Source organism: Clostridium sp. HGF2, assembly GCF_964240115.1.
GTDB classification, from domain to species: domain Bacteria; phylum Bacillota_I; class Bacilli_A; order Erysipelotrichales; family Erysipelotrichaceae; genus Clostridium_AQ; species Clostridium_AQ innocuum.
Genome location: NZ_CAXSSO010000010.1, coordinates 115344 through 173014, shown reverse-complemented (window position 1 = coordinate 173014; position 57671 = coordinate 115344). Strand labels below are relative to the sequence as shown.

The window sequence follows — 57671 nt, the reverse complement described above, 5'->3', positions numbered from 1 at the left end:
AGTGAGCTGATCGATCAGGGTTCTCGCACGGGAGTGCGGACGGGGGGAGGAACGGCCGATAACAATCTTGGAAACTCCGCTGATTTTGGCATATTCACTGATTTGCTGTGCAATATTCTCTCCTGCCACAGATACGATATTTGCATGAAAATGCTGCGCCAGACGGCGGTTTTGTTCCAGCTGTTCCAAATCCTCGCGACAAAGCGGCTCCTCGTTTACATTTTCAACATACAGTGCCGTGAACTCTGCGAAAAAAGCACTTGCCATGCGTGCGGCGGTACGGATGACCAATGCATTGCTGCGGGACGGGCTAAGACAGAGAAGGATATGCTCCCGTGTGGACTTGCGATCCTTTAAACTGACCCGCTTATTCACCCGGTCTGCACAACGGCGCAAGGCTATTTCACGCAGTGCGATAAGATTATCTCTTACAAAAAAATTATGCATCGCCTTCTGTGCGGCAGTCTTATGGTAGATTTTCCCCCTTTTCAGACGTTCAAGCAGCTCATCCGGTTCAATATCCACCAGCTCCACCTGATCTGCTTCATCAAATACAGCATCCGGAATACGCTCCTGTACCTGTACTCTGGTGATACCTGCAACCACATCCTGCAGACTTTCCAAATGCTGTACATTCACAGTCGTATACACATCAATTCCTGCATGCAGCAGCTCCTGTATATCGCTGTAGCGCTTGGGATGCCGGGCCCCCTGTACATTCGTATGCGCAAGCTCGTCAACCAGTATCAGCTGCGGATGCCGCTGCAATGCCTGATCCAAATCAAATTCCTCCAGCGTAATCCCATGATACATAATCGCTTTTAACGCTATACACTCCAGTCCCTGCATCAATGCAATCGTATCTAATCGATCATGCTTTTCGATGTAGCCGATAACCACATCCATGCCTTCCCGCCTCCGCTCATGAGCAGCCTCCAGCATGGCATAGGTTTTTCCCACGCCTGCGCAATATCCGAAGAATATTTTCAATTTACCCTGTTTCATTGCCATCACCCTGTATCAGTATAACAGCGATTGCAGAGGTACTTTAGCCTATATATATCATATTTATGAAACAGGTACTTATCTTTATGAAATCCAAACAGCAGCTTACCGTTTATAATACCTTCTTATAAAAAGCAGAGTATAATGTTTCACACATCCAGGGCCTTAAGAAAAAAAGGACAGTGTGCAGAAGCTAGCCATCCCTGCCCTCCTCACGATCTGTATGCAGCATTTCCTTCATCCATTTTGTTTCATAATAGGTGGAGGGATTCAGCTGACAATATTTTTCAATTTTAGATAATTCTTTCAGATTACCATAATGCTCCATAAACATCTGTTTGGCCGTTTTCATATTTTCCTGATATGCATGATTTGCCTGCATTGAAATCTTTAAAAAGCCAAGGACAGTCCCCAGTAAAACACCTGTTGCACAGGCCAGCCAGATATTCTCATATTTGCGTAAAAGCAGCTGACTCATGGAGAACAGATATAGGAGAAACGCGATTCCAAAGTTAACAAGATAGCCGGTTACAGGAGAAATACGGCGACGAAACGGATAACCGTAAAAATATAATGATCATCACCCAATATGTAAAAGGGACCAATTTTACGCGTGGGTTTATAAGACTCCACACCATTGACGATGAAATGCAGTGACAGAAAACCGCGTACAAAATAAGCAAGCCCGAGATTCAGGACAAAAGCCAGGCCATTTTGTACGATGATCGCACATACAGCACTATGCAGCAGGATAATGAATAGAAAATACCGTTTATTCAACAATGCACCTGCTTCCCATAGCCGTTTCATAATGTTACCGCCTTCCTTCCACATTGTTTCTTCACATCACGATAAGCCTCCCTTTATATACATTCCTTCATAAACAGCAGTGCTGAATTCATTCCTTCACCGCCTGTTCAATCCAACTAGAATCAGAAATCTGTATCGCTCTTTTCTTTTCCGGTATTCCAAACCGGAAAATGCTGAAAGCTGCTGTTTGCCCCTTATTCAAAAATGAACAGGATACACCATCATGAAAAGCAAAAGATAAAATAGCATGTAAGCTTGTTCCTTGACAATCTCAAAGAGGAAACGCCTTCTTTTACCTGCCTGCTTTATTTTCTCATTTTTTTAGATAGCTGTGATACCGCATATCCTTTAACAATTAACAGGCAGAAGTCCAGTCAATCAGATCACTGGCAGTATCAAAGGGCTGCTGTGCAATTGGCTATACGCTTCCTCCCAGCAGACTCTACACCAATACCACAAAGACTGCTAAACTGTTTCAGTCGTTTTGTTTCTGGAATCGCCGAACCGACAAAGGAAATCACCCCTCACGCCAGCTTAGCTAATGCCTTGCAGCCACCTCCGTGGCGGATCATACCGTGGGTTTGTGAGGTTTTCAGCTTATTTCCTACATAAACTGGAAGTTATGTCTCTACTTTAAAAATTTCAACACTTCTTCCATGGAACTTTTTCCTAATGTAAATTGTTCTAGTGTTATATATCTTTTTTCTGCTATAGTGTATTCTCTTTCACACAATTCCTTTACCATGTTCGCTTCATTATCTAACGGCTCTACAACATTTGATTTGGTCTGGTAAGCTTTGAAATACCTAATACCCAGTATTCTCTGAGACTCTGCATTGATATGGATACCATCTGGATTAGGATATAATTTTTCCCCTGTTACAAAATAACAATTTCTGTTATATTCTGCGTATTTGAGTAATTCCTGGTTAATCAAGTCATACTCTACGCAGCTTCTTCCAAATCCAGACTTACCTAAATAATCTCCTAAACCGCCAGCAATGAACGGAACTTCCAAAGCTTCCAGTTCTTTTCTGAACGAATTAACTAAAACATTAAGTTTTTGATAATAATTTTTGTATTTTCCGCTATGACTGTCGCTTTCTCCTTGATGCCACAAAATTGCAATCAACTCACTGTTTTCCATGGCGAATTTTGACTCACTGACTGCATGGCGAAATAGAGCACCTTCCTTATCCCATTCATCGATGGAACTGCCTCCTTCCGCACAAGGGATAAGTCCGATTTGTTCATTTTTATTTGCGTTGCACCATGCCTGTGCAAATGACGCCGCCGGTCCAACACCGGAAACTGACCGGTCAAAGTGGATAGGTTCTGCCATCATTTGCCATCTGCCATTTCTTAGCATGAAAATATTTTCATTATATATTGGCGTAGCCTCGTTTAAAAATCCACGCCCTGCCATATTTGATTGTCCTATTAGTAAAACTGACTTCATTTCTAAATTCCTCTCATTTTCAATTATATTTTTGTCATTATATCATTTCCCTTAAGCATTGTCATTTCATTTCTGACTTAAAAAAATTATTTATCCGTTTTGATTTGTAAAGAGCACAAAAGCATTGCTTACGCATCAAGCCCATTTCAGGTTTCCCTGCATAGCATTTGTTATCACGATATCCTTCATCCTCATCACCTCATCGTATGACTATACTAAACAGGAATGCAGGAGGAAATGCTATCCATGCAGGGTAGCAATTTGTCAACCGAACATAACAAAGAATACACAGTCATCATGCGGATATAACAATAGACCTGCTTTGTCATCTTTTCCTTTATCTTATTTTATGGTATGATTCCCGCAGGTGATGATTATGAAATATAAACTGATTGTTAGTGATTTGGACGGAACGCTGTTAAATGGGCAGAAGTTTGTAAGCAATATAAATAAGGACGCCATTCGCAAAGCAAAGGAACAGGGAATGTCCTTTGCGATTGCCAGTGGAAGGCCGCTGTATCCGATTCTCTCCCTCATCAAGCAATGGGAAATGGAGGAGCTTGTGGATTATGTACTCGGTATGAACGGCGGGTGCATTTATGATAAAGCAAAGGATGCACAGAAAAACTTTTATACCATAGACGGAGAACTGTTAAAGCATATTATGGATCAATATCGGGATATGCCGGTGCGCTTCTGGATTTTTGAAAAGGAAAAGCGCTATGTGAACAAGGGAACTGAAGCAACCCGTGCAAAGGCTGCCTTATATCACGAGGATGAACAGATCACAGATTTGTATGCGCTCTGTAATCAGCCTAGACAGAAGCTGATTGTGGAATGTCGGCCGGAGGATATGGATATGGTGGAACAGCGTGCAAGAAAGCTTAATCTTTCAACCTGTGCAGCCTTTCGTTCCGATCCCACCCTGTTTGAATTCGTGGATAAGCGGGTGAATAAGGCCAGCGGGCTTCGTCAACTGTGTGCGGATATCGGAATTACCATGGATGAGGTGCTTGCCTTTGGTGATACAAGCAATGACAACGAAATGTTAAAGGAAGTCGGACACGGCGTATGGATGAGCAACGGCACCATGGATACCTTTGCCCATGCGGATGCCCAGACAATTTCCAACGAAGAGGACGGTGTAGCCTGGTATCTGGAAAAGCATATTCTAGCCAGATAATGATTGCCGCGGTCCAACGCTTATATTCCTGTGATTATGTAATAGAGGTTATGAAAAAGCCGGTGCGGCAGGTGATATTTCCTGCAGGTATCGGCTTTTTGTTTTCTTTTCTTGTCATTTTCATCGTTCATTTATTTATACACTTCTGTTTCCCTCATGCAGCTGACCCCTATGTATCTGCGTTTATGTATCCTTTTTCATTCAGCTATTCACTATGTCCTGTGCTTTATTTCCTGCATCCGGGTTATCAGCAATACGCAATCCTGAGCTTTCGAACGAGTTTTGATTTTCTTATGCAAAAAAGACTGCCGCTGGACAGCCTTCATACTATGAATTTTTTTCGTGCCTTTTCAGCATGCGGTTCACCATGCGTTCAGACAACCCCATTTTCTCAGATATCTGCGAGGGGCTCATCCCCTGCTGTGTGAAGCGGCTGACGACAACAGGCAGTGGTTCACTGACTTCGATGATATGCATGTCCGGATCGTAAAAGCGAATGCCTCTTTGTCCCCAGTCATGCTCCTTTACAGGATGAAGCAGTTTGGTATCCGTTCGACTGTTTAACAGCTTTACAAAAGCGTCCAGATCCTCACATTCCAGATAAATCTCCGCATCATTGCCGCCGTAATGAATATCCGAGGGCTGCTTCTCCAGAAAACCACTCCAGCTTTCTCTCGTCTGAAAGGATATACCTCCCGTCATCGTGAAGTTTGTACCAAAATCCTGTATCACGCGCAGACCGCACACCTCCTTATAAAAAGCGATCGTGCGTTCTTTATCATCTACTGCATATAAGCTTCCCATGTATTTCATACAGCTACCTCCCTGTGAATGCAGTTATTATACCAGAGGGCAGGGGATGTGAATTGTAAAAAGAAGACATACATGAAATGATTGGTTCTGTACCCCTACGGTATTAAGCGGATCTCTTTTCCCTATGCATATGATCATGTTGTTTTCCTTTACACGCCGATTGCTTTTTTTTCCTGATTGGCAACAGCCTCCATTTTCTGCTTTAAAAGCCGCGGATCACCAAGGTATCTATGGTGCAAAGGATTGCCCTGTGCATCAAATTCATACACGAGCGGAACACCTGTTGGAATATTCACATTTACGATATCCTCCTCGCTGAGCTTATCAAAATATTTCACCAATGCACGCAGAGAATTTCCATGTGCCGCGATGATGACGCGTTTTCCTGCCATCATATCCTTTTTAATGACCTTGTTGAAATACGGCACTACTCGTGCAACCGTCGTTTCCAGGCTCTCACTGCTCGGCAGCTCATTCGGATTCACATCCCGATACATACTCTGTGCAACAGCACTTCGCGCATCGTTTTGGTTCAGCGCCGGTGGGAGGATATCGTAGGAACGCCGCCACTCCCTGACCTGCTCCTCTCCGTATTTTTCAGCGGTTTCCGCTTTATTTAAGCCCTGCAAAGCACCGTAATGTCGCTCATTCAGCTTCCAGGACTTTACAACAGGAAGCCATGTGCGATCCATTTCATCCAGAATGTGATCCAGTGTATGCACAGCTCTTTTTAAATAGGAGGTATAGCAGATATCAAAATCCAATCCCTCCTGCTTCAGCAGTCTCCCTGCCGCTTTGGCCTCTTCATGTCCTTTTTCACTCAGATCAACATCTGTCCACCCGGTAAACAGGTTTAATTTATTCCATTCACTCTCTCCGTGACGAATCAATACAAGCTTCATTTGTGACTCCTCCTTTGATGTTAAAAGTTATCTCCATCTAACTAATAACAGTATATGCATGTAAAGGGGTGCTGTCAATGCATTTGCCCACGCTGACGTAAAAAGGCTCCAACTCCCGCCAAACGTCGTGCGGAAAGAGGAGACCTCAAAAGCCGAAGGATCAATTCTATAAAAGCTTGCCATTTCCATATCAATATCCATTATTTTTCTTCCCAGATGAAACCTGCAGCTTTCTGTATAAAAAATGACATCCTGTTTTTGTCTGCAGGAGTTACCGGAGTAATTTGTTTCCAGTGTAAACAAACAGATAGCAGATAAATGCAGTATCTTTTCCGTAATATCAGTGCATCAAAGTAAATTGTATTTTAAAAATGCCTTATATAGTCCATCCTGATTCACGGCAGCTGTAATATCATCCGCCATGGCTTTAATTTCCTTACCTCCACTAGCCATTGCGATACCCAACGCGCAGTATTCCAGCATAGGAATATCCACCGCCGCATCTCCAAAAGCAATCGTATCCTTTTGCTCCATATGAAGATACTTCAGCAGAAGAGAGATCGCTGTTGCCTTGTCAATATCCTGTATTCCGATATCACCAAAAAGAGCTGTTTCTCCCTTACCACCCCAGGTGCTGATTTTTAGATCCGGAAAGCATTGTGCTGCGGCAGTCACATCCGCATAGGAATTTAGAATAAAGCTGATTTTATTCACATCCTCCCGATACAGATTTTCTCCAAACACCATATCCGGATACTGTGCGCGTATATGGATATTCTCCTGCCCGTTTCCCTTGCGCTGCATATATTTCTGCATAACGGGTTCTCCCGCTTCTTCAAAATGTTCACTGGCATACAAACCCGTATTGCTTTCCAGATAAAATTCCAGATTGCGGCTATGCAGCCAGTCTACGATTGCACTGCACTGTTCTTTTTTTAAATGTGCATGAAACAATACCTCCCCGTGATGCTCAATATATCCGCCATTTGCACCAATCATACCATCCAGACCGATATTCCAAATTTCGTCATACACCTCGCTGCGGCTTCTACCCGTACAGATATAAACCAGATGTCCTAGTGCTCTGGCCATACGTATTGCTTTGACTGCGGAAGGCGGAAGATGATTTTCATAATCCACCAGCGTTCCGTCCACATCGATCAGAATTACCTTTTTTTCTAATTTATGCATCCTAGTACCTCCTTCATATCACATCGGCTGTTTTATCTTCATAATTGTCGCACACTTCATTTTAACACAATATAAAGCCTGAACAGACAAATAGCGCTGTGATTCTATTGCTGCAATGAGAAGTAACAAGAAGATGATTGGCTTTTATCTGTTTGCTTAATTATGCTTTGACTGCCTTCTCTATGGTTTGATTATAGCGGATGCTGAAACCATCGTCAATCATTGGAAATTTTTAGTATGAATTATGATAGACTTAACCGTTCCTAACACTCTAACGTCCCCCCGGCTTAAATAAAAAGATGCATAAAGTAAGAATTCCTCATGCATCGATAAGCTGTTAGTTGTCAGTTTTTTTATCTCTTTTCCACTGCCACCCATACCTCAACCAGATCATTTTCTCCGTAATATGTGATATCCGGCGCCTTTGCTTTCATCCTTCCGGTGATGTATCCGGAATTCAGCGGCTTGTAATCAGATTTCGGTAGCCATTTCATGATTGCCTGCACCTCTGTTTTTCCGATGGTATCCAATGTACAGGGAAATACTGCCCAGGTTGCAGCGGGCACGATATATTCTTCCAGCTCCCCTGTAACTGCATGATCGCTGGAAACAGCAATCCAATGATCGAATTTACGACTGTCATCTGCTGCTGTATTATAAACACTGATACCAAACAGACCAAAGGGCTCCTGATTCATATGGGACATCAATTCCATCTGCTGTCCCTGTGTTTGAAGCTCCTCCCATTGCCGGGGTATTGCTTTCTGTCCTTCTTTTCTCTTATTTGTCGTATGTATGCAATAGCCTGCAACACGAAAGCTTTCTCTTTCTACGATATGAAACGGTTCGCTCATATTTGATTCCTCCTGCTTTGTATGGTATTAGTATATAAATTTATGTCCTTTCTATCCTCTCTTTCTCTGTCCGATACTGCGTGCTTTTCACATGTCAGTGATCATCAGCCACATCTCAAGCCTTGAGGAGCTAGGATCAGGGTCCAGATAGACCTCCATCACCGGTCCGTTTACATACTGATAGCCGGTTGATGGAAACCATTCCGTCCAGATTCTGCGCTCCAGCTCCTGAATGGACGCATGCGTTCCTTCGCATTGAAAAACGATCCAGGATGCTTTAGGTAGCTGAAGTTCTTCATATCCGTTCAGCGGTTCTTCGCTCACCACTCCGATCCAGAACTTCCAGTCCTTCAAGTCCTGACACATACTGATTCCCAACAGACCGCTTGGCTCCTTTGCGTCGATATGTGCTGAAAGGTCTGTAATCGTTCCATCTTCTGCCGCTGTCCGCCAGAGATTGGGAACCACCTCATAATTTTTCTCCAGCTCCTTTTCCAGCTCATGGCAAACTCCGACAACGCGAAAGGCATCCTTCTTTACAATTCTGTAATTCAATTCCCTGCTTCCTGCGATAGAAAGCTGAAAGTGAAGCGGCGGATACAGCTTTACGGCAGCCTGCGCATTGCGCACCTGAGATGGTGCAATGCCATGGACAGAGCGAAATGCCCGATTAAAAGCGGTTGGAGATGCGTATTGATAACGCAATGCAATATCTATAATCTTATCCGTCCCCTGCTGCAATTCCTCTGCTGCAAGACTCATCCTTCTTCTGCGTATGTACTCCGATAGGGAAATACCGGTCATATAAGAGAACATCCGCTGAAAATTATAGGAGGATGTACACGCAATTTTTGCGACCTCCTCAAAGCTGATCTCCTCCTGCATATGCTCTTCCATATATGCGATTGCCTCATTCAATCGTTCCATCCATTCCATTTGATAGCAGCTCCTTTTCTATGACTTCTCTTTTTTTTCACTGATTCCAACGCTATTTACCAGCACTCACCAGCCGATAGCTTTCATCAATGAGCTCCTGAAGCTGCATCCAGGACAGCTTTTGATCAAGCAGAATCGTAAACCAGTATGTTTTATTCATATGATACGCAGGATAAAAACACTTATAATCAATCAGCTCCTGAATGAATTCCGGACGATTTTTCAAGTTACAGACATCCGTCATACCATCGACATCAATACCCAGACTTCGATAGGGAATATGCATGATAACACCGTACCACTTTCCCTTAGCTGTCTTTAAGGTTCCATGCTCCGGAGCACTCTTCCAGGGAAATTGGGGATAGCTCTGATAACGCTCAGCAACATAATCCAGAATGCGCGTACGATATGGATTTCCATCGATACACTGCTGCACCATGTCCTCCAGCAGTTCCTCAACCTCCTCACGAATCGATGATACAAAGCTGCCATTTGCCCCCGGTACGTGAAATGGTGTATAGGGCTCCCTTAGCTGCGCATCGTATACTTCAGCATGCAGCTCCTGCCCTTCATACGTGATAACCGCATAAAAATCCGGAGCCTTCAGCTTCCGGATACAGCGGTATGTCATCCCTTCCTTACTACATCCATACTGCAGCAGCTTTTGTTCTGACAGCTTTTGCACACGTTTATTTTTCATATAGCCGCTCCTTTCCAATCAATAGCAGAATACCTCCTTGATTTGTTCACCCTGCAATACATTCTTCTTACACTCCATATCCTCCTAGAATAACATGTGGTAAGCTCCTGATAAGCATCCGGCTGAGGAATACATATAAAATAAAGGATGAATTCTCCTGTATAATCCCTGCAGAATCACTTTCCATCACAATATGAATTTCTCTACTATTTTAGTTTCTGTACAGCACCGCATAGGGACAGCCAACTGCAAAGGCCTGCTGTAAAAACTGATTTTATAATTTACAGGCAGCACTCACAATTCGTATTCAATTATACCATCTATTTATCAAAAGCAACATTCCTTGTTTTCAGGAAATAGAGGTTAAATATTTCCAGTATGGATGTTCTTTGCCATAAGGTAAGTAATCACTTTGCACTCCTTGCTGAAAAATATTGATAAGTCTCCATGCCGTGCTGCTGTGCAGATGCTGTTTGTCCAGGAAAATTTGATTTAAATACTCGCAGAAAAAAAGCCTGTACTAAGACAGGCAATTGATTTTCAGGACAGAATCATTCCTTCACAAATCGTAAAATAGAGAATAATCAGAATCGCTGCCGGTGCCAGATAGCGGATAGCAAGGGACCATAGCTTTTTCCAGCGAAACCGCAGTGTACCTTCATTCTCGAATTCGTCTGTAGCTTCATGAACTCCCCATACCCATCCCGTGAATATACAGAAACAAAGTGCGCCAAGGGGAATCATCAGATTATCTGTAAATTTCTCCATCACAGCATTCATGGACAGCAGCTGTAACCCGTTTCGCATATCAAACCAGGGCAGGTTCAATCCGCGTGACTCCAGCTGCGACAGGGAATAGCCGGCGGCTAAAATCATGAGCGGCAGAAACAGCCAGACTACAGCCTTTCTCCTCGTGATATGAAATTCCTCACTCATACAGGCGATGATGCTCTCCAGTATACTGATGGCACTTGTCAATGCTGCCAGAAACAAGAGTATAAAGAAGACCGCACCGAAGATAACACCTCCGGGAATGGAAGCAAACACATTGGGCAGTGCCATAAATGCAAATCCTCCGCCCATACCAAGTCCTTCAGCTCCCATGGTCACAAAGACTGCCGGAATGATGGCAAAGGCTGCCAGAATGGCGACCAGGGTATCCAGCACACATATCCAGACCGCACTTTTCATCAGATTTTCCTTCTTCCCCACATACGAGCCATAGGTGATAAGGATGCCCATTCCCACGGAGAGCGAGAAAAAGGCCTGTCCTACTGCCGCAACGAGCATATCTGTATGGAAGGTAGAGAAATCGATATGCAGCATGAAGCGCACACCCTCCATAGCGCCCGGCAAAGTAACCGAGCGAATCGCCGTCGCAATCAGCAAAAGAAAGAGAGCCGGCATTAAAACCTTACTGATTTTCTCGATACCCTCTGCAACGCCCTTTAAAATAATGAAGATACACAAGCCAAGAAACAGCAGTCCCCACAAAATTGGCTCTATCGGATCCGTGATAAAGCCGGTAAAGAAATCCTGATACTGCGTTGCAGCTCCGGAAAAATGTGCACCGCCGAAATAAACGGCAATATATTTCATGATCCAGCCGCCAACGATGCTGTAATAGGATAAAATAACAAACAAGGTGATCATGCCGATCACACCGGCAAACATCCACTTTTTATTCAGCTTGCGAAATGCTCCAACAGCGTTTTTCTGCGTTGCTCTACCAATCGCCAGCTCTGCCAGCATAATGCTCAGACCGATCACTGCTACAACCACTATGTAAATCAACAGAAACAAACCGCCTCCGTTTGCCCCAAGCTTTCCTGGAAACTTCCAGATATTCCCCAGACCTACTGCCGAGCCGGCAGCTGCCAGGATAAATCCGAGGTGGTTAGACCACTCTCCTCTGTTTTTCTGCACAAATAAATCCTCCCTTAATTATACAGCTCTTCTATTTTAGAGGGTTCCTTCATATATTTCAAGATAAAATGTAGCAATTCCCAAGCAATTGCACGCTGCTTCGGGGAATCTTTTTAATCTTCGTTCATGTGTCATTCAACCGGTTGCACTGAGAATGCGTTTATGTTAATCTTATATCATTAAAAATGGAGGTCTTTTATGCAAACACTGACAATATCTTCTCCCAGCTTTACGGATGGTGCGCTGATTCCTGTTATACATACCGGATATGGCGCGGATCAATCGCCGGAGCTGGTGCTGCACGGACTTTGCGAGGAGGCAGTATCCCTGGCAGTTATTCTGAATGATATGGATCATCCGATACCGGCATATAATCACTGGGTAATCTGGAATCTTCCTGTGATGTCAATCATCCCGGGGAATATTCCCCGCGGGGCACAGGTGCCAAGCCTGTCGGGTGCAAGACAGGGGATTGGATATGGCAGGCATGCCTATAGAGGGCCAAAGCCGCCGTTCCACTGGTCGCATACCTATCAATTCACCGTATATGTTCTGGATACTGTCCTGACACTGCCACCTACTGCGAGAAAGAAGCATCTGCTGGCAGCTATGGAACCGCATATCCTGCAGCAGGCTGTGTTAAGGGGACATTACCGCTAAGCTGAAATAAAAACGCATCACATGAGAGCCGTGCTCCTGGTTGATGCGTTTTCTTTTCTTGTTACTTTTTGAAAATTCAGACTGTCAGACCCGCTTTGCCTGATGCAGCTCAGGAATGGCTTCATGCCCTCTCCGTATGCTGTATGGCTATTGTCCCATGCAATGCAATGTACATAGAAGCTATTGTCCGCTACCTTTTTACAGAAAGCTTACATCCTACCTGAAAAGCTGCACTTATCTGCCTATGCTTTTTGTAGCTCCTGCAGTGTGGCAATCGTACTGCCTTTTTTCTCGTAATATTGCAGCATTTCATCCAGCTTTCTTTTATCATAGCTTGTGATACAATCCGACAGAACCGTGACCTTATACTGAGCCTTCAGCAAATTATAGCAGGTTGATTTTACACACGCGCAGGCATCCGCCCCTGTTAAATAAAAATCAGTAATTTCATGCTGCCGCACAAAGTCAGAAAATGCTTCACTGGTTAATGCATTCCCCTTGTATTTTGTGAAAATACGATCGGATACAATCTTTAAATCACAGGCCAATTCAGAACCACGCGTATTGGGCTTAAAGGTTCTTGTTCCCTGTGATAAATTCTCATGCCGTATATAAACAACCGGAATTTCATGCGCCACCGCCCAGTCGATAGCGCTGTTGATATTATCAATGATCTCCTTATAATTTTTGGTGATATCATTTTGAATATCAATTACTATCAAAGCTTTATTCATATGCTACTCCTTTCGAGTTATCGTATGCCCCGTCATACAGGTATCTGATAACAAACATATGCGGCTGTTCAATCTGCACAAATCCTCAGACTGGCCTGCTGCTGAAGGCCTGCACATACAATCCTCCTTCAGCTTCTGCGGCACAGTATATTCCCTGACTCTGCAGACGATTTCGCCTCCCTATGTTGCCATCATCATACCATTCATAACCTGCAACACGGTGTCATGTTTTATATATTTCCAGCATTTTTCCAACTCTTTTCCTAACGTTATCACGTACATACGGAGGTGATAATACTTCAACCTTTTCCCGGCAGGAAAGGACATAGCTGTATAATAGCTCATTATCCGGTAAAATCGTAGTCACCAGTAAGCTGCCATCCTCCTGCTCGCTTACTTCCTCATCGAATTTTTCATATACCTCATGGGACATCCTTGCATCAAACAAAAGGGTAACCTGCACGGTTTTCATCTCAAATTCGTCCGATCTTTCAAAGATATGCTCCGGTGTTTCCCGCATATATTCCGCATCCTGCAGCTTTAGATCTCTTATCCGTGTTAATTTGAAGAATCGAAAATCCTTACGCAGCGTGCAGTAACCATACAGATACCAGTCAGAGGTCTTGAAAACAAGCTTATGTGGTTCAATAATCCGTTTGGTTTGTTCTCCTTTTCCGCTGTAATAAGAAAAGGAAACGATTCTGCTTTTCCATATGGCGCTTTGCAGTAATTGAAAATTATGTTTTCCCGCGCCACTTTTTGTCCAGGTTGAAAAATCTATTTCCAGCCAGTTTCCCTGCTGTCTTTGAAATACGCCGCTCAGTTTGGATAACAGCATATTTATCTGCTCATCCTCCAGCACACGGATGCCCTGCAGGGCCATGAGAATCTGCTTCTGTTCCTGCTCGCTGAGAAGTGATTTCTTCAAAACATAGCTGTCCTGAATCGCTATGCCTCCCCCCTTTCCCTGTGTAGCATAAATCGGAATCCCAGCTGCGCTCAGAATGTCAATATCACGGTATATCGTTCTGATCGACACCTCGAAATAATCTGCCAGCTCTGGTGCAGTCATTTGTCCTTTATCCAATAAAAGATAAATCATTTGAAAATATCTGTTTTCCTTCATATTGCACTTCCTCCTATTCCACGCGTATATAGCGGTGACTGTCAGGTAAAAAAGCTTTGTATTCAATGCATGATGTTCTAAAAAAAGCCAGAACAAGGAATTGCTCTGACTTCGCTCTACTTCGTTTAAACTGCCTCCGGCAAAATATCGTACTGAATTTCCTGCAGCTCCGCAGCTTCCTTTAATTCCCGGTAAAAATGATTGGGCAGATACAGGGAGGGACGCCGTTTCAGCTTCAATGCTCCGGATTCCGCAAGAATCTCTGCAACAAACTGTGAACAGAAATAATGCTTCTTTCGTTTGAATGGTATATGGACAAAGCAGAATACCACTCCGATACTGGAATAACAGAAGTCCTCGCGATTTTCCACAAACTGCTCGATTTTATTTTGCAGCCGCTCAAAGGCCGCATCCGTTACCTGTAGCTGGAAGCTGATGCTTTTCTCCACGCCGTGGCGTTTGTATTTGGATACCGTTTCCATACAAAAGCCCTTATAGTTAAAGCTGTACATCTTTTCATTCATCGCATCGAGACAAATGGATGCATGTGTATATTCATATCCGTACACCATTTCCATGAAGCTGGAAAGATGACTTGGATAATTTGTTAATACAATGGATATGGTTTTCATGAATATGATGGTTCTCCTTCTTGCTTGTGAATGTTGTTCAAACGTATCATACAAAACCAGAAGAAGGTCGAAAGCCTTTGCATCACCTGCATCATGTATTCACAGTTTGTTATCATTGATTCACCGACGTCCTGCCTGTTCAGCAGGATGTCATACATGGCTAATTATTACATACCCCCATCCACAAGTCAAATGGAATTTCTTTACAGAACATCCATGCCGCAAAAAAAATTTAGTAATCATATCCAATTAGAACCATTTTATTTCCAGTTTTTGAATGCAGTTTCAATAATTTTTATCTCAGACAGACTGTTAACATTTCCACCTTGCTCATACTTATCAAAATCAAAGCAGAAGCATGATAAAACCTTTACTTTTCCAGTCTGAAGAACATCTTTCAAATTATGTACAACCCTACGCAGGGAATGCCCTCCTGGCTCAGATTCATAATAACCGGCAACATACTCTTCTGCCAATATATCTGCATCTATCATGACATACAGAAAATCCGTTTGCATTGAAATTTGGTCTATTGCATTCAGCCATGTTTCAGAATCTTCGAATTGCTTTGCATTTACATTGTGAATCTGCATAATTTCCTTGTTCTGTTCTGCTTCTTCATCACTTAATCTGCCATCAGCTGCCAGTATTCTTTCTCCGGGTATCCATGTTTTCATTCCACAACTATCTCTGCACCAGTCCTGCATCGTACATCCACAGATTGCTGATAAAGGTATACTCACAAATGTCGCTGGAAATTCTTTTGTATGTTCCAGTATTACATTATCATAATGAGCATCTATCCAAATAACTCCTATTCTTGCCTGTGGACCATATGCCCGTTGCATACCGCCAATAACTGCCGGTGCATATGCACAATAACCATGTGGTATTAGCACCAGGTTTTCTTCCTGCAGTGACTTACAAACTTCATCAGAAAACGATTTTGGAATCGCTTCGTGAACAGGAAGATGCTTATACCGCTTTCCCGTAATTGAAATGATGTCAAATGGATGTCCTGCTTTTTCATAAACTCTTTTCTCATGCAAATCATCCAGAATGGATCGTTGTTTATGTGTGCGTAAGGAAGAGGTACATCGTGTACCTGTATGATCTAATATTTGCCAGCTATTGTAGACGTGATTACTTTCCAGTATTTGAAATTCTTTCATTTTATCAATCCAATTCCTTACCGTTACTTGCAATTACCTTTTGATACCAGTAAAAGGAATCCTTGCGATACCTCTCAAACGATCCATTTCCCTGATCATCTACATCTACATAAATGAATCCGTAACGCTTTTCCATCTGTCCCGTTCCTGCACTCACCAGATCAATACGTCCCCATGTTGTATAACCCATTACATCTACTCCATCAAGGTCAATTGCTTTTTCCATCTCTTTGATATGCCGCTTTAAATAATCTATGCGGTAAGGATCATGAACTGTTTTATCTTCTTCAAGTTTATCATACATTCCCATACCATTTTCCACTATCATTAACGGAATCTGATAACGATCATATAATAAATTTAAGGAATAACGAAGACCCTGTTCATCCATAGACCAGCCCCAAGGTGTTTCCTTTAAATAAGGATTTCTATATCCTGTATCAAATGCATCCTTTAATTCTGTATTTTTCCCACTCACAAGAGAGAAATAATAACTATAAGACAGGAAATCCACCGTTCCCTTTTTAAGAGCCTCCTCATCCCCTTCACATATAGGTAAACTAATCCCCTTCTTTTCAAGGTCTTTCTTTTTATATGCCGGATAATAGCCGCGGCATTGCACATCGCAATAGAACAACTGTTCATGCATATATTCCATATTACGTATAACATCATCCGGATCACAGCTATATGGATAGGAAAATAAACCGCCATACATCATTCCAACCTTATTCTCAGGGTCTATTTCATGAGCCAGCTTTACAGCTTTTGCGCTGGCAAGCAACTGATGATAAGCTGCAATCATGACGGATGCTTCATCCTGTTTAGGAACCGCACCAGCTGTCCAGGGAGTGGAAGACATACAATTGATTTCATTAAAAGTCAGCCAATGCCTTACTTTCCCTTTGTATCTTTTGAAAATCGTTTCACAATAACGAAGAAAACAGTCGACGGTTGTTCTTCCTATCCAGGAATCGTATTTCAGTAAACCAAGCGGTGTTTCATAATGTGATATCGTAATAAGCGGTGTAATCTTATACTTAAGGCATTCATCAATTATTCGATCATAAAATTGTAAGCCTGCCTCATTTGGAGCAGCGTCATCCCCATTAGGAAATACCCTGGTCCAGTTGATAGAAAAACGATAACAAGTAAACCCCATTTCAGCAAATAATGCAATATCTTCCTTATAATGGTGATAGTGATCAATCGCGTTATGACTTGGATAATATGTACCTTCTTTTATTTCTTCTGTTATTTCTCTTTTTTTATTTACATCCCCTGCTGTCATAACATCTGAAGAGTTAATTCCTTTGCCATCCTCATTCCATGCACCTTCACATTGATTAGCGGCTGTTGCTCCGCCCCATAAAAAACCTTCTGGAAATCCCATCTGTATATCCTCCTATCGTACAAGTGTAAACATCAGCTCATCCTGATTTACACAAGTCTGTTGCTCTTTTAATATATCCAGATAACTTTTTGAATTTGTTACTATAACCGGTACAACTGCTTCTTTGCATTCTTTTTTCAGCTTATCCAGATCAAAGGTTATCAACACATCCCCCTGTTCTACCTCTTGTCCAACACTTGTGCAAGCTGTAAATATATTCTGCAGTTCAGCAGAATCAATACCGATATGAATCAGGATTTCTGCACCATCCTCCGATTGGATACCAATAGCGTGGGCGGTTGGAAACAGGAAACTCACAGTTCCTTTAACCGGGGAACATATTTTGTTATCTTCCGGTAGGATGGCAATCCCCTCTCCCATAGAGCCACTGGCAAATACTTCGTCATGTATCTCCTGTAATGGAATCACCTTACCTTTAACCGGTGCAAAAACTTGAATCCTTTGCAATGCTGCTGTTTTTTCCTTCTCTTTCTTTTTTCCCTGTTCCTTAACACTCACTTCATCTTCCTTGATACCGAAGATGCAAGTCAGAATAAATGCAGCAACCATAACAACAATCCATGCAATAATCAGTCCCCAGAATCCACTTCCAAACGTTCCGTCCGGTTCAATATAGGAAGGAGCCCCGAAGAAACTGTCCGATGCCATAAAATAAGTCTTCGTGTGAAATAATCCTAAGATAATCCCTCCTAAAGCTGTTGCAATATTCGCAGCCATGAAAGGTTTTTTTAACGGGATGGTTACACCATAGATAGCCGGTTCTGTAATAGCACTGAATAAAACCGGGAAGAATGAAGTTAAACTAAGCTCTTTTGTTTCCGGCTTTTTTGAAAGGAAGAAAACAGCCAGTACAGCTCCTCCTGTAGCATAGGCGGCAATGGATGCTACTGGAAAAATATAATCATAACCGTTTACTGCTAAATTGTTCATTGCGACAGGCAACAAGCCCCAGTGTAAACCAAACATAACTAGAATCTGCCAGAAGAAGCCCAATAGCGCAGATGTTATAACACCATTAATTTCAAAGAGGAAGGAAACTGCATTCCCGACAGCAGAGCATGCCCATGTGGAAATCGGTCCTATTACAATTAAAGCCAGCGGGACGGTAATTACCAAAACAAAGCAGGGAAGAAAAACCTTTTTGACAAGTGTAGGCAAAATTTTATTCAACCAGCCATGTAGTTTACTTGCAAAATATGTAGCAGCAATGATTGGAATCACAGTAGATGTATAATCCATCAGAATAACCGGTATCCCCAGAAATTCCATTTGGACATCAGATTGCAATAAAGATCCTGTAAACAATTGGTACAATGCATCTGATGAGGTACCGTTAACCATATCCGGATATACCAAGGCAGCTCCTATAGCCATGCCAAGTAAGGGATCAATTTTAAATTTCTTTGCGGCTGAGTATCCCAGAAATATTGGAAAGAAATAGAATACTGCATAGCCTGTTGCATTTAATATCACATAGGTACCGGACGCTGTATCTAATAAGCCTAAAGCTACCACTAAAGCGAGAATACCACGAATGATACCACCAGCCGCAAGAACACCAAGCGTCGGATTGAATACGCCGGAAGCCAAATCTAAAAATGCTCCAAAAATATTCTTTGACTTCTTTTTCTGACTTTCATCCAATGGATTCAAATAACCTAGTTCATTCATGATTGCATCATATACTTCAGCAACTTTTTCTCCAATCACGACCTGATATTGTCCACCGCTTTCAACAACAGTAAGTACTCCATCCAGATTTTTTATCGCGGTTCCATTCGCTTTCTTTGTATCTACAAGGCGAAAACGCAATCTAGTCGCACAGTGTGTTAAGCTGTTTATGTTTTCTTTACCACCTACTAATTTAATAATTTCTTTTGCTAAATCGTGCATACATATGCTCCTTTCATAAAAAAATACCTAAACCATGCACAAACGTACATCGCTCAGGTATTGCCTGCATTACCAGTGACACCCCAAGGTTCATTTTTCTGTAATTTTTTTAATATGTATTGTAAGATATACAAACTCATCATTACTGATTTTATAACTGTAGGTATCCATCAGATAATCCGCAATTTTCTCAACACAGTTGAATGCCTTCTGATAATTTGTTTTAACGAGTTCTACAAGAGAAATATCATTTGATTCAAATGTTTCCTGATGTAAAATTCGTTTTGCGAAATATTGAAGATGTAGAATAAAACGGTGATATACAAAGCTATGTTCATCAAATTCCATCCCATAATTCAAACGGACAATATCAACAATGTCTTTCATAATCTTAGTTTCTTTTACTGTTTGATCAAATGTGACATCGTCACGCTCTGCATTGAAGAGATGTAAAACTATGGAACATGCTTCATCTTCTTTTAAATGAACATCGAATTTTTGATTCAGCCAAACAACATAGTCTAAGCATACCTTATATTCCTGTGGATATAAATATCTTACCTCATTACTTAAGGGACACTTCAACGACATGTTGGATCGAGCTCTTTGTATCACATAATGAATGTGATCTGCAAGAGCAGGATATATGCTGTCACTGATTTTCAGATCAAGTCGTTGTTTTACATCATTGACGATTTCAAAGATTATTTCCAATTCCTCCTGATCCAGCATTTCAAAAACGCTAGCTATTTCATTAAACTGCTGTGTTTTTTCAAGAATGAATTTCTTTTTAATCAATGAAGTGTCAATTTCATCCCCAGCCTTTTTTCGAAAACCAATGCCTGTTCCTAAAACAACCATTTCCCCTTTGTCTGCGCAGACTAGAACAACATTGTTATTAAACACCTGGGTGATTTTCATAAAACTCCTCCCTTCTAATAAAAAATACCTAAACCACCCATATACATAAAATGTATATGATTCAGTCTAGGTATTGCCTGGTATCAGTAACAACCCACTCACATAATAGCAAACAATCAGTGTTATGTCAACGCTTTCATTCAAAATTCATAAAACAATTTTAAACTGTCGAGTAAAAAAGCTATGGGATTCAAATTATTCACACATATCTTAAATAAAGATGAAATAAGAGTTCATTAAATAAGGGATAGAAGTACATTCGTATTATCAGCATCGGATAATCTTCGTTTATTTAATCGTATAGGATTATATCAATTTTTCTATTATACTTTTCAATTTGATATGAAAAACCCCATAAACCTTTGACTCTATCTTCTTTACCGCATAGAATCTTTATCGTAATTTCGCAAATATCCGCTATTGCCTGCTCTTTTTACCAAAAGACTTTTCCTGTAAGCTTTATACAAATGCATTCAAGCAATCCATTATCTTCGAATGCTTCCGCAATTAAAAACTGACAGCAGAGCTTAACGGATTGAATCCCTTAGTTTAAAGTTTACGTAGCGCTTGGAATCGCACTATCGTCCTTTGAGATACAGACTGCTTTTATCCGCACTGCTTCCTTTCCCATTCAGTATCCCCCATTTTTCCTATATGTTCCCTCGTGCTATTCAGCTCGAAAGCCTTATATTACTGCTTTTATCAGAATATCAGCAATTCCAGTTCACCTTCACAGGATGCTGTTCATCTGCAATGGCCGCCTCTTGTAAGGCTGCAAGCGCATGCTCGAATTCCTCTTCAGCCAGATGTTCATAAACAGCTCTGGATTGTGTCACTCCAACCGCAGTATACGCCACCGCCGCCGCACCATAAAACAGAAAGCCAAGTGCATTGGTCGGAGTCTGTAAAACATTGCATGCCGTCGCTATCGCACGTACAGCACAAACTACTGCCGGTTCCGCAAGTTCATCACGGGCAAGCTGTATCAGCTCCTTCAACAGCGGTTTTATCTCTTTCACAGAACCACTGTTTCTGGCACACTCCCTACAAATACGGATGGCCTGCAAAGCACGTTTATCCTTTGGATATGCTGCTGTATAGATTGGCAGATATCTCTTCTCAGCTAGCTGTAGCGCCCATAACGCCAGTGTAGGTTTACTCTGTGTTTCAATCAATCGCATCAGTTTTTGACATTGAGGCGATGCAGCATCCCCCAGCATCTTTCTTGGTTTTACCATTTTCGTTCTCCTTTGCAATTACGAAGCATATTGTAACGAGGAAAGCATCCCATGTCAATTTAAAATGCTGATACAGACTCAGCTCATTTCAATTTACCATACACTTCATCACGTACCGGGTCCAAGCATTCATTGCTTACGGAAGGTGTTGGCACCTCGATTCCAGGATGGCAAAACCGGTTGTCCCTTCATCAGTGCTGCGCCTAATCATCTTTGCATATCAGGATTCTGCGAGTACAAAGCAATTGATTGACTCCGTACTTTTAGCCAGTGACAATAGCCGGGAAAGCTCCATCTGCTCTTTATGAAAACCTTCACAGCCCAAAACGATTTCACTGGTAGATAAGCTGCAGTGTACGATTGCGCTTATATGCATATACATTCCTCCTTATAAATTCAGTATAGCATCTGAAGTGTACACCCAATCAAGAATATTCCTATCCGTTTTCATATGTATTTAACGCTCTCTGCGCCCGTTTCCCCTATTTCAAATAGATGTCTTACACCACTATTCCCACGCTTCAGCATTATCTCTGACAAACTGACGAAAGCTTTTCGGCTTTTTCTGCATAACCTCTTCAAAATCAGTAGTGACCTTTTTTGCACCTTTACACCGTGTCATCATATAGAGCATCCCCATCACCGTGCAATACTTTTTCTCCAGACCTCGCACGCTGATCCAGTACTTTTTAGCAAATGACGGCTTTGGATTCGTATAGACGATTCTTCTTCCCAGCTCCTCCGATAAAATCCTGGCCACCTCCCAATAATCTATCGCTTCAGCACCTGTTATGGTATAGCTTGTATTTTGATGCTTGGGCGCATCACATAGCACCCTTGCTGTCAGCTCTCCGATATCCTCGGCATCAATAAAGCTTGTTACGGCATGCTTTACGGGAACAACAATCCTGTTGAAATGCTGTATTTCAAAAGCATGAACGCCACTGATATTCTGCATAAAGAAGCTTGGGCGTATATGACAATACGGCAGTCCCGCCTGCTCGATATACTTTTCAATCTTATGATGCGGCGGCACGGGATTCTTCTCCACTCCCATAAGGGAAAGAAAGCTTACAAGCTGAATAGACCTCTGCTTTTGCAACGCATCAATGAAAGGCTTTAGATCCTTTGGATTGCCAAGATGCGGTGGACGCATAATAAACACCCTGTCCACATCCCGCAAGGCAGATACAAACGTGGATGGCTTCATAAAATCAAACTCCACTGCTTCCACATCCGGAAACAGCTTCGCAAGACGCTTTACATCCGTACCGGCCGCTTTGACCTCCTGTCCTGCCGCCAGAGCATATTTCACAACATATCTGCCAACATTCCCGGATGCTCCGCTTACCAGTATTTTACCCATTGCTCTTTTCCTCCAGTAATATGTCATTTGCCAGTTCCAGTAGAGCGATCAAGCTGTTAAATGCATCTCCTCCCATATTCTTTTTCAAAATATGCATTTCCTTCATATATTCCTCATATGTTTCATTTACCAGCTGCACTGCTTTCGCTGTCGGCAATAAAAGAAAGCTGCGCTTATCGTTTTCCTGCTGCTGCTTTTCAAGAAAGCCGTTTTTCAGCAGTGCAGAGCTCATATTGGTTGCCATCGCCTTTGTCACCTTGAAAAAATCAGCGATTCCCTTTGCTGTTTTTTCACCATCGGTTTTCACGAGATAGATCAGCATTCCCATTTCACTGGAGCGAATGGGCAGCGCACGTCTGGTGTTCATATTCAGTCGGCAAAATAATGATACCTGCTCCATTGCGTTCATCATAACATCCATAAGCTTCTCCCTTCATTTAGTACATCTCATTTACTATATTATGATAGTATACTTAGTGTACTATGTCAACACCTTTAAGGCTCTGATGATAAAATATATTCCGGAATACCAGTTGACACATTATACTATGTATTGTATAGTATAACGTATAAGGAGGTGTTACGATGGATACACAGCTGAAAAAAGGGCTGCTGGAAATCTGCGTCCTTGCTGCATTGAAGAAAGAGGATTCCTATGGCTATAAGATCGTAAAGGATATTTCTCCATATATAGAAATCTCGGAATCAACCTTGTATCCCATACTAAGACGGCTGGAAAACAGCAAATGCCTCAGTATTTATTCCGTTGAACACCGCGGACGTCTGAGAAAATATTATAGGATTACAGACATCGGTATCGCCCGCATTCAGGATTTTCTGGCGGGATGGCAATCCATGCTGAATATTTACGAATTTATCAAAGGAGGGGATGGATTTGAATAAACAGGAATTTATAACACTGCTGGAAAAGCGATTATTTGAGCTTCCGCAGGTGGAAAAGGAGCATCTTTTAAATTATTACAATGAAACGATTGAGGATCGCATCGAGGACGGCATGAGTGAAGCAGAGGCTGTAGCAAGTCTGGATTCCGTTGAAGATATCGTGAAGCAGATATACAGCGAGCGCGCTGTATCGTTCAAAGAGGAAGAAAAGCCCGCACACAGTCGGCAAAGATGGAGGATTGTCCTGATCGTGCTGCTATCTCCATTCTGGGCAACACTGCTTTGCGTCTTCGCAATGATATATCTGCTGCTTTGGACACTGATTGCCTTATTGTTTTGCAGTATGCTGGCATTTGCCTGCTTTATCTTTGGAGGCATTTGGAATCTGATTCCAATCTGGAAAGCGAACGCCGCACCCGGACTCGTCCTGCTCGGCACTCTCTTTCTTTGCATCGGATTGCTTCCGCTGTGCTGGAGGCTTCTGAGGGTTTCAATTATCTGGCTAAAGCAGAAGACGATCATCTGGATCGGCATGATAAAGCACACATTTGCAAAGGCGGTGAAGTAAATGAAATACAATAAAGAGCAGCTGCTGAAAGCCATTCCTGTTTTGTGTATCCTGCTGGGGGTACTCCTGATTGGCGGAGGCTTTGCAATGGCTGATTTTAAAATGGAGAACATGCGAACTGTAGAGCAGAAACCATTTATCAAAAAAGAAAAGACCTTTTCTGCGGACAACCTCGCCTATATTCAAATCGACACTCATTACAGTGAAATCAATATCCTTCCCTCCGAAGACAGCGAAATACACGTACAATACGAGGAAAATGAGGATTATCCAATCCGTGCTACTGCAGATTCCTCTGTCCTGCGGCTGAAAAGGGAATCTCCCACCTTTCAGTTTCGCTGGTTTGATTTTCACCAGGACATTATGGTACCTATCACTTTAAAGCTGCCGAAAAAACTTCTCAGCAAGCTGGAGGTGGATACTTCCTATGGCAATGTGACAGTGCATGATCTGTCGTTTCAGGATATCACCATCAGCAACGCACACGGAAATGTAAACCTTGCAAAGCTGCAAACAGAAGCATTGACACTGGATGTTCCATATGGAAGTTTGTTACTGGATGATACAAGCTGTCAGCAGATGCTGCAGATTGAGAGTGAGCACGGGGACCTCATCACCAAAAAGCTGCAGGCAAAGCAGGCGATGATCACCTCCGCATATACGGATATCAGCATGGATGATACGGTGATAGCACAAGATTTTCAGCTTTTTCATGAACATGCGCCTATCAATCTCGGAAATCTAAAGGCACATGCACTGCGGATAGAAAGCGCTTATGGGGATATCCGAAGCACAAGGCTTGAAATTGCGGAAAAAGCGATATTTTCAACTGAACATTCCGATATCACCCTGCAAAAGCTTTCAGCAAAGGAATTGCATATGGAAACCGCTTATGGGGATACCGTGCTTTCAGAAGCAGATGCCGGAAGCATCTTTACCGAGGGTGAGCACGGAAGCTTTACAGCTGCTGTAAAAGGCAGTATTGAGGATTTCAGTATTCTTTCCGAGGCAGAGCATGGAGAAAATACGCTGCCAACAAAATATGAAAACAAAACCGGTCGCAAGCTGCAAATCAATCTGGCATACGGCGATATCAATGTGAGATTTCAGAAATAGCTGTTCTGCATATCCTCCACAACAAAAAAAGCAGGCCGTTTCCTGCCATGGATATCGTAAAAGGATATTATGTAATGCATGGAAGATACTATAGGTATCTTCCATGTTTTTTATATTGTAAAAGCAAATACAACTGCTCTCAACAGGCTTGCATAAGGTACATGGACAGATGGACTTATCCCCTGCGCATTGCATGATTCCTGCAGTCTATGAGAAGTAATAGCATATACGAAATATGTGATAGCAAAACGCTCTTACAGACATATAACACTATGCAATACGACGGACGCAGAGCCTTTTTCACAAGAAGCAATCGTACAAGCTACCGGCCTATCAGCTCGATTTCATAGATATCATCCAGCGGTATCCAGGAGTGGTCGCTGAAAATAAGTCTGCGGTTATAGTCATCAATGCGTTTCAGATTCATAATCAGAGTAAGATATGCACCACCTTCTTTTCGTTCATCCGCCTTGAAGTAGGTAACCCTGATCTTAGGCTGTTCCTTGATATGCAGCAGAATTTCCTGCAGACGCTCATTGTTCAGCATATTTCTGTTTTCATCCAGAATTCTTTTTGCATCCGTCAGCCGCTCTGTTTCACTGATTGCTTCCTTATGTCCTGTCAATGCAGCAAATGGCGCAAACTGGGCAGCTCGATCTCTTATCGGCATTTGCGGATGCTTTTTTGATATCGGACGTGAAAGATGGATAATATCGTCATAGCTGTGTATGTTCTGTTGATTCACTGTGTGTACCTCCTATGCCTTATGCCCTCCGATGGTGCGATTACGCTTGATTGTATTTGCACCTTCCTCCAGATTCATTCCTTTTAAAACCGCATTTTTGCCGTATTTCTTTTTGATCTTTAGCGTTGCCTGCTGCAGCTTTTTTTCCTTCTCAAGCAGCTCGCGTTCTTTCTGTTCCTGCTGTTTTAACGCCTCATAGTCCACGAACAGATCCATCTGTGCGACTGTCGTTTTCCGTTTAACCTGTGATTCAGCTAGTACGTGACCGGCAGAGATATTGATTCTTCTCACTGTTAAATGCGGATTCACAATTCTGTCGAACAGCTTCATTACAGCCTCGATCATCAGTCTTGAAGATGACGTATACCCTTTAAGGTTCGCCGTGCCGTGGGCATGCTTCGGTATCTTACGACCATACCGGTCGATTGTGATTTCTTCCAGATAGGCACCGGCCTTTTCCAGATTTTCTATATCATAGCCTACTGTCAGCACAATCTGATCCGTTACCTGCCCTTTATCAACCAGCGCCAGTGCCAGCAGATCCAGCATTTCCTTGACAATCAGCCTTGCTTTTTCAAAATCATAAGGACAGCTCAGCACCTGCCCCGTACCAATACTGGTATGCTCGGGTTTATAGGCCTTGATATCTGCCATCGTACAGGGCTCATATCCCCACGCATGATCAATCAGCAGCTCTGCATTTATCCCGAACAGCTTATATAAGCGATCTTCATTATATGCATCCCCGCTCGTACCAAGCGAGCATTTCGCGATATCACCCATTGTATATAAACCAATCTGTTCCAGCTTTTTGGCGTACCCTTTTCCAACCCGCCAGAAGTCGGTAATCGGCCTGTGATTCCACAACAGCTTTCGATATCGTATTTCATCAAGCTGCGCAATTCGCACCCCATCCTGATCTGCCTTGATATGCTTGGCCACGATATCCATCGCTACCTTGCAGAGATATAAATTTGTACCGATTCCCGCAGTGGCGGTAATACCTGTTGCCTTCAGAATATCAGATATAATGCTTTTCGCAAGCTCCCGCGGTGTTGTCTGATAGGTTTTAAGATAACCGCTCACATCAAGAAAAACCTCATCGATTGAATACACATGGATATCGTCTGCAGATATATAGTTCAGATATATATTATAAATCTTCGTGCTTTTTTCCAAATAATACGCCATTCGCGGAGGTACAGCCAGATAGCTCATGGCAAGATTCGGATTATTCCTCAGCTCTGTTTCGTCATAGGATTCTCCAGTAAAACGACATCCGGGGGCCTTTTGCTTACGCTGTGCATTAACTTCATTCACCTTTTGAATAACCTCAAACAGTCTTGCTCTTCCGGAAATACCAAATTTCTTCAAAGACGGTGTAACGGCCAGACAGATTGTCTTTTCGGTTTTCTCCGTATCCGCAACAACCAGATTTGTAGTGAGTGGATCAAGCTTTCGATCAACACATTCCACGGAGGCATAAAATGATTTTAAATCGATCGCCATGTAAATATGTTTGTTTTTCACCATTCCTACACCTCCGTCTAAACTGTACCGCATTCTCAACTGACTTTATCCTTACGCTCTAATGACTCATTATGTTCAAAAGGAAGGATTTCATTCCTGCATAAGGAAGAATAAGCGGGAAAAGGGACATCGGAAGCCTTCTTTGGTCTTCCTGTAACCTACGATTATGGACAATCCTTATGCAGATGCTTATACCTTTTGTGATTTTCTGATATCATATAAACTGTTTTGTGACTTAGAACAGGCTGCGCTTACTGTATTTCTAACGATTCAGGTTGTCAATTATTAAGTTCATTCCTTTTTCGTTCTTCCAAATTTTTCAATAAGTTTGTCCCATATTTCGCACGATCACTTCCACCTTGTTCATATTCAAAAATATAACAACTCAATAGCCCAGTTTAGAAGTGTCACAGACTGATTTACTGTTCTTTTAGCAGCACTTCCTGCTTTTACATTTATTTCTTTTATACAATTTGCTAATAATTCAAATTTCATGTTATCAAGCATATAACATAGCTCTACTTCATTAAAGAAATATTAAGTCTATTTTAACATACCAACCATCTTCTTTCTATCCTCCAACGATGTACCAACAGTTTTTTCTGAAGTGAAAAGTTAAATTCTGCTTCAAAGATGCAAAAATTGAAATTAGTCTTTCAGTAAATTCCAGTAGAATTTTCTCTTACAGAATAAGAGGCTTATAATGACTGACAAAATAATAACTATGGAAAGGATGGTTTTATATATGAACTCCATTTCAAACAAAAATAGACTACAGTTGATGTAATCAAACAGCTTGAAGCTCCCAACCAGTTGAATCGGACTTCCTGTTCGTTAGACCACGATTTCGCTATTGCTTCCTCTCTACCATGCCGTACGATATGAAACTTGCAAGTCGCTCTTGAGTACGCTGGCAATTGCACCTCTTGAGATTTTTACCCTAGGTGTGTGTCATGCCCGTCACCAAAAAAGATGCCTGCTTTCGCTAGACATCTTATCATTCTCTTATTTATTTATAATTGCGGCTTGTGCTGCAGCCAATCTGGCAATTGGTACACGGAACGGACTACAGGATACATAGCTCAGTCCCATACGGTGACAGAAATCAATACTGCTAGGATCGCCTCCATGCTCTCCGCAGATTCCCAGCTTGATTTCAGGGCGTGTCTTTCTTCCGCCTGCAACTGCCATTTCAATCAGCTTTCCGACACCCTTCTGATCAACTCTTGCGAACGGATCCTGTTCAAAGATTTTCTTTTCATAGTAATCGTTCAGGAATCCACCTGCATCATCACGGGAGAATCCAAAGGTCATCTGTGTCAGGTCATTGGTTCCAAAGCTAAAGAACTCAGCCTCTTCTGCAATCTCATCTGCCAGTAATGCAGCACGCGGAATTTCAATCATCGTACCTACATGATATTTCATATCAAAAGCCTCACGCTTCAGAATTTCATCTGCCGTACATACGACAACATCCTTGACAAATTTTAATTCTGCCTTATCGCCAACAAGTGGAATCATAATTTCCGGTTCAATCTTCCATTCCGGATGCTTGCGATTTACGTTGATCGCCGCTTCGATTACAGCTGTTGTCTGCATTTCAGCGATTTCCGGATAAGAAATAGCGAGACGGCATCCGCGATGACCCATCATCGGGTTAAATTCATGTAATCCGGAAATAACGCTCTTAAGCTCATCCAGATCAATATTCATATCCTTAGCCAGCTGTGCAATATCATAAGAGCTTGTTGGCAGGAATTCGTGCAGGGGTGGATCCAGATAGCGAATTGTCACCGGAAGACCATGCATTGCCTCATAAATTCCTTCAAAGTCTCCACGCTGCATCGGCAGAAGCTTGGAAAGTGCTTTTCTTCTCTGTCCTTCTGTTTTGGATACAATCATTTCACGGACAGCCTTAATACGGTCACCTTCAAAGAACATGTGCTCTGTACGTACCAGTCCGATTCCCTCTGCACCAAATGCCACTGCCTGCGCTGCATCCTTTGGTGTGTCGGCATTCGTTCTGACCTTTAGTGTACGAATCTCATCCGCCCATTTCATAAAGCGTTCAAAATCACCGGAAATCTCTGCCGGAACCGTTTTGATTTTACGTCCGTAAATATTACCTGTTGAGCCATCCAGAGAAATATAATCGCCCTTATTATAGCGTTCTTCATTCACTATGAAATATTTTTCCTCTTCATTGATTTTAATATCACCGCAGCCGGAAACACAGCATGCCCCCATACCGCGGGCAACTACTGCCGCATGGGAAGTCATACCGCCGCGCACGGTCAGGATACCTTCCGATACATGCATCCCTTCAATATCCTCCGGTGAGGTTTCCAGACGGACAAGAATCACCTTGTGTCCGAGTGCAGTTTCTTCAATAGCTTCCTCTGCAGAGAATACGATTTGTCCGCAGGCAGCACCAGGAGATGCCGGCAATGCATTGGCAATCGGCTTTGCGCTCTTCAAATCCGCATCGTCAAAACGCGGATGCAGCAGGGAATCCAATTGCTTCGGCTCCACCATCATCAAGGCTTCCTCTTTGGTTATCATGCCTTCATCCACCATATCACATGCAATTTTTAAAGCGGAAGCAGCAGTACGTTTCCCGTTACGTGTCTGCAGCATGAACAGATTACCCTTTTCAATGGTAAATTCCATATCCTGCATATTTTTATAATGACTTTCCAGTGCTGCACAGATTTCTGTAAATTTCTGATAGGCAGCCGGTGCGATTTCCTTCAGCTGATCGATGGTCTGCGGGGTACGGATACCTGCAACGACATCCTCTCCCTGTGCATTCATCAGGAATTCACCATACAGCTTGTTTTCACCGGTACTTGGATTACGCGTAAAGGCAACGCCGGTACCGCAGTCATTTCCCATGTTGCCGAAAACCATCATCTGTACGTTGACAGCTGTTCCCCAGTCTCCTGGAATATCATTCATTTTACGATAGAAAATCGCACGCTGGTTGTTCCAGGAACGGAAGACTGCTTCAATCGAGCGATACAGCTGCTCCTTCGGATCGGACGGGAAATCCTCTTCCAGAGAATCCTTATAGAATTTCTTGAAGCGCTTTACCATTTCCTTCATGTCATCCGCATCAAGGTCGGTATCCTGCTCCACTCCTTTTTTCTCCTTCATTTCATCAATGATGTCTTCAAACTTCGCCTTGTTCAAGCCCATAACAACATCCGCGAACATCTGGATGAAGCGACGGTAGGAATCATATGCAAATCGTGGATTGTCCGTCAGCTTTGCGACACCCTCCACGACCTCATCATTCAGTCCTAAATTTAAAATGGTATCCATCATTCCTGGCATAGACGCACGCGCACCAGATCTTACGGATACTAATAACGGATTTTTCGGATCCCCAAACTGTTTTTGAGACAGTTCTTCCAATTTCATTAAATAATCAAAAATTTCCTTACGAATTGCTTCATTGATTGCTTCACCATCAGCATAATACTGATTACAAGCCTCCGTTGTAACAGTGAAACCAAAAGGTACAGGCATACCGAGGTTCATCATTTCTGCCAGGTTTGCGCCCTTACCGCCAAGCAGCTCTCTCATCTGCCCATTTCCTTCTGAAAACAGGTAAACATACTTTTTGCCCATTAAGCATTCCTCCTCTTATGTAATCGTTTACATTTGATATTCTATATTATACAGCATTTTCATTTATTTTCCTAGTATTAGTTAAAAAGTTATGCAATTCACAAGGTGCTCTGTTTACTATATGCATACAGAAGGATGAATATGTGTTTCCTTCCTATTATTATCGTCGTTCCCTTGCGCATCGTACAAGGATGTCAAAAATTCTCGAATATGCTATACTTTCAGAGATATAGCAGCAGCTGCAACCGCAGGTTGACAAAACGCAAGAGGAGCTTGGTAGCACAGCTGCTGCCCTTTTGCTAGGATATAGGTGTGAGGTGAACTACTATGAAATTTGGAGAAAAACTACAGAAACTAAGAAAAGAGAAGGGAATGTCACAGGAGGAGCTTGCTGCTCGTCTGCACGTATCCAGACAGGCTGTCAGCAAATGGGAGAATGATCAGGGTTATCCCGAAACGGAAAAAATGCTGATGATTGGAAACATCTTTTCCGTAACTATGGATTATCTGTTAAAGGATGAAGGAGGAGAGCAGCCGCAGGAACAGGGCTTTTATGCAAGTCGGGAATGTGTACAGGGCTATCTGCAGCAGGAGAAAAGAATTACGCTGCGGATTGCTGTCGGGACACTGCTTTGTATTCTTTCCGGACTGCCGGTTCTTATATATCCTCAGCAGGAGGATGTCATGAGTATCTTTTCCATGATCCTGATCGCCCTTGGAATCGCCGTCCTTGTATCGCTGTCCTTTGATAAGAATGAATACAAGATACTCAAACAGGAGCCACTGTATTTTGATCATGACCATCTGCAGGAGCTGAAGGAAGAAAATGACGGACTGCAGAAAAAATTCAAGCGCCTTATCATCGCCGGCCTGCTGCTGATATTTCTAAGCTGCATCATCGCGATTATCAGTGAGGATGTTTTGCATATGGAGAAAGCACCAATGGATGCCGGCTATCTGCTGCTGATTTCCATCGCTGTCTTCCTGTTTATTTATGCAGGCTGCTCTATGGACACATATGAACTGCTAGTTGATAACGAAACATATCGCAAAAAAAAGCATGGAAACCGCTATTCCTGGCTGTATTATGTCACCCTTGGCTGTGCTTCCATTCTCTATGTCGGCTTGGGAATGCTGTTTGGTAAAGAAGCATGGCGAACCGGCTGGATACTTATCGCCGTCACATGGCTGGTGACCTATGGCATCGTCAGCGGTATCAATATGCGTAAAAAGTAATACCGCCGTATAAAATACTACTTCCGCAAAAGAGCTTACTATCTGAGAGGATTGTGCCTGCAATTTTGTAGAAGCCGCACACCGATGGGCAATGCGATACCAAAATGCCGCAATACAAAAAAAAACGAACAGAGCGAATCAAATGCAATGCTTCATTTCCACAGTCTGCTTTGCATTGATCTTATCAAGCTGTCTGCTCGTTTTCTTTTTTTCTATCACGCAAGCTGCATCATACAGCCCTTTTCCATATTTCCGCTGAAAATGACAGCATATCCCGCAAAAATATCACCGTCATCTGTTCTATCCTTCTACATAGCAGCTCTTTTCTCTCCTTAAAAAAGGGATATTTCCGATTCGGAAACACCCCGTTATACACAAATGATACAAAATAAAGCTTGCCCTGTCCATCATTTACATGCGACTGCATTTATCCTATAAAACAACAAGCTCAATTATCTTATCTGCTCTCGCCTTATTTTTTGCCAAGTAAGCGGAACATATTCTTCTTATAGACCTCTACCCCCGGCTGATTGAATGGGTTGATGTCCAGCATATAGCAGGTAATGGCACATGCCTTGAAGAAGAAATAGCACATATAGCCAAAGCTTTCCGCACTCATATCGTCCAGTGTCAGAATCAGATTTGGAACACCGCCTGTTTCCTCGTGTGCTTCCAAAGTTCCCTGACACGCCATTTTGTTTACCCAGTCAACGGATTTTCCTGCCAGATAATTCATGCCATCCAGATTATCCGCATCTTCCGGGAAGTTCAGATCCAGCGTTGGCTTGTCAATCAGCAGCAGTGTTTCATACAGAACCTTCTTTCCGTCCTGTACAAACTGTCCCAGAGAATGCAGATCGGTAGAGAAGTTTGCGCTTGTCGGCAGATTTCCCTTGCATTCCTTTCCTTCACTTTCTCCGAACAGCTGCTTCCACCATTCCGCAACCATCGTCATCTGTGTTTCATAGCTTACCAGCATTTCCACATCTTTTCCCTGATTTTCCAGAATACGGCGGCTTACTGCATAGGCATAGGCATCGTTTTTGCTTAAATCCGGATCCTTTAAATCTTCATAAGCCTTTTTCAAACCGGTCATGATAGCATCGGTATCAATACCTGCCACAGCGATTGGAAACAGTCCAACCGGTGTGATGACGGAGAAACGTCCACCGATATCATCCGGAATTACAAAGGTTTCATAGCCTTCCTTGTCCGCAATCGTTTTCAGCGTGCCTCTTGCCTTATCCGTTGTCGCAACAATTCTCTTTGCGGCTTCCTCTTTTCCGTATTTTTCTTCCATAAACTGCTTCAGCAGACGGAATGCCAGCGCGGTTTCCGTCGTTGTACCGGATTTGGAAATTACATTGACTGCGACTTCCTTATCCTTGATATACTCCATAACCTGCGCAATATACGTGGATGAGAATGTATTACCGAAGAAAATGATTTCAGGTTTTTTATCACTGTACATTCCATTGATCATTTCAACGGCAGCTCTGGCTCCCAGATAAGAACCACCGATACCACAAACCATCAGTACATCGCATTTTTCGCGGATGTCAGCCGCAACGCTCTTTAATCTTGCATACTCTTCCTTGTCATAATTGTTTGGCCATTCCACCCAGCCGACATAGTCGTTTCCCTTGCCGGTCTTGTTGTGGAGATCCTCATGGCATTTGGTAACGATGTCCTGATAACCTGCAATGTCTTCCTTCAAAAATGCATGCTTTGTGTCTAATTTCATCATATGCGTTTTCTCCTTTTACTTTGTTGCCTCTTCGATCCACTGATCCAGATGCTCCGCCAGTGAAGTAAACCCGATATTCATCTGCGGCAATTCGTGGACGAATCTGCGTTTTCGCATGGAACGAGCTTTATTTGCTTCTACAGCTTTCAAGGACAGCTTGAAATGCATGCCGTCTTCATCGACATCCAGAATTTTCACCTTTACACGTTCATTGACCTTGACATACGTATGCACATCCCGCACGAAGCGCTCACTGATTTCAGAAATATGAATCAATCCGTTGTGCTTGCTGTCCAGATAAACAAATGCGCCGTAGGGCTTGATTCCGGTAACGACACCTTCCACGACCTCTCCAACCATATAATGCATCCACTCACCTCATTTCATCATGCTTATTATATCATATCTTTTCTGATTTTGTGTTATAATAATATGGCAGAGAGCGTAAAAGGCTGATGATTCGCCGGTAACTGCTGATAATGGATGCGGAATACACAGATTCCCATGCAATACCGATGGGGATGATTCCACCGTGTTTCTAGTTCCATATATCTGCATAAACAGCAGCGAAACGTTATACATACAGCACTCTGGACTATATGAGGTGATACAGACATGAGTTCGATTTACCCCCTGGTGGCTGCCCTTCTGGCAAATGTCATCGCCCAGGTTCTGAAGCCAATCGTGCTTTATTTCCGTACCAAGGAACTGGATGTGCATCAGTGCATCGCCTGCGGAGGCTTTCCAAGCTCACACAGCTCTACGGTAACAGCCCTGACGATTGCGATTGGAATGAATGAAGGCTTTGATTCCGCCCTCTTCGCGATTACCTGTGTATTCAGCTTCATCGTTATTTACGATGCAGCCAATGTCCGCTACTACGCAGGCAGAAATATCCAGCTGACAAAGCAGCTGATCAGCGATTTGGAAACATTGAAGGGTTTGAAATTCAACGATCCGATCTATCACGAGAAGATCAAAAGCGTTCTCGGCCATAAATTCATTGAAATACTTGGAGGTATCCTGCTGGGCATACTGGTATCCCTGTCCATGTATCAGCTTATCCATTAGAGAAAGAAGGAATAGGATGCAGACTAAGATAGATGAAATCAAGCAAACCATTGAAAAAATACGTCCATACATACAAAGAGACGGCGGCGATGTTGAATTCGTATCCTTTGAGGACGGCATTGTCGGTGTGCGTCTTCTGGGAGCATGCGTCGGCTGCATGTCCATCGACGATACCATTCAGGGAGGTATTGAGGCGATTCTTCTGGATGAGGTGGAAGGTGTCAGTGGTGTTGCGCTGATCGAGTAGTTATAAGACAAAAAACACATGCTGCAGTTTATATTTCTAAATCTTGCTGTCATGTGTTTTTTCATATCCTTAAACATACTATCTTTATTATCCGATGCAACTATTTACTTGTGATACGGGTGATGTTTTTCAGCTGTATGGAAATCGTTCCATCCGGCTGATTTTTAAATTCCACAAAATCACGGGAATTCATATAATCCACCGGAATAATGATTTCGATTCCCTTGTCTGTTTTTATCTTCTGTACCTTGTCCGAGCGTGCCGGCTTCACATATTCCACCTCAATCGGCTTTTCAACGCCCTGCTTGCGCAGTTCTTCGCGAAAATCATCACGGGCAAGCGGCTTCTCTGCAAACAGCAGCTCTGCTACCTCCTCAATTTCAATCGGTGTCTGCTGCTCAATATTCTCCTTGATGATGCTTTTCATTTTCGGAACGACCTCCATCTGATCCAAATCGTATTTATCGCTGATTTCCTCTGTGATTTTCGCCAGTGAGGATACTGCTTCCTTATACGATGGTGAGGTTGTGCTTTCCAGTATGATATCCGCAAAGAAATTCACCTTCTCCGCTTCGATTTCAACCTTGCTTTCCACACAATGCAGCGCATAATCACTCAGCTCTACGAGAAATGCCTTATCCGCCTTGACCAGAGAGGAGGATAACAGCGTGCGATAGGGGATGATTTCATTCCGCATACCGGCTTCCTCCTGTACAAGCGTATGTGTAATTCCCTCACTGTACGCATTGTCGATGACCAGCAGATAGCGCCTTCCCTCTTCCATCACCTGTGCAATCAGCAGATCGCTTGGATAGTATAAGGCACATCGCAGCTTCGCATCGAATATATGGCGTGCAAGCAGCTCACTGAGCTGTTCAAAGCTTTGTTCCTGCAGCTTATAGCTGTCCAGCCACTGCTTAACCTGCGAGCTTTCCTTGAATTTTCCGCTTTTTTTGGAGGAGCTTGAAAAAACCTTGGATGCCTTGGTCTGCATCATTTTTTCAACCTCCGGCTGCAGCTCCTGCATACAGGCGGTACTCATAATACATGTATTCTGTTCACAGTCCAAAACGTGGACAATCACCTTTTCAAAATCCGGCATAAGCTCCCTCTTTCCTTTTGATAGACATTCCTGTTCAATCCATGTCTTTGCCTGTTTATGATACCCCATTTTGCAGTCTTTGCATAGTATGAATTGTCTCTGAATTTAAAAATCACAAAATGTTCACATGATTTATTCACAGAGTAGTGCTATAGTAATATCAATGTAAAAAAGGTGGTCATGGAATGCAAAAAGCGATTTTTTCCAGAATTGATTTGAATAACGCCGACAATGATCTGGCTCAGGAGTATCTGAGCTGTATCCGGGATCTGCTGCATCTGCATGATGTACAGGACCTCAAAGCATTTACACAGCATATGAATACATCAAGATTTCAGCACTCGCTGAATGTCTCTTATTATACATTTCTGATAGCGCGGCGATTCCATCTGGATTCCTGCAGCGCCGCAAGAGCCGGCCTTCTTCATGATCTGTATCACTATGACTGGAGAAATCTGGATAAGGAGGAGCGTCCCATTGAAGGAAGACACTGTGCCGTACATCCACAGATTGCTTTGGAAAATGCACGTAAGGCAACCTCGGTTAACACGATTATCGAAGATGCCATCGTACACCATATGTGGCCGATGACTCTGCACTGCCCCAAAACAAAGGAGGGCTGGGTTCTGCAGGCTGTTGATAAATACTGCGCCATCAGCGAAATTCTTTTGCAGGGCGGAAGAAGAGTGCGATATTCCAGACTTGCTATATCACTGGCTGCACTGCTTTCCTTCAGCATTCGATAGCACTTATATACAGAAAATGCTGTGTCTGGTATTCATTTCCGGGCACAGCTTTTTTCTTTTATCGAATGAGCATGCTGCTTGAATTTCCGTCAGTCGCCTATCCTATATAAAACACGTCCTTTCTCTTTGAGAGATGCGGACGTGTTTTGATTCTACAGGGCATCCAACAGCTTATTCCAGCAGCTTCAATTCCTTAAGCTTTTGTTCCATATAGCTGCGAAAGGCGAATTCCTCTTCCTCTTGCAGCCCGACATGATAGATGCGGTCAATGTCCTCTCCCTGAAACATATATAGCTCGGAGGCATCCAGTATGCCTTCCGGATACAGCACCGCAGCATAATCATACAGGATACCGCTGGAACGCTCCTCCTGAATTCTACCGATAATCATTAGTTTTTTTCGCCCTTTCTTCAGGGTGATTACACTGCCAAGAGGCAGAATATTTCGTAATGCTTCCTTTTTCATTCCTTATACCTTCCCATCAGTAATTGATTTTAACTTTAAATCCCAGACCTGCAAGCAGTGAAGCCTTTCCGCCAAACTCCACTTCCCCTGTTTTACTGGAAAACTCTGCACCAACGCCGGCAGCACCAAGCTCACCGGTACCACTCAGCGTTATGTCTGCGCCAAACAAAGAGAATTTGCCCTTTACCTCCCCCTGTACGGCCGCCACTCCGATTTCGCCCTTCAGCGTAACCTCATCCTTCTTAATCACTGCCTTTGCGGCTCCTTTGGCAACACCGACTCCTACAGAAGCCTCAATCCCGGCATGCACATACGAGGTTCCGATATCAAAACCGGCTTTCAGCTGTGCGAGCGCAGCTTCTGCTTCCGCCTCCAATTGCAGCTGCGGATTCCAGGTGCCGTCATCATACAGCAGCCCCTTCCCATCCACAGACATGTGGGCACTGCCAAGTGTAAACTGGGCATTTGCCGATGTATATTTGCTGTTTTTTCCCACTGCATAGCGAAAGGCATCAAAGCCGCCGAAAATTCCGGCACAGATACCGTTTTTCGCATAATCGACAAGGGATCTGCCATTGCCGAAGGTCGTATGTGTGCGATGGGTGGTTTTCCAGCTGTCCTTTTGTGTATACCAGGCATCCGACCAATCGCTGTCACTGGATAGGGATGCTGCTGTTCGCAGCTGTCCAGCCTGCTTCAGAAGACGCTGCTCCATCGATTCATATTGCATTTGTGATTCATGGAAAAAGGCTTGCAGCTGATACAGCTGAGCAGACAGCTGTCGCTGCAGGACAGATAAACGGTTTAGCTGCGTTTTTTGTCCCAGAATATTCTGGAGCTGGTAAACAGAGGCACTCAGGCGGCTGCTTTGTTTCCAGGTTTGCTGTGTGCTTTGCTGAAGCTGCAGCAGTTTTCCGGTATGTATCTTTATCATTCGGCTATTGCCTACAGCATACGCAGACCCTCACATATCCGAATCTGTTCCTGCACATTATGCAGGATATTGCGATACTGTCGCTGCAGCAGGGGAAGCTCTGCGCCCTGTGCTGCACTTGGCAGCATGACGGTTTGCTGGCGCAGCTGTGTCTGCAATGCATACAGCTGCTGCAAGTAGCCGTTTGCCATGGTCTGGATAAGAATCCTAGAAGCCTTCGGCACTGGCATTCAGCTGTGCCTCCATGCTTTGATAGGTAGATACCGTCTGATCAAGGAATTTTGCATAGGATTCGACAATTGACCGATAATTGTCAAAAACCGGCAGCATTCCGTGAAAGCGGGATCTTATTTTTTCTGAAGCCGGAGACTGCCAATAGGCAGCAAGCTGATTCATTGAAGTACCGATTTCCTGCAGACAGGAATTCAGCTGTTGATTCTGTGAACGGATACTGGCAGCTGTCTGAGTTACCTGTGCCAGTGTAATTTGTAGCTGATCCATGATACACCTCCTAATTGACCAGACGGCGAGCCATCTGTGCTCGTTCATCCTGTGTCTGTCGATAGGTCTTGGCACTCAGCTTGAGAAAAGCCGCATACTCGCGCATGAGTGCCGCCATCTGCTGAAAGTCTTTTTCAAACCCCTGAATCTGTGATACAAAGGCCTGATTATCCTTTCCCTGCCAGCCGCTGCCCATCGCCGCCACTTCCTGAAATAAACGGCGGTAATTCTTTTCGTAGGACAGGGTCTGCTGCTCAATCTGTCCTACCGCACTGTCCAGTCTGGCAGGATCCACTTGTATTTTTATACTCATTTCATTCCTCCTATAAGATGATGATGCGTTCTGCGTTGCGAATGCCGGCATCCTTAACACACAATGCGAAATCCGGCATGCTGTCCTGCTGCTCCAGATACCATATAGCATCCTTAAGACTGCCCTTTTCCAAATTCCAGGCAGTCTCCAGTAACCGTGTTACAAAACGGTGTACAATACCCAGTTTTGCCTGTGCGGGAAGCAGCACCTCCATACCCTGCTGCACCGCTGGTACATACACCTCCACCAGTATTCTTTCATCCATTTTCTTCGACCTCCCATAGCTGCAGTATTCTGCATGTATCCTCCTCCCAGTAAATCGCTTCCTTGCTTTTCAGCATTTTTTCTGTCTGTACATTCCTTTTCAACGTATAGGAATGCTCCTGAAATCCTTTTCCCATCCAGAGAACAGCGGCATCAAGCCATACCGGTGCATACCAGTCCCATAGGGAATACGCACTTAGATGGGGCATGGTTTCAATAAAAATATGATGCAGCTGCTCTGCCTCCAGCAGTTTCTTCATGAAGGCTGTATCCAGAGCCAGCTCATCCAGCTGATACCAGACGATATATTGCTTTTGCGGCTGCTTCAGCAGTCGATCAAGCGTATCCAAGGAGGACGGCTTTCGTTTCGCAAGCAGATGCGGGCTGAATATATGGACACTGCCTCCTGTTTCCAGCTGCTTCAGATAGAGGGAAATGAAGCTGTCATTCAGACGGTAGGCAGCCAGAAGAAACAGACAGCGCCCTGTGGGATAGGCTGTATAAATTTCCTCCTGCGTTTTGATTTCCCTGCCCAAAAAGCTGCTGTCACATTGCATTGCAAGAGGATGGGAAACATGTGCCGGCATACGTGGAACAGCATAAGCCGGCGGTGTTTGCGAACGGGATGCCTTCATCCATGCCTCCTTGCGATAGACGGCAATCTGAAACATACAGAGAGTATCGTTATATTTCATAAGACCACAGCCCGGCTGTGTCAGCGGAATACAGCTTTGTTCACAGGAGAAGAGATAGCTGTAATCCTCATGCTGTGCACACTGCAGGGCATACCAGTCTTCCAGACAGACCTGTATACGCATGGGAATCTGCTGCAGAACAGCCGTTGTGATACAGCATACAATGCCGTATTTTTTTCCTTCGCGCAGCAGATAAAGCAGTTCCTCCTCCAGCTCCTGATACAGTTCATGAAACACTTCATAATTATGAAGAATACAAAGGATTCCCTGTTCGCTTCTCTGTGCTCTGCGCTGTTTTATCATGCGCCTCATAAAGCTGAAAAAGCTTTGAATTCCCTCTGCATCCTCTCTTTGAAATACAGCGGCAACCTGCTGGTACTGCGCATATTTCATAAACAGCGGCTTATCGAAATCAAACAGATAGAGTATGTTCTCAGATTTCACAAGACAGCTTTGAATCAGCGTTTCCACAAACATGCTTTTCCCGCTCCCCACCATGCCGCACACAGCGAGGTTGCGTCCCTCCCACACGGATATGGAAAAGGGAATCTGCTGCTGATGGGCAAGATCATCCAGCAAACCAAGGGTCAATGCAGTTTCCCTAGCCGGAAGCTCCTCCTGTTGCAGATTCGGCTTTAATGGCGGCATCCACAAAGGAGCGGCACGCTCTGTGCTGATAGCACACAGTGCATCACAAACCGCCTCCAGCTCGGTTTTTGCCACCGTACCGCCTGCCATCGGTAAATCCTGCATATTCCCGTCACTGTCATAATAGGAAAGATACAGATCCGATGCCTCCTTTCCGCAGGGATCATAGGGTGCCTGTGTCCAGGCGCTTTGCCCCTGCACAAAGACCTCATCATGTCCTACCTGTAAAAACAGCTGACCGGGATGCTGCAGATGGACAGCGGAGTCCTTTTTCAGCATATCCATACTGTCATTGCGATCGGCAACCTTTAAACAGAGACGAAAGCGCGCATTGCTCCAAATCTGTTCATCCACAACACCGAAGGGCTTTTGTGTTGCCAGCAGCAGATGGATTCCCAGGCTTCTTCCGATTCTGGCACACTGACGCAGATGATCAAGAACCGCCGGAAAGAGCTGCTTCAGCTCGGCAAACTCATCTGCTACCAGAAACAGGTGGGGCATCGCCGTAAGGGAAGGATGCTGCTTTCTGAGCTGCATGTATTTATCAATATCCATACTGCTGATTCCATACCGCTCCCCTGTATCCGCCAGCTGCTGCTGTCTGCGGGTAAGCTCTCCTTCTATTGCACACATACAGCGCATCAGAATGCCCTTATCCAGATTCGTAATAATACCCGCGGTATGCGGCAGCTTTGCCAGAGCATTGGCCATTGTCCCCCCCTTGAAATCAATCAGCAGAAAGCTGACATCCTGACAGGAAAACGTAACAGCCAGTGACAGCAGATAGGTTAAAAGACATTCACTTTTGCCCGAGCCGGTCATTCCCGCAAGCAATCCATGCGGTCCGTGGCTGTGCTCATGCGCATCCAGATACAGCTCACCGCCGTCTGCACTTTGTCCAATGATCACGCGCAGACTTTTCGCAGCATCACTCACCTGATAGCGGGAGGCTATCTGAAGCTCCTCAACACTGTGACAGTGAAACAGCTTTAGAAAGCTCAGCATTTTCTTACCCAGTTCAATATCCTTTGGATATGCTGAGCGTTGAACAAAAGCAGCACGTCTTTGCCTTGCTGTGCATGTATCAATCGTGAAGTCCGCATGACGCTGCGGCCATCGTACGCTGGTACCGTTTATCTGCAGCTGAAGATCAGCAGCGTTGTTCAGCGTATCGCTCCAGCGCAGCTGGTGAATTTTCTCATGCGCAGGCAGCTGCAGAGAATCGGTAAGACACGGCTCCAGAATACAAACGATGACATCCTTGATACCTTCATCGTCCACCACCGCTTCCAAAAGACGCCTGCATCGGGCTGCACTTGTCTCATCCCATACAAGCAGTCGCTGTCTGTCCACAAACAGGTGTGGCAGACAGAACAGCTTTTCCCTTGAAATCAACGCTTTATCCGCAGCGATACAGATACGGGTTTCCTTTTCCGGCTGCTGTATGACCAGCTGCAGCAGGATATTCAGCAGCGTGTCGATGCATACGGAGCGTTCGCCCTCCAGACACAGGGACTGGCACTCGCGAAGATCTGCCACGATGGGGACATTTTCCAATCTGAACTGCCCAGCCTGCAATCCGTGCAGCTTATCCAGTAGCACATCCTGCGTCATGGAGGATACATGAGGAATCTGCAGATCAATGCCCGCAGGACAACTGCCCTGTCCCAGCACCACATGCAGCCAGTCCGCATGATTCACACAGCGAAGACGATACGGCTTTTGTGCAAGAAAATCGACACAGAGCTTGGAAACCGGCGGATACCAGTGCTGTAGATATGCGGTCTCCTCCTGCATAGCCTGTTGAATACGCTGTTTGACCTCCAGCAGATAGCAGGAGTACACATAGCATCGTTTTTCTTCCTTTCTGCGCTGCTGCTTTCGCTCATAACGCTTGGAAAGCAGCGGCCAAAGGATTGTTCCCAGCGCCATGCTGAGGGATATGAGCAGTGTCGGCACCACAGAAAGCAAATCCTGCTTTCGCTCTGCTGCCAGCCAGAAGGAAAACATCCCCATTGCGGTGGAGGAAAGCCCCATGGTAATGGAGGGTCCCAGTACAAAGATTGCAGGAAGATTTTCCTGTGTGCCTTTGGCCAGAGGCAGCTCGATTTCCATCGTTAATTTCTGCACAGGCTCCGGTGTCAGGCATATGGCAGTACATGCTTCCTTTTCCTCTATGACAGCTTTGCAATAGGGAATTTCAGAAAGCCTTGTATCCGCTATTTGCTCTGGAACGAAGATACTGTCCTTTCCCATCAGCAGCATCACATTCCCGAGATAAATGACATCGCCCGGCACTACTGTATGCCTTGTAATGCGCTCCCCGTTGACATAGCAGCCATTGGTGCTCGCCTGATCCACCAGCTCCCACTCCGTATCCTTCGCTTGTAAAAGCGCATGACATAGAGATATTCCAGCACTTTTCAGACACAGCTCCTGTGTGGAGGAGCGCCCGATATGCACAATGCCCGCCAGGGCATAGCCATGAAAGCGCAGAGCGTTTGCACACAGTTCTTCTGCATAAAAGCGTATCCGCTGCCCCTCTAGTGCAATCACGCAATGAAAGCCCGGTTCTATTTCCTTCTTATGCAGCTGATACAGAGGAGAAGCAGACTGCGTAACATGAAAGCTCCATCCGCCTATTCTCCATACTGCCTGCACCGCAACATCCCGATACTGATAAACAGGCACCGTCTTTCGCTGGTTTATCAGCAGAATCGTTTGTATACCCTTGTCCTGCAACACACAGAGCTTTATCCTTCGCATAGCCTTACGAGCTCTTTCATAACAGCCTGCATGCTGCTAAAGCGCTGATTCTTTTCTTCCTGACAGCAGTGCAGAAGCAACGCATCCAATGCATCCCTGCATGTACCATCTTCAGGAAACTGTCCATGACGCAGGACATAGCAGGTTCTTCCAAAGCTGTAAATATCACTTCGCTCATCACAGTTCAGCGTACCAGCCTCTTTGGGAGAATAGCCGGGGAGACACCGCGGCTGCGACATCCTGTTCCTGCAGAAAACGGCTGGTCGCAAAATCCAGTAGATAGACATTTCCCTTCCAGTACTGCAGATTGGACGGCTTGATATCCAGATGTACAATCTGCTGCTCATGGAGATACCGGAGAAGCTCTCCCAGCTGCAGGCACCACTGCAGACGCTTTTGCTCGCTGCTGCAGCCCTGTATACGCGATAAGGAAACACCGGGAATATATTCCATCAGAATACAGCGGTACTGTTCCTCCTCAAATGCTGATATCAGGTGCGGGATACGCTCATGCTGCAGCCATCCCAGCATACATGCCTCTCTTTGATATACCGCCCGCAGATAAGCATCTGAAAATTTTGCATGATGCCGTACAATGCGTTTCAATGCATACAGCTGTGATGTGACGATATCCCGTACCAGAAACACCTCACAGGCCGTTCCCTGATACAGGCAGGCACAGATCTGGTAGCGCAGATTCATACAATTTCCTCCTTCTGCCAGCGAAACTGCAGATTCGCAAACCGTATGACATCCTGATCCTTCAGTTCACGGGATGTTATTCTTTCACCGTTGATATATGTGCCATTGGCACTGCCGCAGTCCTTCAGCACACCCTCCTCGATGCAGGCGTGATGCTGGGATATCGTTTTCCCACTCAGCACCAGATCATTGTCCTTTGCCCGCCCGATTGTAAACTGCGCCTTATCCACACGTATGCTGTTCCATGACTTCAGATCCACCAGACAGCTGCAATCCTGTGCAAGCAGCTCCTGTGTCGGACTCTCCAATTCCTTTTGTACCGCATAGCCGCCACTCTCCTCTGCGATTGCAAAGGAAGGTACAGCCATCGTCTTGGGAGCGGGCAGATCGCGTACCTGAAACGGTTCTTCCCTTGTGATATGAAACAGCTTTTCCAATAATCCCAAAGGCTTAGCCTGTGCAGCTTGCAAATCATGCAGCCCCTGTAAAACCTGAGGCAGCGTCAGATCTTCGCTGCGCAGGTAATAACCTAGAAATCCCAGTGCCGCAAAATCCTGTGTTACACGGACACAATCCAGTAAATCCTTTAAAAACTGCTTCAGCTCCTCCTTTTGAAACAGCCAGTTGTCCACAACCAGCGGAAATACAAGAAAGCGCAAAAGACCTCCATCATAGCTGAGAAATACATGCTCCAGCCGCATGGATACCGGCTTTCCGGCATTTACCTGCACCATATCCTCGAGTACATACAGCAGAAACGGCAACAGCTCTCTTTCCGCAAACAGATGCGCCTGTAAATACTCCTTCAATGTCAGATACCCTTTCGTATCATAATACAGCCTGGTTTTGCTGCGGGGATCACGCACACAGAGCAGACAGCGCTCATCCTTATGAATCTGTTGAAAGATATACTCATCAAAATCCTTTGTCCGCTTTAACACCACCTCCAGAAAACCATCATCACGAACCTCCATATGCTTTAACATAGCATCCATTTTTATCACCTCGACTTGCTTTTTACACTAGTAAATACGTAAAAAAAACATGAAACTCCTAAAAATTTCATGATTTCACATTTTTTCACATTTTTCAAATGGTATAATAGATTGCTGTAAAGGAGAATGCTCATGCGCCTAAATCAAACATTATGCATTGCGGGGATCTGGATCATCAATCTCAATACCCTGTGGTTTGTCAAACCACTTTCACAAAATCTTTCCCATCTGGGAAATGCACTGCATATGCGCTGGTATCTGATGCTATGGGCGGCCAGCGCTGCCTTATACTTTTATGTGTATACGAGAAAATGGATGGCTTCCCTTGAATACCGCAACAGGCTGGGTTGGCTTGTACTTTTACTCAGCTGTCTCGGTATGGTATTTTCCGTACTGCTTCCCTATGCCCCCTATGTACATGCAACACTGTCAAAATGGCATACTCGCCTTGCGATGGGATCCACCATCCTGTATGTGCTTTTGATTTTTCATATACTGTGTGAGCTGCTCACCAGGGATATAGCTGCTTTTCAAAAGGTGGCAGGACCTTATGCCATGCTCGTCGTATTCGAGCTTTTGCTTTATCTGTTAAATGGCGGTGTATCGACACTGCTTGAAATATGCTTTCCAATGACTATGTCGCTTTATTTGTATACTGTCAACAGCTCTTTCAGCCGCAGGAACAGATTCAGTAAATAAGCTATGAATATTTCGATAGCCAAAATTCGCAGGTCACAGCATCTGGCTAAAGCAGGCTGTAAGCCTTTTGAACATTGGAAACAGCCCATGAACTGCATTCCTTATGGAAAATGCAGACATACAAAAGTATTGTCACAAGGCAGATTCATACTGCATTATAAAGAGGATATCTTTTGTTTTATTGCATATCACTCTTTTCTCCCCCCTGTATCATAATCTATTTATGACACCTCTGGAGGCTAGGGAATCTAAACATTTCGTAGTTTCCATATGTAGAAAAGGTCATACCTTGCCTTTTCAAAGGCCGGAGTTTTAAATCTTAACTAACATGATAAACAAAGGCTTACAGGCTAGTTGCTCTGCCTGCTACCTTCCTGCACAGGCTCTGCAGTGCCTCTTCCGGCAGCATATATGATATCCACCGTTTCTGTGCCATTCCATGTAACCGATATGCTTTTCATCCACTAAAAAGAACACGTCTACCGAAATCAGGTTCTTTCTTACTTTAGGGTGTCTGCAAACAGAGAGAATTCAACTTCTATTGATAAATACAATCGTGTTGCATTCTCCCTGTTTTATGTTTACCCACAGTCGAGAAAGAACTCCGAAACAGATACGTGTTCTTTTCGTTTAGCTTTCAGGTACTCACCTTATTCCTGATACAATTCCTTACCATGAGGATCCCTTCGCACACAGCGTCTGCCATCCTGTATGGTTATGTAAACATACAACGGCTGATTCTGATGTTCAGCATCAAGCTCCTTATGAAAAATGAACTTCGTATCCTCATCATCAAGAAAATAAAATGCCAGATCCTTTGCGCCTGCTATGCTGAAATCATAAATAAATTCCAGCTGGTGCTGATGCGGTGGAATCTTCTTTACGGTATGCGGTGCGGTTCCCCCCGGATACAGAAAGCATAGATCCGTAATTCTGCTCGCGGTCTGATTGCGAACATAAATATCCTTCCCCTGCAGTCTCATGGCTACTTCCCACGAAACTGAGGCAGATATTCCTTATGCGCCTCAATCAGCTCGTCTACTACGATATTTGCCAGATGATCACTTGGACACAATGGGTTCATATTCAATGCCGTTACTGCCAAATCGCGGTTTCCTGTAACCGCAGCCTCAACAACCATACGCTCAAATGCCTTGATCATATGAATCGTTCCGGAAATCGTCGGCTTCATTTCCCCGGTAGCCAGCGGCTTAGGCCCATCCGCAGTAATCATGCACGCAACCTCAACAGCGCTATCATCCGGCAGATCACTGATACAGCCGTTATTCTGTACATCCACATATTGGATATCACGCTTATCCGTATAGATGGACGCAATCAGATTGCATGCCGCATCGCTGTATTTTGCACCCCCGCGCATCTCCAGCTGCTTTGGTTTGACATCCAGCTGCTCATCCTTATACAGTTCAAACAGCTCCTCTTCCACACGGGAAACGACCTCACCGCGCACATTGCCCTTTGCGAATTGTTCCTGTTCTTCCTCCAGCTGTTCCTTTGTGAAAAAATAGTAATTATGATATGGGCATGGTATTGCATGCAACCCGCGGATAAAGGCAGGGGAATATGGCAGGGATATGAAGTTTTTCATTGCCAGAACATCCTCCGGCTTTACATTCGCATAGCGCTCTACAACCTCATCCATCACACTCATGCCGTCAAGAAACACATCTGTCGCAAAGATATGGTGATTCACTCCCTGCAGCTGCATGGTCACACGATGTTCCTCTACCCCGAGGATATTGGCGATACCGGCAACCATATTGACAGGGACATTGCACAATCCGATCACTTTTTTGAAATCCGTATAACGCAGAACAGCTTCCGTAACCATACCTGCCGGATTTGTAAAGTTAATCATCCATGCATTCGGACAAAGCTCCTGCATATCCTTTACAATATCCAGTATGACCGGAATCGTACGGAATGCTTTAAACATTCCCCCGGCCCCGTTGGTTTCCTGTCCAATCATCCCGTGGGATAAGGGAATCCGTTCATCCAGAACACGTGCCGGTAAACGACCGATACGCATTTGTGTAGTCACAAAATCCGCATCCTTTAATGCTTCTCTTCGATCATAGGAAAGAATCACCTTCATCGGCAATCCTGCCTTTTTCACCATGCGCTGAGCGAGAGCACCGATGATTTCCAGCTTTTCTCGTCCTTCTTCGATATCAACCAGCCATAATTCACCGACCGGCAATTCGTCGTAACGTCGAATAAATCCTTCGACAAGCTCGGGCGTATAAGAGGAGCCGCCTCCTATCGTCACGATTTTCACAAGATCTTTCTTCATCTCGTCCTCCTTAGTGGTATATACCACTGCAAAAGCATTATAACATGAGAATCCCCATCCGTAAATGAAAAAAGATACCGTTTTCATTTCTATATCGCTTTTTTTGCGAAAGTGTTATTTCTATACAGAAACGTATCCGTTTGTAAGGTTCCTGTTCAATTGCAGGTAGCTTTAAAGCATACAGACGCAACACGATTGTATTGATCAATAGAAGTTGAACATACATCCTGAAGTAAGAATGAACCGGCTGTAAAAGCAGCTGTTCTTTTCCATGCCCTGCAATATAAAAAGGAAGCTGATCGATTACTATCGCTCCCTTACGTTTGTTATGCTCCAGATTTTCCTATCAGCTCGATAGTGTATACTTATTTCACTTCTTTACCCTTCAGTCTGTCTTTTAAAGCATCATATGTATCACATTCCAGAATATGAAGAATTGCATCCTCAACCTGATGATCTGGCAGTGTATCTATCCAGTCATCCTCCTTGCCGTATTTGTGTGCTATTTGTGATTTCAACAATGCTCTTTTCCCTTTTTCCAGACCCTTTTCCATTCCTTTTTCGATACCTTTTTCGATGCCTTTTTCCAAACCTTTCACGATACCTTTTTCAATGCCCTGTTCAAGCCCTTTCTGAAACCCCTTCTCAAGTCCGAGCCTTTCAGCCTCTGCTGTCTGCTCTCTCAAATTGGCCTGTACTGCTCGCTCTGCAAATTCAATGGATTCCGCCCAGCTGAATAATGAGCCATCCTCGCGCATCTCATTATATTTTTCCATAGCCACATTCACCATCCTTCTCTTCATGTTTAGTATAGCATCATCCGGATTATATGCAAGCACATAGCAGAAGGTTTCAAACTCCGTCAGGTTCTCTATGCCTCCGACCTCCTTTACACGCTGCCTGATCATCGGTAAAAACACAATCGCACGATGCAGTGTACCGTTGGGCTCCTCCCGATTATCCTCATCCTTTACCGTGTAGTGTCGAATCATGCGCCCTGTGTCCTTTGGCATTGCAAACATGAAAATAATCTGATAAAACGGCTTCAGCTTTGTGTAATCATCCCCCTGCCTCAGCTGTCTTCCGACCAGGCGGTAGCCATACTGCTGAAAACGCAGCTGTTCCTCCTTCGTATACCCGGATACCTGCATCTCCAAATCATAAAGGTGACCGGTTTCATCCTCCAATACAACATCCAGAACCGCTCGTTTTCCGAAAAAGGCTTCCGGCAGTAGCTCCGGATTCAGCACCTGTGTCTTTTGAACCTTCAATCCGTAAATTTCTTCAATGATTTTGCTTCTCAGCATGGCAGAGCCTGCATCCTCACCAATCAGCATATACTTGAAAAATACATCATTGTGAAAGGGAATCGGATACTCCCTTTCCTTCGATTTTTGCATATGTATCATCCTCCTTTTTTCCATATACACTCTTATATACGTATGGAAAGGGCAAAACTCCTAAATTTAACATGATATTTTTTGAATATTTTACAAGCTCCTGCTTTTTGGGGGCAAAAGTCGGGTTCATGTAAACAATAACGAGGTGCTCTACAGTCGTATGAGAATTGAAACGACGGTACACTTCGTTTTACCGGTTCATATGCTCACACATGTCTGCAGCGATTGTCTCATAGCTTCCTGATACTCCCCTATTATCTCTGCTTATACACAGACATTTATGACTTTATTATGTCCGTTATACCGTAAAAAAAGAACCTGTTACGGCTCTTTTCTGTTATTTTACCATTTTTTCAAATGCATCCTTGGCTGCCATCTGTTCCGCCCGCTTTTTCGAAAAGCCCTTGCCGCGTCCCAGGTTGATATCATCCAGCATAACAATAACCTCAAATTCCGGCTTATTGCTTGGTCCGGAAACGTTTACAGTTTCATAATGCACCGTCTTACGGGAATCCGACTGTATGTACTCCTGCAGCTTCGTCTTATAATCAATCACCTTTTCACTTTTCGGGCGACTGATGGCAGGTGTAACAACTGCAGACAGAATACTGTCGATTGCCTCCATGCCCTGATCCAGAAAGACCGCGCCAAGCAGTGCCTCAAACATATCCGCCAGAATGGAATCCCGCTGTCTTCCACCCGTCTTTTCCTCACCAACGCCAAGCATTAGATATTTTCCAAGACCCAGCTGCCGGTTGTATTCCGCCAGTGCCTCCTCACAGACAAGCTGTGCGCGCAGGGTTGTCATCTGCCCTTCACTCAGCTCCGGCTCCAGCAGAAACAGCTTCTTTGTCGTCCATAGCTGCAGTACGGCATCTCCCATAAATTCCAGACGTTCATTATCATGCGCATAGGACTTATGCTCATTCACATAGGAGGAATGCACAAGTGCCTGTGTAATCAGCTTTTTATCGGAATAAGCGATATTCTGATTCTTTAACCATTCAAATATTGTATCCATTACGTAGTATCTCCTCTTGTTTTCCTGTATATTATACCACTAATCCAGATATGTGGCACTCCCAACTGTATGCTCAACATACATTTTTATCTCTTCATAGCCGCTTGTGTCGAGATGTGCAAGAATTTCCGCTGCGTCCTCACGCGCGACCTCCAGAATATTGGCATCCTGAATCACATCTCCCAGAATAAAGCCCGGTACACCGCTTTGTCTGGTTCCAAGAATATCGCCGGGACCTCTGAGCTGCAGATCCGCACGGGCTATCGCAAAGCCATCTCTTGTCTGTTCGCAGATTTTCAAGCGCTGCAGGGAATCCGGATCCTTTGTACTGCTTAATAAATAACAATATCCGGGACGTGTTCCTCTTCCCACCCGGCCCCGCAGCTGATGAATCTGTGAGAGTCCGAATCGGTGCGCGTCGTAAATCACCATGATATTGGCATCCTTCACATCCACGCCAACCTCAATCACTGTTGTGGACACAAGGATATCAACCTCCCTGTGAAGGAAGCGCTCCATGACCTCATCCTTTTCCTGTGTATTCATTTTCCCATGCAGCAATGCTATGCGATAGCGCCGCCCCAAAGATGCGCACATCCCTTCATAGATATCCGTCACATTGCGCATATCCATATCCTCATTTTTCTCAATCGCGGGACATACCACATAGCACTGATCCCCTTCATCTATTTTTTCCAGCACAGCTTCCAGAATCGGACTCATGGAACGACTGGATATCAGCTTTGTCGTAACCGCAGAGCGCCCCTTTGGCAGCTCCTGAATCGTGGACACATCCATATCACCATACAGGGAAATCGCCAGCGTACGGGGAATCGGTGTTGCACTCATCAACAGAAAATCAACCTTTTCCCCTTTTTCCAGCATTTTCTTTCGCTGGGCAACACCAAAACGGTGCTGCTCATCCGCAACCACCATACCCAGATCATAATATTCCACATCATCCTGAAACAGGGCGTGCGTACCGACCAGAATATCGATTTCATTATGCTTCAAGCGCTCCAGTACATCCTTTTTCTGTGCCGGCTTCAGGCTCGAATACAGCACGTCAACGGTAATGTCAAAGTCCGAAAACAACCGCTTCAGATTTGTGAGATGCTGCTTGGCAAGAATTTCCGTGGGTGCCATGAAAACCGCCTGCTTATGTGCCAACACACAGGCATACAGGCCAAAGGCCGCCACCATCGTCTTTCCACAGCCGACATCTCCCTGCACCATGCGATACATCACCTTGTCACTGGATAAATCCTGTAAAATTTCCTCAACCACCCTGTTCTGGTCATTTGTCAGGGTAAAGCTCAGGGAATGCTTTAAATCCATAACGTCCTCCATGGAGAATTGCTTGGCACTCCCCTGAACCATTTCCGTGTCCCTGGCCTTTAACGCCTGCATGCTCAGCTGAAATTTCAGGAATTCCTCATATTTTAAATGCCGAAGGCTCTGCTTCACCGCCTCCATACTGGCTGGGTGATGAATGAAATACAAGGCCTGCTTTCTGGGAATCAGACGATATTTCTCCAGATACGGCTTTGGAATCACATCCGGAATCTGATTCTGCAGGGCCTGCCATGCCTTATCAATATAGCGGACCAGCTCCTTCTGTGTGATCCCCTCACGAACATTGTATACCGGATGGATGCCCAGCTGCTCTTTCATAGGCTTAAAATTATACTGCAGCGCCGTGACACGGCTTCCTCCGTCATATTTGCCGATAATCGTGATTACCTTCCCCATCGTAAAAGCCGACACCCAGGGGCGGTTAAACAGCGAAACATCAAGCTCCTCATCCTCCAGCATCACCTTAAAGCGGGTAACACTCTGTTTTCCCCTGAAACGGATCACCCTTGCCCGATTCAAAATAACCGCCTCGAAGATGATCCTGTCTTCCTTTTTCCATGTATCCCGGGGCTTCGCCTCCAGATGTTCATACCGGAACGGATAACAGGTCAAAAGATCCTCTGCCCGCATAATCTGCATACTATGAAGAACCTCTGCCTTTTTTTCTGATATACGCAATGCTTTTAATTCCATGTCCACGCATCCTTTTCGAGTGTTATTATACCATGAATCCGGCATTCTTTATAACCGGAAAGCAAAAAGGATGAACAAAATCCTTTTCCAACGCGATAAACAGCCTTTCTTTGGAAAACAGGTGTTATGATGTCTCTTCCAGATGGAATGCCCTGCGATAAAATGCCAGCATATTTCTATACGAGGTAAGGCGTTTTTCATCCTCCCCTGCAGCTGCATACTCTGTATCCGCCATATCATGAAAATACTTCATTGTTTTTTCATCGATGGAAATAGAATCAAGCGGCCATCCCGGTGTGCGCTGCTCATGCGGCGTGTCACAGAGATAAAAGGCGAAGTCTCTTGCCGTTTCCATATCCTCCATATACGTATAGATGTGCTGTTCATCGTACACAACGCAAACTCCGTTACGGTAGGCGGAAAGCAGGCGTCCACCGAAATCTGCGGCTATTCTGCGATAATAGCTGATCATTTCCTCATCATTTAATTCTCTGCCCTGTACACGGCGAACATGTGTTTTCGGCTGCAGCGGGTCATCCTCTTTCAAATCGAGGAAATACAGACCACCGCCAAAGGCAACGGTCGGTATCCGGGCAGAGCGATAATAGGCAAGCGCCTTGATCTTTGCATTTTCAATTGGTGTCGCACCATCCTCTTCAATCCTTACTTGAAGCTGTAAATCCTGCGGTGTCACAAGCTGCACATCATATGCCTACAGATAACGCTGTACAGAGCGTACCTTGTTTCTGTTGGTTGTTCCTACAAGTATATTCATACACCCTGTACCTCTGTTTTATCCAGTATTTTTTTACAGCACGCCTTGAATTTCTTCCCGCTGCCGCAGGGACACGGTTTATTGGGCTTTGCGTCCTTATAAGCGCTGGTATCCAGTGGTAGCTGAACTTTGTTTATCCGGGTATCCGTCAAATTCTGTTTATATGTATCCCTCTTCCCATATTGCTTTTTCCATTGTATGTAGGCACTGTCATCACCGGTTTGTTCTGCGATATCCCGTGCAATATCCAAAAACATCTCCTGAAAAAAGCTGTCCTGCAGCTGTAGTCCACGTGTAATCATATCATAACAGGCATCATAGTCCCTGCGCTGCCACAACTGTGTCAGCCATCCATACAAAATGTTGGCATCTTCAGGATAGTGTTTTATTAAACGATTATAACACGCATCACAGGCTTCCTGATCCTCATGCATTTCATAAATATCCGCATAGGCGCGTTCATAATTTCCTTTCGTTATGGAATCCAGATCCACACTTCTCAAAACATCCACAAGTAATGCCTGTGACCATGGATAGGAGCTTGCATTCATCAGATGCATATCCAATTCATTTAACAGATTTTCAATCTCATAATAGTTTTTATCTGTAGTTGTAAGCTTGCGGATATCCCGTGTTCTCTTTTTCTTTAAAAGCCTTCTAAGATTAATGACAAATTCTGTCATCAACGGAAGTGCTTCTTCTTCGGTGTTTGTAGATGCCAGCTCCTCTATGGTTTCCATTACCCGGGAAAGGGTGATGTCCTTTTCCTCATGTGCTGCATCTTTAACAATGTTCATCATAATGAATTCAACAACCGAAGAATTGGTCAAAAGCTCTAATTCCGGAAGCTGTTTATCCGCTTCCAGCAGTTCCTTTACAATACAGGCTTCAGCAGCCTTCATCCCAATACCCTGCTCGCTCAATTTCGTAGCATACTGCTGAAAACATGATAATTCTCTAATGCTTTCTTCTTTCATACACTTTTTTCTCCTCTCTTATGTTCTGTGAAGCGTAGGCGATAGCTGCAATGCTTACACAGCTCCTCCACGACTTTATGCTGCGCAAAGCCCGCTTTCATCTGTTCAGCACGCTCACTGTCAAGAATAGAGGAAAACGAGCGCGTAAATATATTTCCAAGTGCCACATCTCCTCTGGAATCCAGACAGCAGGGTACAACAGTTCCATCACTCAGAATTGCACACATCTGCATCATCCCAAGGCAGCGCCCGCAATCGGATACATACGGATGCTGCAGGGACGGCCATTGAAATACCGATTCCAGATTTAGATGCAGATGATCTCCCACATCCAGCCGCATACGCTTTTCAAATTCCTGCGGATGCGATATGTGATAATGCCGGGCAAGTCGCTGCAGCAGCCTTGTGCTTTCACCGGATAGCATTCCGTTTTGTACACTCCACAAGCGATAGCTGATATGTACACCACGCTGGGCAAGCTCCTCACACACGGAGAAGACATGCTCCAGATACTGTGGCTGCTCATGCTCGGGAAAGCTATGCAGGGACACATTGACCTGCCGCAGTCTGCTGTTTATAAGAACATCACGACATGCTTTCAGCAGAGTGCCGTTTGTTGTCAGATTCACCTGCATTCCCTGCTCATCACAAATCTGCAAAAACGTTTTCAGATCTGGATGGGACAGCGGTTCTCCCAGCACATGAAGATATACATGCCCGGTGTATGGCTTGATTTCTCTGATGACATGTGAAAACTGTGCAACTGACATCCTGCGGGGTTTTCTTTGATTTTGTATGCAGAAGCTGCAGGACAGATTGCATGTATTCGTTATTTCCACATATATTCGTTTAAACTGCATTCTCTTCTCCTTTAGAAAATTTCTTCCTTGATAATCGCATATTCATCCAGCGTGTATACCTGCCCTGTCTCCATAAAACGCAGACAGACATCCTCTTTATATGCCTGATATTCCTTTTCCTCCGACAATCGTTGCTTTCGCTTTTTCCTATGTGATTTCTTTCTTTTATTGTTCGCCTGGATTTCTTTCATCCTGTTCCTTGCAAAGGCAATCTGTTGCCGGGTTATTTCGATATGGTATTCGTTCAGTGTCTTCAGCGCCATTGCTTCATTCACGGAATATGTTTTCATGACGCGAAACAGCAGATCCTCTTTTGTTGTATCCCTGCACAATTTTCGTATTTCCCGTTCCTTTCGCAGCTGCCGTTTTCTTCTCATCTTCTCTTTTTTTGCTTCCTTTGGTGTCAAAGCCTTTTTTATTTCCTCGTTCATATCCTATATTATAACGGAATTCACGTGATATCTGTATAGCAAATAAGAAAATTAACTGATTTCAATCCATAATAAAAACAGATGAACACCCGGTATCTGCAGGGATTCATCCATTTTCATATGCTACGTTGTTCTCAAGTATTAAGACGCTTTGGGCAAAATCAGATTCAGGATAATGCCGACAAGCGCAGATAACGCGGTTCCCGAAAGGGTCATGAAGCTTCCCACAGGAAGTATTGCACCGCCAAGACCGATGACGAGCATGGCAGAGGCGATGACTAGATTGCGCTGCTTTCCGAAATCAATCTTGTTATCGACAAGTACACGCAGGCCGTTGCTGGCAATGACCCCGTATAAAAGAATACTCATACCACCCAGTACACAGGCAGGAATCGTTGAGATAAAGGCGGAAATCTTCCCAACGCAGGACAGCAGAATGGCGATGCAGGCAGCACCGCCTGTTACATATACGCTGCTTATTTTCGTCATACCGATCACACCGGTATTTTCTCCATAGGTCGTATTCGCCGGACCTCCGAGGAAGGCAGAAACCGCAGTTGCGATACCATCTCCCATCAGTGTACGCTCCAAGCCCGGATCCTTTAAGAAATTGCGTCCACAGATTTTTCCAAGTACCGTATGATCGCCGATATGCTCGGAAATCGTAACCAGTGCAACCGGAAGAATCGCAAGCGTTTCCGGACCGAAGTACAGATTATAGGTGCGGAAATTTCCAATTTTAAAAGGCAGGATAAAATCAGGAAAGGACAGCCATTTGGCATCCACGACGGCCTGAAAATCAACCAGTCCCAGACAAAGGGATAACACATAGCCTCCGAGAATGGCAATCAGAAACGGAATAATTTTGAAAAAGCCCTTCGCCTTTGTGGAAATCAGGGCCGCAATCAAAAAGGTGACGATTGCGACGATCATGGCACGGGGATCCCCGTCCTTTATGAATTGTGCATTGCTGACAGCATTCGCGGCAAGACCCAATCCGATAACCGCTATCATCGGTCCGATTACGATGGGTGGAAGGAGCTTATCGATCCATTCCTTTCCGATAACACGTACAATCAATGCAACAACTACATAGATCACACCAACCAGCATCAGTCCTGTCTGTGCAGCATCCACACTGCCACCCATCGCCTTGATTGCAATTACCACTGCGCTGATATAGGCAAATGAGCTTCCCAGATATACGGGTACTTTGCGCTTTGTCACAAACGTATAAATCAGCGTTCCCACACCGCTTGCAAAGAGTGCCACCGAAACGGGTA

The 57671-nt window shown here is 44.3% G+C and carries 57 protein-coding genes (2 of these 57 cut by a window edge); 10 read left to right on the top strand and 47 right to left on the bottom strand.

From position 1 onward, the window contains the following. The 4 genes from ACESPQ_RS16755 to ACESPQ_RS16740 all read right to left on the bottom strand — a co-directional run. On the bottom strand, positions 1-1005 hold the 5' portion of the coding sequence (locus ACESPQ_RS16755; RefSeq protein ID WP_009269353.1) for a DUF4118 domain-containing protein. 903 nt of this gene lie to the left of the window's left edge; the window shows 1005 of its 1908 coding nt (coding positions 1-1005); it begins with the start codon at positions 1003-1005; its stop codon lies off the left edge, out of view. A gap of 193 nt (positions 1006-1198) precedes the next feature. Continuing rightward, the gene (locus tag ACESPQ_RS16750; RefSeq protein ID WP_373144565.1) at positions 1199-1483 is read right to left on the bottom strand and encodes a hypothetical protein; all 285 of its coding nucleotides are present in this window, start codon (positions 1481-1483) and stop codon (positions 1199-1201) included. A gap of 50 nt (positions 1484-1533) precedes the next feature. Then, a complete protein-coding gene (locus ACESPQ_RS16745) occupies positions 1534-1815 on the bottom strand; it encodes a hypothetical protein (protein ID WP_257271571.1) in 282 nt (93 codons plus the stop codon). Between the two features lie 628 nt (positions 1816-2443). Then, entirely contained in the window at positions 2444-3274 is an 831-nt protein-coding gene (locus ACESPQ_RS16740) for a sialate O-acetylesterase (protein WP_002608520.1), read from the bottom strand. Positions 3275-3650: 376 nt separating this feature from the next. Between ACESPQ_RS16740 and ACESPQ_RS16735 the strand changes: the two genes are divergently transcribed. Beyond that, positions 3651-4457: a Cof-type HAD-IIB family hydrolase gene (locus ACESPQ_RS16735; protein WP_002608519.1), complete on the top strand. Its 807-nt coding sequence runs from the start codon at positions 3651-3653 to the stop codon at positions 4455-4457. A 327-nt stretch (positions 4458-4784) separates the two neighbouring features. On the opposite strand, the gene ACESPQ_RS16730 is transcribed toward ACESPQ_RS16735, so the two are convergent. From ACESPQ_RS16730 to ACESPQ_RS16700, 7 genes are all read right to left on the bottom strand, one after another. Continuing rightward, positions 4785-5270, bottom strand: coding sequence for a VOC family protein (locus ACESPQ_RS16730; protein WP_002608518.1), 486 nt, complete (start codon positions 5268-5270; stop codon positions 4785-4787). Positions 5271-5419: 149 nt separating this feature from the next. Continuing rightward, positions 5420-6172: a 2,3-diphosphoglycerate-dependent phosphoglycerate mutase gene (gpmA, locus tag ACESPQ_RS16725; RefSeq protein WP_373144563.1), complete on the bottom strand. Its 753-nt coding sequence runs from the start codon at positions 6170-6172 to the stop codon at positions 5420-5422. Positions 6173-6520: 348 nt separating this feature from the next. Further along, positions 6521-7363, bottom strand: a complete 843-nt coding sequence (locus ACESPQ_RS16720) for an HAD family hydrolase (protein WP_257271567.1) — start codon at positions 7361-7363, stop codon at positions 6521-6523. Between the two features lie 353 nt (positions 7364-7716). Further along, positions 7717-8217, bottom strand: a complete 501-nt coding sequence (locus ACESPQ_RS16715) for a GyrI-like domain-containing protein (RefSeq protein ID WP_257336887.1) — start codon at positions 8215-8217, stop codon at positions 7717-7719. An 87-nt stretch (positions 8218-8304) separates the two neighbouring features. Continuing rightward, positions 8305-9153, bottom strand: coding sequence for an AraC family transcriptional regulator (locus ACESPQ_RS16710; protein ID WP_257336893.1), 849 nt, complete (start codon positions 9151-9153; stop codon positions 8305-8307). Between the two features lie 52 nt (positions 9154-9205). Continuing rightward, positions 9206-9853: an MmcQ/YjbR family DNA-binding protein gene (locus ACESPQ_RS16705; RefSeq protein ID WP_002608513.1), complete on the bottom strand. Its 648-nt coding sequence runs from the start codon at positions 9851-9853 to the stop codon at positions 9206-9208. 540 nt (positions 9854-10393) lie between these two features. Further along, positions 10394-11779, bottom strand: coding sequence for a sodium-dependent transporter (locus ACESPQ_RS16700; RefSeq protein WP_109771006.1), 1386 nt, complete (start codon positions 11777-11779; stop codon positions 10394-10396). 198 nt (positions 11780-11977) lie between these two features. On the opposite strand from ACESPQ_RS16700, the gene ACESPQ_RS16695 reads away from it, so the two are divergent. Next, entirely contained in the window at positions 11978-12439 is a 462-nt protein-coding gene (locus tag ACESPQ_RS16695; RefSeq protein WP_373144562.1) for a YbhB/YbcL family Raf kinase inhibitor-like protein, read from the top strand. 242 nt (positions 12440-12681) lie between these two features. Here the strand turns inward: ACESPQ_RS16695 and ACESPQ_RS16690 are convergent, their stop codons facing one another. The 11 genes from ACESPQ_RS16690 to ACESPQ_RS16640 form a co-directional block, all read right to left on the bottom strand. After that, positions 12682-13173, bottom strand: a complete 492-nt coding sequence (locus ACESPQ_RS16690; protein WP_257379456.1) for an isochorismatase family protein — start codon at positions 13171-13173, stop codon at positions 12682-12684. Positions 13174-13396: 223 nt separating this feature from the next. Next, entirely contained in the window at positions 13397-14299 is a 903-nt protein-coding gene (locus ACESPQ_RS16685; protein ID WP_257379455.1) for a helix-turn-helix transcriptional regulator, read from the bottom strand. A gap of 125 nt (positions 14300-14424) precedes the next feature. Beyond that, complete coding sequence (locus ACESPQ_RS16680) at positions 14425-14931, bottom strand: hypothetical protein (RefSeq protein WP_257336913.1); 507 nt, start codon at positions 14929-14931, stop codon at positions 14425-14427. Positions 14932-15191: 260 nt separating this feature from the next. Then, a complete protein-coding gene (locus tag ACESPQ_RS16675; RefSeq protein ID WP_002608507.1) occupies positions 15192-16103 on the bottom strand; it encodes an arginase family protein in 912 nt (303 codons plus the stop codon). Positions 16104-16107: 4 nt separating this feature from the next. Then, positions 16108-17496: a glycoside hydrolase family 1 protein gene (locus tag ACESPQ_RS16670; RefSeq protein ID WP_373144561.1), complete on the bottom strand. Its 1389-nt coding sequence runs from the start codon at positions 17494-17496 to the stop codon at positions 16108-16110. Positions 17497-17508: 12 nt separating this feature from the next. After that, entirely contained in the window at positions 17509-19410 is a 1902-nt protein-coding gene (locus tag ACESPQ_RS16665) for a beta-glucoside-specific PTS transporter subunit IIABC (RefSeq protein ID WP_257377270.1), read from the bottom strand. Between the two features lie 90 nt (positions 19411-19500). Then, positions 19501-20331: a PRD domain-containing protein gene (locus ACESPQ_RS16660; RefSeq protein ID WP_002608504.1), complete on the bottom strand. Its 831-nt coding sequence runs from the start codon at positions 20329-20331 to the stop codon at positions 19501-19503. A gap of 710 nt (positions 20332-21041) precedes the next feature. Beyond that, on the bottom strand, positions 21042-21569 hold the full coding sequence (locus ACESPQ_RS16655; RefSeq protein WP_002608503.1) for a putative immunity protein: 528 nt from the start codon (positions 21567-21569) through the stop codon (positions 21042-21044). Between the two features lie 220 nt (positions 21570-21789). Continuing rightward, positions 21790-21945: a hypothetical protein gene (locus ACESPQ_RS16650; RefSeq protein WP_002608502.1), complete on the bottom strand. Its 156-nt coding sequence runs from the start codon at positions 21943-21945 to the stop codon at positions 21790-21792. Between the two features lie 132 nt (positions 21946-22077). Further along, complete coding sequence (locus ACESPQ_RS16645; protein ID WP_002608501.1) at positions 22078-22935, bottom strand: NmrA family NAD(P)-binding protein; 858 nt, start codon at positions 22933-22935, stop codon at positions 22078-22080. Next, positions 22928-23356, bottom strand: coding sequence for a MarR family transcriptional regulator (locus ACESPQ_RS16640; RefSeq protein WP_002608500.1), 429 nt, complete (start codon positions 23354-23356; stop codon positions 22928-22930). Before ACESPQ_RS16640 ends, ACESPQ_RS16645 begins: the two co-directional genes overlap by 8 nt. A 164-nt stretch (positions 23357-23520) precedes the next feature. Between ACESPQ_RS16640 and ACESPQ_RS16635 the strand changes: the two genes are divergently transcribed. From ACESPQ_RS16635 to ACESPQ_RS16625, 3 genes are read left to right on the top strand one after another with little or no spacing between them, the layout of a single operon-like run. Further along, on the top strand, positions 23521-23838 hold the full coding sequence (locus ACESPQ_RS16635) for a PadR family transcriptional regulator (protein WP_002608499.1): 318 nt from the start codon (positions 23521-23523) through the stop codon (positions 23836-23838). Then, entirely contained in the window at positions 23831-24406 is a 576-nt protein-coding gene (locus ACESPQ_RS16630) for a DUF1700 domain-containing protein (protein WP_002608498.1), read from the top strand. Before ACESPQ_RS16635 ends, ACESPQ_RS16630 begins: the two co-directional genes overlap by 8 nt. Then, positions 24407-25522, top strand: a complete 1116-nt coding sequence (locus ACESPQ_RS16625; RefSeq protein WP_257379452.1) for a DUF4097 domain-containing protein — start codon at positions 24407-24409, stop codon at positions 25520-25522. A 322-nt stretch (positions 25523-25844) separates the two neighbouring features. Here ACESPQ_RS16625 and ACESPQ_RS16620 read toward each other — a convergent pair whose 3' ends face one another. The 3 genes from ACESPQ_RS16620 to ppdK all read right to left on the bottom strand — a co-directional run bounded on the left by ACESPQ_RS16620 (position 25845) and on the right by ppdK (position 31430). Next, positions 25845-26267, bottom strand: coding sequence for a hypothetical protein (locus ACESPQ_RS16620; RefSeq protein ID WP_002608496.1), 423 nt, complete (start codon positions 26265-26267; stop codon positions 25845-25847). 12 nt (positions 26268-26279) lie between these two features. Continuing rightward, positions 26280-27800, bottom strand: coding sequence for a hypothetical protein (locus ACESPQ_RS16615; RefSeq protein WP_002608495.1), 1521 nt, complete (start codon positions 27798-27800; stop codon positions 26280-26282). Between the two features lie 1002 nt (positions 27801-28802). Beyond that, positions 28803-31430 (bottom strand): pyruvate, phosphate dikinase, encoded by a 2628-nt coding sequence (ppdK, locus tag ACESPQ_RS16610; protein ID WP_373144560.1) that lies wholly within the window; start codon positions 31428-31430, stop codon positions 28803-28805. A gap of 327 nt (positions 31431-31757) precedes the next feature. Between ppdK and ACESPQ_RS16605 the strand changes: the two genes are divergently transcribed. Further along, on the top strand, positions 31758-32666 hold the full coding sequence (locus ACESPQ_RS16605) for a helix-turn-helix domain-containing protein (RefSeq protein ID WP_109771001.1): 909 nt from the start codon (positions 31758-31760) through the stop codon (positions 32664-32666). Positions 32667-33138: 472 nt separating this feature from the next. On the opposite strand, the gene ACESPQ_RS16600 is transcribed toward ACESPQ_RS16605, so the two are convergent. Together ACESPQ_RS16600 and ACESPQ_RS16595 are read right to left on the bottom strand one after the other, a co-directional pair. Next, a complete protein-coding gene (locus ACESPQ_RS16600) occupies positions 33139-34413 on the bottom strand; it encodes a glucose-6-phosphate isomerase (protein WP_008818900.1) in 1275 nt (424 codons plus the stop codon). A 15-nt stretch (positions 34414-34428) separates the two neighbouring features. Beyond that, entirely contained in the window at positions 34429-34782 is a 354-nt protein-coding gene (locus ACESPQ_RS16595) for a CvfD/Ygs/GSP13 family RNA-binding post-transcriptional regulator (RefSeq protein ID WP_008818901.1), read from the bottom strand. A 246-nt stretch (positions 34783-35028) separates the two neighbouring features. Between ACESPQ_RS16595 and ACESPQ_RS16590 the strand changes: the two genes are divergently transcribed. Both ACESPQ_RS16590 and ACESPQ_RS16585 read left to right on the top strand, forming a co-directional pair. Further along, entirely contained in the window at positions 35029-35484 is a 456-nt protein-coding gene (locus tag ACESPQ_RS16590; protein ID WP_002608489.1) for a divergent PAP2 family protein, read from the top strand. A 16-nt stretch (positions 35485-35500) separates the two neighbouring features. After that, a complete protein-coding gene (locus tag ACESPQ_RS16585; RefSeq protein WP_002608488.1) occupies positions 35501-35731 on the top strand; it encodes a NifU family protein in 231 nt (76 codons plus the stop codon). Between the two features lie 100 nt (positions 35732-35831). On the opposite strand, the gene ACESPQ_RS16580 is transcribed toward ACESPQ_RS16585, so the two are convergent. After that, the gene (locus ACESPQ_RS16580) at positions 35832-36833 is read right to left on the bottom strand and encodes a nucleoid-associated protein (protein ID WP_118002464.1); all 1002 of its coding nucleotides are present in this window, start codon (positions 36831-36833) and stop codon (positions 35832-35834) included. A 185-nt stretch (positions 36834-37018) separates the two neighbouring features. Here ACESPQ_RS16580 and ACESPQ_RS16575 point away from each other — a divergent pair, with 185 nt between their 5' ends. Further along, the gene (locus ACESPQ_RS16575; RefSeq protein WP_118002465.1) at positions 37019-37579 is read left to right on the top strand and encodes an HD domain-containing protein; all 561 of its coding nucleotides are present in this window, start codon (positions 37019-37021) and stop codon (positions 37577-37579) included. Between the two features lie 171 nt (positions 37580-37750). On the opposite strand, the gene ACESPQ_RS16570 is transcribed toward ACESPQ_RS16575, so the two are convergent. From ACESPQ_RS16570 to ACESPQ_RS16530, 9 genes are all read right to left on the bottom strand, one after another. Then, positions 37751-38044, bottom strand: a complete 294-nt coding sequence (locus ACESPQ_RS16570) for a DUF4176 domain-containing protein (protein WP_002608485.1) — start codon at positions 38042-38044, stop codon at positions 37751-37753. 16 nt (positions 38045-38060) lie between these two features. Beyond that, the gene (locus ACESPQ_RS16565) at positions 38061-38978 is read right to left on the bottom strand and encodes a hypothetical protein (protein WP_002608484.1); all 918 of its coding nucleotides are present in this window, start codon (positions 38976-38978) and stop codon (positions 38061-38063) included. 11 nt (positions 38979-38989) lie between these two features. After that, positions 38990-39208 carry a hypothetical protein gene (locus tag ACESPQ_RS16560; protein WP_002608483.1) on the bottom strand — a complete coding sequence of 73 codons (219 nt, stop codon included), beginning with the start codon at positions 39206-39208 and terminating at the stop codon, positions 38990-38992. After that, positions 39186-39479, bottom strand: a complete 294-nt coding sequence (locus ACESPQ_RS16555) for a pore-forming ESAT-6 family protein (protein ID WP_002608482.1) — start codon at positions 39477-39479, stop codon at positions 39186-39188. Before ACESPQ_RS16555 ends, ACESPQ_RS16560 begins: the two co-directional genes overlap by 23 nt. 10 nt (positions 39480-39489) lie before the next feature. Next, a complete protein-coding gene (locus ACESPQ_RS16550) occupies positions 39490-39792 on the bottom strand; it encodes a WXG100 family type VII secretion target (protein WP_118002467.1) in 303 nt (100 codons plus the stop codon). Between the two features lie 10 nt (positions 39793-39802). Continuing rightward, positions 39803-40057 (bottom strand): hypothetical protein, encoded by a 255-nt coding sequence (locus tag ACESPQ_RS16545; RefSeq protein ID WP_118002468.1) that lies wholly within the window; start codon positions 40055-40057, stop codon positions 39803-39805. Beyond that, positions 40050-44165, bottom strand: coding sequence for an FtsK/SpoIIIE domain-containing protein (locus tag ACESPQ_RS16540; protein WP_373144558.1), 4116 nt, complete (start codon positions 44163-44165; stop codon positions 40050-40052). Before ACESPQ_RS16540 ends, ACESPQ_RS16545 begins: the two co-directional genes overlap by 8 nt. A 177-nt stretch (positions 44166-44342) precedes the next feature. Then, positions 44343-44867, bottom strand: a complete 525-nt coding sequence (locus ACESPQ_RS16535) for a serine/threonine protein kinase (protein WP_109770996.1) — start codon at positions 44865-44867, stop codon at positions 44343-44345. Further along, the gene (locus tag ACESPQ_RS16530; RefSeq protein WP_373144557.1) at positions 44864-45862 is read right to left on the bottom strand and encodes an FHA domain-containing protein; all 999 of its coding nucleotides are present in this window, start codon (positions 45860-45862) and stop codon (positions 44864-44866) included. The genes ACESPQ_RS16535 and ACESPQ_RS16530 overlap by 4 nt, the downstream gene beginning before the upstream one ends. 132 nt (positions 45863-45994) lie before the next feature. Between ACESPQ_RS16530 and ACESPQ_RS16525 the strand changes: the two genes are divergently transcribed. Then, positions 45995-46561, top strand: a complete 567-nt coding sequence (locus ACESPQ_RS16525) for a hypothetical protein (RefSeq protein WP_002608475.1) — start codon at positions 45995-45997, stop codon at positions 46559-46561. A gap of 650 nt (positions 46562-47211) precedes the next feature. Here ACESPQ_RS16525 and ACESPQ_RS16520 read toward each other — a convergent pair. The 10 genes from ACESPQ_RS16520 to ACESPQ_RS16475 form a co-directional block, all read right to left on the bottom strand. Next, positions 47212-47544: a hypothetical protein gene (locus ACESPQ_RS16520; RefSeq protein ID WP_002608474.1), complete on the bottom strand. Its 333-nt coding sequence runs from the start codon at positions 47542-47544 to the stop codon at positions 47212-47214. A 2-nt stretch (positions 47545-47546) separates the two neighbouring features. Further along, on the bottom strand, positions 47547-48875 hold the full coding sequence (locus ACESPQ_RS16515; protein WP_373144556.1) for a 6-phospho-beta-glucosidase: 1329 nt from the start codon (positions 48873-48875) through the stop codon (positions 47547-47549). Positions 48876-49240: 365 nt separating this feature from the next. After that, entirely contained in the window at positions 49241-50275 is a 1035-nt protein-coding gene (locus ACESPQ_RS16510) for a PD-(D/E)XK nuclease family transposase (RefSeq protein WP_373144555.1), read from the bottom strand. 337 nt (positions 50276-50612) lie between these two features. Then, on the bottom strand, positions 50613-51296 hold the full coding sequence (gene rnc, locus ACESPQ_RS16505; RefSeq protein ID WP_008818916.1) for a ribonuclease III: 684 nt from the start codon (positions 51294-51296) through the stop codon (positions 50613-50615). Positions 51297-51335: 39 nt separating this feature from the next. After that, positions 51336-53345 carry an ATP-dependent DNA helicase RecG gene (gene recG / locus ACESPQ_RS16500; RefSeq protein ID WP_109770995.1) on the bottom strand — a complete coding sequence of 670 codons (2010 nt, stop codon included), beginning with the start codon at positions 53343-53345 and terminating at the stop codon, positions 51336-51338. A 124-nt stretch (positions 53346-53469) separates the two neighbouring features. After that, positions 53470-54039 carry a non-canonical purine NTP pyrophosphatase gene (locus ACESPQ_RS16495; protein ID WP_373144554.1) on the bottom strand — a complete coding sequence of 190 codons (570 nt, stop codon included), beginning with the start codon at positions 54037-54039 and terminating at the stop codon, positions 53470-53472. Positions 54040-54116: 77 nt separating this feature from the next. Further along, on the bottom strand, positions 54117-55097 hold the full coding sequence (locus tag ACESPQ_RS16490) for a YecA family protein (protein ID WP_257334353.1): 981 nt from the start codon (positions 55095-55097) through the stop codon (positions 54117-54119). Continuing rightward, a complete protein-coding gene (locus ACESPQ_RS16485) occupies positions 55094-55957 on the bottom strand; it encodes a radical SAM/SPASM domain-containing protein (RefSeq protein WP_109770992.1) in 864 nt (287 codons plus the stop codon). Before ACESPQ_RS16485 ends, ACESPQ_RS16490 begins: the two co-directional genes overlap by 4 nt. An 11-nt stretch (positions 55958-55968) precedes the next feature. Further along, positions 55969-56388, bottom strand: a complete 420-nt coding sequence (locus tag ACESPQ_RS16480; protein WP_257376916.1) for a hypothetical protein — start codon at positions 56386-56388, stop codon at positions 55969-55971. Between the two features lie 141 nt (positions 56389-56529). Beyond that, positions 56530-57671, bottom strand: the 3' portion of a protein-coding gene (locus ACESPQ_RS16475) for a uracil-xanthine permease family protein (RefSeq protein ID WP_002608463.1). Its footprint extends 193 nt past the window's final position; the window shows 1142 of its 1335 coding nt (coding positions 194-1335); its start codon lies beyond the right edge, outside the window; the stop codon is at positions 56530-56532.

Excerpts from the sequence above, each read along its gene's own strand:
- ACESPQ_RS16750 (WP_373144565.1), bottom strand. The coding sequence starts at position 1,483 with ATGAGTCAGCTGCTTTTACGCAAATATGAGAATATCTGGCTGGCCTGT.
- ACESPQ_RS16745 (WP_257271571.1), bottom strand. The coding sequence starts at position 1,815 with ATGAAACGGCTATGGGAAGCAGGTGCATTGTTGAATAAACGGTATTTT.
- ACESPQ_RS16740 (WP_002608520.1), bottom strand. The coding sequence starts at position 3,274 with ATGAAGTCAGTTTTACTAATAGGACAATCAAATATGGCAGGGCGTGGA.
- ACESPQ_RS16735 (WP_002608519.1), top strand. The coding sequence starts at position 3,651 with ATGAAATATAAACTGATTGTTAGTGATTTGGACGGAACGCTGTTAAAT.
- ACESPQ_RS16730 (WP_002608518.1), bottom strand. The coding sequence starts at position 5,270 with ATGAAATACATGGGAAGCTTATATGCAGTAGATGATAAAGAACGCACG.
- gpmA (WP_373144563.1), bottom strand. The coding sequence starts at position 6,172 with ATGAAGCTTGTATTGATTCGTCACGGAGAGAGTGAATGGAATAAATTA.
- ACESPQ_RS16720 (WP_257271567.1), bottom strand. The coding sequence starts at position 7,363 with ATGCATAAATTAGAAAAAAAGGTAATTCTGATCGATGTGGACGGAACG.
- ACESPQ_RS16715 (WP_257336887.1), bottom strand. The coding sequence starts at position 8,217 with ATGAGCGAACCGTTTCATATCGTAGAAAGAGAAAGCTTTCGTGTTGCA.
- ACESPQ_RS16710 (WP_257336893.1), bottom strand. The coding sequence starts at position 9,153 with ATGGAATGGATGGAACGATTGAATGAGGCAATCGCATATATGGAAGAG.
- ACESPQ_RS16705 (WP_002608513.1), bottom strand. The coding sequence starts at position 9,853 with ATGAAAAATAAACGTGTGCAAAAGCTGTCAGAACAAAAGCTGCTGCAG.
- ACESPQ_RS16695 (WP_373144562.1), top strand. The coding sequence starts at position 11,978 with ATGCAAACACTGACAATATCTTCTCCCAGCTTTACGGATGGTGCGCTG.
- ACESPQ_RS16690 (WP_257379456.1), bottom strand. The coding sequence starts at position 13,173 with ATGAATAAAGCTTTGATAGTAATTGATATTCAAAATGATATCACCAAA.
- ACESPQ_RS16685 (WP_257379455.1), bottom strand. The coding sequence starts at position 14,299 with ATGAAGGAAAACAGATATTTTCAAATGATTTATCTTTTATTGGATAAA.
- ACESPQ_RS16680 (WP_257336913.1), bottom strand. The coding sequence starts at position 14,931 with ATGAAAACCATATCCATTGTATTAACAAATTATCCAAGTCATCTTTCC.
- ACESPQ_RS16675 (WP_002608507.1), bottom strand. The coding sequence starts at position 16,103 with ATGAAAGAATTTCAAATACTGGAAAGTAATCACGTCTACAATAGCTGG.
- ACESPQ_RS16670 (WP_373144561.1), bottom strand. The coding sequence starts at position 17,496 with ATGGGATTTCCAGAAGGTTTTTTATGGGGCGGAGCAACAGCCGCTAAT.
- ACESPQ_RS16665 (WP_257377270.1), bottom strand. The coding sequence starts at position 19,410 with ATGCACGATTTAGCAAAAGAAATTATTAAATTAGTAGGTGGTAAAGAA.
- ACESPQ_RS16660 (WP_002608504.1), bottom strand. The coding sequence starts at position 20,331 with ATGAAAATCACCCAGGTGTTTAATAACAATGTTGTTCTAGTCTGCGCA.
- ACESPQ_RS16655 (WP_002608503.1), bottom strand. The coding sequence starts at position 21,569 with ATGGTAAAACCAAGAAAGATGCTGGGGGATGCTGCATCGCCTCAATGT.
- ACESPQ_RS16650 (WP_002608502.1), bottom strand. The coding sequence starts at position 21,945 with ATGCATATAAGCGCAATCGTACACTGCAGCTTATCTACCAGTGAAATC.
- ACESPQ_RS16645 (WP_002608501.1), bottom strand. The coding sequence starts at position 22,935 with ATGGGTAAAATACTGGTAAGCGGAGCATCCGGGAATGTTGGCAGATAT.
- ACESPQ_RS16640 (WP_002608500.1), bottom strand. The coding sequence starts at position 23,356 with ATGGATGTTATGATGAACGCAATGGAGCAGGTATCATTATTTTGCCGA.
- ACESPQ_RS16635 (WP_002608499.1), top strand. The coding sequence starts at position 23,521 with ATGGATACACAGCTGAAAAAAGGGCTGCTGGAAATCTGCGTCCTTGCT.
- ACESPQ_RS16625 (WP_257379452.1), top strand. The coding sequence starts at position 24,407 with ATGAAATACAATAAAGAGCAGCTGCTGAAAGCCATTCCTGTTTTGTGT.
- ACESPQ_RS16615 (WP_002608495.1), bottom strand. The coding sequence starts at position 27,800 with ATGGTGAAAAACAAACATATTTACATGGCGATCGATTTAAAATCATTT.
- ppdK (WP_373144560.1), bottom strand. The coding sequence starts at position 31,430 with ATGGGCAAAAAGTATGTTTACCTGTTTTCAGAAGGAAATGGGCAGATG.
- ACESPQ_RS16605 (WP_109771001.1), top strand. The coding sequence starts at position 31,758 with ATGAAATTTGGAGAAAAACTACAGAAACTAAGAAAAGAGAAGGGAATG.
- ACESPQ_RS16600 (WP_008818900.1), bottom strand. The coding sequence starts at position 34,413 with ATGATGAAATTAGACACAAAGCATGCATTTTTGAAGGAAGACATTGCA.
- ACESPQ_RS16595 (WP_008818901.1), bottom strand. The coding sequence starts at position 34,782 with ATGCATTATATGGTTGGAGAGGTCGTGGAAGGTGTCGTTACCGGAATC.
- ACESPQ_RS16590 (WP_002608489.1), top strand. The coding sequence starts at position 35,029 with ATGAGTTCGATTTACCCCCTGGTGGCTGCCCTTCTGGCAAATGTCATC.
- ACESPQ_RS16585 (WP_002608488.1), top strand. The coding sequence starts at position 35,501 with ATGCAGACTAAGATAGATGAAATCAAGCAAACCATTGAAAAAATACGT.
- ACESPQ_RS16580 (WP_118002464.1), bottom strand. The coding sequence starts at position 36,833 with ATGCCGGATTTTGAAAAGGTGATTGTCCACGTTTTGGACTGTGAACAG.
- ACESPQ_RS16575 (WP_118002465.1), top strand. The coding sequence starts at position 37,019 with ATGCAAAAAGCGATTTTTTCCAGAATTGATTTGAATAACGCCGACAAT.
- ACESPQ_RS16570 (WP_002608485.1), bottom strand. The coding sequence starts at position 38,044 with ATGAAAAAGGAAGCATTACGAAATATTCTGCCTCTTGGCAGTGTAATC.
- ACESPQ_RS16565 (WP_002608484.1), bottom strand. The coding sequence starts at position 38,978 with ATGATAAAGATACATACCGGAAAACTGCTGCAGCTTCAGCAAAGCACA.
- ACESPQ_RS16560 (WP_002608483.1), bottom strand. The coding sequence starts at position 39,208 with ATGCCAGTGCCGAAGGCTTCTAGGATTCTTATCCAGACCATGGCAAAC.
- ACESPQ_RS16555 (WP_002608482.1), bottom strand. The coding sequence starts at position 39,479 with ATGGATCAGCTACAAATTACACTGGCACAGGTAACTCAGACAGCTGCC.
- ACESPQ_RS16550 (WP_118002467.1), bottom strand. The coding sequence starts at position 39,792 with ATGAGTATAAAAATACAAGTGGATCCTGCCAGACTGGACAGTGCGGTA.
- ACESPQ_RS16545 (WP_118002468.1), bottom strand. The coding sequence starts at position 40,057 with ATGGATGAAAGAATACTGGTGGAGGTGTATGTACCAGCGGTGCAGCAG.
- ACESPQ_RS16540 (WP_373144558.1), bottom strand. The coding sequence starts at position 44,165 with ATGCGAAGGATAAAGCTCTGTGTGTTGCAGGACAAGGGTATACAAACG.
- ACESPQ_RS16535 (WP_109770996.1), bottom strand. The coding sequence starts at position 44,867 with ATGAATCTGCGCTACCAGATCTGTGCCTGCCTGTATCAGGGAACGGCC.
- ACESPQ_RS16530 (WP_373144557.1), bottom strand. The coding sequence starts at position 45,862 with ATGGATGCTATGTTAAAGCATATGGAGGTTCGTGATGATGGTTTTCTG.
- ACESPQ_RS16525 (WP_002608475.1), top strand. The coding sequence starts at position 45,995 with ATGCGCCTAAATCAAACATTATGCATTGCGGGGATCTGGATCATCAAT.
- ACESPQ_RS16520 (WP_002608474.1), bottom strand. The coding sequence starts at position 47,544 with ATGAGACTGCAGGGGAAGGATATTTATGTTCGCAATCAGACCGCGAGC.
- ACESPQ_RS16515 (WP_373144556.1), bottom strand. The coding sequence starts at position 48,875 with ATGAAGAAAGATCTTGTGAAAATCGTGACGATAGGAGGCGGCTCCTCT.
- ACESPQ_RS16510 (WP_373144555.1), bottom strand. The coding sequence starts at position 50,275 with ATGCAAAAATCGAAGGAAAGGGAGTATCCGATTCCCTTTCACAATGAT.
- rnc (WP_008818916.1), bottom strand. The coding sequence starts at position 51,296 with ATGGATACAATATTTGAATGGTTAAAGAATCAGAATATCGCTTATTCC.
- recG (WP_109770995.1), bottom strand. The coding sequence starts at position 53,345 with ATGGAATTAAAAGCATTGCGTATATCAGAAAAAAAGGCAGAGGTTCTT.
- ACESPQ_RS16490 (WP_257334353.1), bottom strand. The coding sequence starts at position 55,097 with ATGAAAGAAGAAAGCATTAGAGAATTATCATGTTTTCAGCAGTATGCT.
- ACESPQ_RS16485 (WP_109770992.1), bottom strand. The coding sequence starts at position 55,957 with ATGCAGTTTAAACGAATATATGTGGAAATAACGAATACATGCAATCTG.
- ACESPQ_RS16480 (WP_257376916.1), bottom strand. The coding sequence starts at position 56,388 with ATGAACGAGGAAATAAAAAAGGCTTTGACACCAAAGGAAGCAAAAAAA.